The sequence below is a fragment of the Streptomyces sp. NPDC059255 genome (assembly GCF_042752355.1).
Classification (GTDB): Bacteria; Actinomycetota; Actinomycetes; order Streptomycetales; family Streptomycetaceae; genus Streptomyces.
Genome location: NZ_JBHYZP010000050.1, coordinates 1 through 53213, shown reverse-complemented (window position 1 = coordinate 53213; position 53213 = coordinate 1). Strand labels below are relative to the sequence as shown.

43 protein-coding genes and 1 pseudogene are annotated in these 53213 nt (G+C 72.8%); 22 read left to right on the top strand and 22 right to left on the bottom strand.

The genetic code is table 11. The annotated features are described in order from the left end of the window. Positions 1 to 139: 139 nt before the first annotated feature. A complete protein-coding gene (locus ACFXKG_RS37385) occupies positions 140 to 607 on the top strand; it encodes a hypothetical protein (protein ID WP_384848849.1) in 468 nt (155 codons plus the stop codon). 82 nt (positions 608 to 689) lie between these two features. Here the strand turns inward: ACFXKG_RS37385 and ACFXKG_RS37380 are convergent, their stop codons facing one another. The 7 genes from ACFXKG_RS37380 to ACFXKG_RS37350 all read right to left on the bottom strand — a co-directional run bounded on the left by ACFXKG_RS37380 (position 690) and on the right by ACFXKG_RS37350 (position 13131). Beyond that, the gene (locus tag ACFXKG_RS37380) at positions 690 to 2213 is read right to left on the bottom strand and encodes an aldehyde dehydrogenase family protein (protein ID WP_384848846.1); all 1524 of its coding nucleotides are present in this window, start codon (positions 2211 to 2213) and stop codon (positions 690 to 692) included. Between the two features lie 100 nt (positions 2214 to 2313). Then, positions 2314 to 3891 (bottom strand): GMC family oxidoreductase, encoded by a 1578-nt coding sequence (locus tag ACFXKG_RS37375; protein ID WP_384848843.1) that lies wholly within the window; start codon positions 3889 to 3891, stop codon positions 2314 to 2316. Positions 3892 to 3946: 55 nt separating this feature from the next. Continuing rightward, positions 3947 to 5521, bottom strand: a complete 1575-nt coding sequence (locus tag ACFXKG_RS37370; RefSeq protein ID WP_384848840.1) for an APC family permease — start codon at positions 5519 to 5521, stop codon at positions 3947 to 3949. Then, entirely contained in the window at positions 5509 to 6978 is a 1470-nt protein-coding gene (locus ACFXKG_RS37365) for an aldehyde dehydrogenase family protein (protein WP_384848837.1), read from the bottom strand. The genes ACFXKG_RS37370 and ACFXKG_RS37365 overlap by 13 nt, the downstream gene beginning before the upstream one ends. A gap of 333 nt (positions 6979 to 7311) precedes the next feature. After that, positions 7312 to 8565, bottom strand: coding sequence for a GAF domain-containing protein (locus tag ACFXKG_RS37360; RefSeq protein WP_384848834.1), 1254 nt, complete (start codon positions 8563 to 8565; stop codon positions 7312 to 7314). Positions 8566 to 8698: 133 nt separating this feature from the next. Continuing rightward, positions 8699 to 10075 (bottom strand): SWF or SNF family helicase, encoded by a 1377-nt coding sequence (locus ACFXKG_RS37355; protein WP_384848831.1) that lies wholly within the window; start codon positions 10073 to 10075, stop codon positions 8699 to 8701. After that, entirely contained in the window at positions 10072 to 13131 is a 3060-nt protein-coding gene (locus ACFXKG_RS37350; RefSeq protein ID WP_384848828.1) for a DEAD/DEAH box helicase, read from the bottom strand. The genes ACFXKG_RS37355 and ACFXKG_RS37350 overlap by 4 nt, the downstream gene beginning before the upstream one ends. 379 nt (positions 13132 to 13510) lie before the next feature. Between ACFXKG_RS37350 and ACFXKG_RS37345 the strand changes: the two genes are divergently transcribed. The 3 genes from ACFXKG_RS37345 to ACFXKG_RS37335 all read left to right on the top strand — a co-directional run bounded on the left by ACFXKG_RS37345 (position 13511) and on the right by ACFXKG_RS37335 (position 15523). Then, the gene (locus ACFXKG_RS37345) at positions 13511 to 14593 is read left to right on the top strand and encodes an acyl-CoA desaturase (protein ID WP_384848825.1); all 1083 of its coding nucleotides are present in this window, start codon (positions 13511 to 13513) and stop codon (positions 14591 to 14593) included. 68 nt (positions 14594 to 14661) lie between these two features. Beyond that, on the top strand, positions 14662 to 14844 hold the full coding sequence (locus tag ACFXKG_RS37340; protein ID WP_329822718.1) for a hypothetical protein: 183 nt from the start codon (positions 14662 to 14664) through the stop codon (positions 14842 to 14844). A 208-nt stretch (positions 14845 to 15052) separates the two neighbouring features. Further along, positions 15053 to 15523, top strand: coding sequence for a GNAT family N-acetyltransferase (locus ACFXKG_RS37335; protein WP_384848822.1), 471 nt, complete (start codon positions 15053 to 15055; stop codon positions 15521 to 15523). A gap of 18 nt (positions 15524 to 15541) precedes the next feature. Here ACFXKG_RS37335 and ACFXKG_RS37330 read toward each other — a convergent pair whose 3' ends face one another. The 4 genes from ACFXKG_RS37330 to ACFXKG_RS37315 all read right to left on the bottom strand — a co-directional run bounded on the left by ACFXKG_RS37330 (position 15542) and on the right by ACFXKG_RS37315 (position 18120). After that, on the bottom strand, positions 15542 to 16465 hold the full coding sequence (locus ACFXKG_RS37330; protein ID WP_384848819.1) for a hypothetical protein: 924 nt from the start codon (positions 16463 to 16465) through the stop codon (positions 15542 to 15544). A gap of 133 nt (positions 16466 to 16598) precedes the next feature. Beyond that, positions 16599 to 16874, bottom strand: coding sequence for a hypothetical protein (locus ACFXKG_RS37325; protein ID WP_384848855.1), 276 nt, complete (start codon positions 16872 to 16874; stop codon positions 16599 to 16601). A gap of 175 nt (positions 16875 to 17049) precedes the next feature. Then, positions 17050 to 17649, bottom strand: a complete 600-nt coding sequence (locus tag ACFXKG_RS37320; RefSeq protein WP_384848816.1) for a class I SAM-dependent methyltransferase — start codon at positions 17647 to 17649, stop codon at positions 17050 to 17052. Positions 17650 to 17691: 42 nt separating this feature from the next. After that, the gene (locus ACFXKG_RS37315) at positions 17692 to 18120 is read right to left on the bottom strand and encodes a PPOX class F420-dependent oxidoreductase (protein ID WP_384848813.1); all 429 of its coding nucleotides are present in this window, start codon (positions 18118 to 18120) and stop codon (positions 17692 to 17694) included. Between the two features lie 156 nt (positions 18121 to 18276). On the opposite strand from ACFXKG_RS37315, the gene ACFXKG_RS37310 reads away from it, so the two are divergent. Next, positions 18277 to 18690 carry a roadblock/LC7 domain-containing protein gene (locus ACFXKG_RS37310; RefSeq protein WP_329822723.1) on the top strand — a complete coding sequence of 138 codons (414 nt, stop codon included), beginning with the start codon at positions 18277 to 18279 and terminating at the stop codon, positions 18688 to 18690. Between the two features lie 108 nt (positions 18691 to 18798). Continuing rightward, positions 18799 to 19881 carry a DUF6397 family protein gene (locus ACFXKG_RS37305; RefSeq protein WP_384848810.1) on the top strand — a complete coding sequence of 361 codons (1083 nt, stop codon included), beginning with the start codon at positions 18799 to 18801 and terminating at the stop codon, positions 19879 to 19881. A 94-nt stretch (positions 19882 to 19975) separates the two neighbouring features. Here the strand turns inward: ACFXKG_RS37305 and ACFXKG_RS37300 are convergent, their stop codons facing one another. Next, positions 19976 to 20974 carry a fibronectin type III domain-containing protein gene (locus ACFXKG_RS37300; RefSeq protein WP_384848807.1) on the bottom strand — a complete coding sequence of 333 codons (999 nt, stop codon included), beginning with the start codon at positions 20972 to 20974 and terminating at the stop codon, positions 19976 to 19978. A gap of 215 nt (positions 20975 to 21189) precedes the next feature. Beyond that, entirely contained in the window at positions 21190 to 21876 is a 687-nt protein-coding gene (locus ACFXKG_RS37295; RefSeq protein WP_384848804.1) for a carbonic anhydrase, read from the bottom strand. Between the two features lie 252 nt (positions 21877 to 22128). Here ACFXKG_RS37295 and ACFXKG_RS37290 point away from each other — a divergent pair, with 252 nt between their 5' ends. After that, a complete protein-coding gene (locus tag ACFXKG_RS37290; RefSeq protein WP_365819894.1) occupies positions 22129 to 22689 on the top strand; it encodes a GNAT family N-acetyltransferase in 561 nt (186 codons plus the stop codon). Positions 22690 to 22902: 213 nt separating this feature from the next. On the opposite strand, the gene ACFXKG_RS37285 is transcribed toward ACFXKG_RS37290, so the two are convergent. The 4 genes from ACFXKG_RS37285 to rhaI all read right to left on the bottom strand — a co-directional run bounded on the left by ACFXKG_RS37285 (position 22903) and on the right by rhaI (position 29307). After that, complete coding sequence (locus ACFXKG_RS37285; RefSeq protein WP_384848801.1) at positions 22903 to 23949, bottom strand: LacI family DNA-binding transcriptional regulator; 1047 nt, start codon at positions 23947 to 23949, stop codon at positions 22903 to 22905. Positions 23950 to 24169: 220 nt separating this feature from the next. Beyond that, positions 24170 to 25681: a rhamnulokinase family protein gene (locus tag ACFXKG_RS37280; protein ID WP_384848798.1), complete on the bottom strand. Its 1512-nt coding sequence runs from the start codon at positions 25679 to 25681 to the stop codon at positions 24170 to 24172. A 241-nt stretch (positions 25682 to 25922) separates the two neighbouring features. Next, positions 25923 to 27974: a bifunctional aldolase/short-chain dehydrogenase gene (locus ACFXKG_RS37275; protein WP_384848795.1), complete on the bottom strand. Its 2052-nt coding sequence runs from the start codon at positions 27972 to 27974 to the stop codon at positions 25923 to 25925. A gap of 163 nt (positions 27975 to 28137) precedes the next feature. Then, positions 28138 to 29307, bottom strand: a complete 1170-nt coding sequence (rhaI, locus tag ACFXKG_RS37270) for an L-rhamnose isomerase (protein WP_384848792.1) — start codon at positions 29305 to 29307, stop codon at positions 28138 to 28140. 277 nt (positions 29308 to 29584) lie between these two features. On the opposite strand from rhaI, the gene ACFXKG_RS37265 reads away from it, so the two are divergent. The 9 genes from ACFXKG_RS37265 (at position 29585) to ACFXKG_RS37225 (ending at position 40044) form a co-directional block, all read left to right on the top strand. Beyond that, positions 29585 to 31156: a sugar ABC transporter ATP-binding protein gene (locus tag ACFXKG_RS37265; protein ID WP_384848789.1), complete on the top strand. Its 1572-nt coding sequence runs from the start codon at positions 29585 to 29587 to the stop codon at positions 31154 to 31156. Beyond that, a complete protein-coding gene (locus tag ACFXKG_RS37260; RefSeq protein ID WP_384848785.1) occupies positions 31153 to 32211 on the top strand; it encodes an ABC transporter permease in 1059 nt (352 codons plus the stop codon). Before ACFXKG_RS37265 ends, ACFXKG_RS37260 begins: the two co-directional genes overlap by 4 nt. After that, positions 32195 to 33277, top strand: coding sequence for an ABC transporter permease (locus ACFXKG_RS37255; RefSeq protein ID WP_384848782.1), 1083 nt, complete (start codon positions 32195 to 32197; stop codon positions 33275 to 33277). The genes ACFXKG_RS37260 and ACFXKG_RS37255 overlap by 17 nt, the downstream gene beginning before the upstream one ends. Positions 33278 to 33375: 98 nt before the next feature. Beyond that, positions 33376 to 34461 carry a rhamnose ABC transporter substrate-binding protein gene (rhaS, locus tag ACFXKG_RS37250; protein ID WP_384848779.1) on the top strand — a complete coding sequence of 362 codons (1086 nt, stop codon included), beginning with the start codon at positions 33376 to 33378 and terminating at the stop codon, positions 34459 to 34461. Between the two features lie 17 nt (positions 34462 to 34478). Then, the gene (locus tag ACFXKG_RS37245; protein ID WP_384848852.1) at positions 34479 to 34799 is read left to right on the top strand and encodes an L-rhamnose mutarotase; all 321 of its coding nucleotides are present in this window, start codon (positions 34479 to 34481) and stop codon (positions 34797 to 34799) included. Positions 34800 to 34924: 125 nt separating this feature from the next. Beyond that, on the top strand, positions 34925 to 36343 hold the full coding sequence (locus tag ACFXKG_RS37240) for a BNR repeat-containing protein (RefSeq protein ID WP_384848776.1): 1419 nt from the start codon (positions 34925 to 34927) through the stop codon (positions 36341 to 36343). Positions 36344 to 36380: 37 nt separating this feature from the next. Further along, positions 36381 to 37817, top strand: a complete 1437-nt coding sequence (locus ACFXKG_RS37235) for an arabinose isomerase (protein ID WP_384848773.1) — start codon at positions 36381 to 36383, stop codon at positions 37815 to 37817. Continuing rightward, entirely contained in the window at positions 37817 to 38842 is a 1026-nt protein-coding gene (locus ACFXKG_RS37230; protein WP_384848770.1) for a LacI family DNA-binding transcriptional regulator, read from the top strand. Before ACFXKG_RS37235 ends, ACFXKG_RS37230 begins: the two co-directional genes overlap by 1 nt. Before the next feature lie 134 nt (positions 38843 to 38976). Continuing rightward, positions 38977 to 40044, top strand: coding sequence for a glycoside hydrolase family 19 protein (locus ACFXKG_RS37225; protein ID WP_384848767.1), 1068 nt, complete (start codon positions 38977 to 38979; stop codon positions 40042 to 40044). Between the two features lie 115 nt (positions 40045 to 40159). Here ACFXKG_RS37225 and ACFXKG_RS37220 read toward each other — a convergent pair whose 3' ends face one another. Together ACFXKG_RS37220 and ACFXKG_RS37215 are read right to left on the bottom strand one after the other, a co-directional pair. Next, a complete protein-coding gene (locus ACFXKG_RS37220; RefSeq protein WP_384848764.1) occupies positions 40160 to 41194 on the bottom strand; it encodes a YihY/virulence factor BrkB family protein in 1035 nt (344 codons plus the stop codon). Positions 41195 to 41457: 263 nt separating this feature from the next. Further along, positions 41458 to 41775 carry a chaplin gene (locus tag ACFXKG_RS37215; RefSeq protein ID WP_384848761.1) on the bottom strand — a complete coding sequence of 106 codons (318 nt, stop codon included), beginning with the start codon at positions 41773 to 41775 and terminating at the stop codon, positions 41458 to 41460. Positions 41776 to 41989: 214 nt separating this feature from the next. Here ACFXKG_RS37215 and ACFXKG_RS37210 point away from each other — a divergent pair. The 4 genes and pseudogenes from ACFXKG_RS37210 to ACFXKG_RS37195 all read left to right on the top strand — a co-directional run. After that, positions 41990 to 43678: pseudogene (locus ACFXKG_RS37210) on the top strand (SpoIIE family protein phosphatase); the annotation flags it as partial. A 185-nt stretch (positions 43679 to 43863) separates the two neighbouring features. After that, positions 43864 to 47406 (top strand): phosphodiester glycosidase family protein, encoded by a 3543-nt coding sequence (locus tag ACFXKG_RS37205; RefSeq protein WP_384848758.1) that lies wholly within the window; start codon positions 43864 to 43866, stop codon positions 47404 to 47406. Between the two features lie 88 nt (positions 47407 to 47494). Continuing rightward, entirely contained in the window at positions 47495 to 47710 is a 216-nt protein-coding gene (locus ACFXKG_RS37200; RefSeq protein WP_384848755.1) for a hypothetical protein, read from the top strand. A 111-nt stretch (positions 47711 to 47821) separates the two neighbouring features. Further along, on the top strand, positions 47822 to 48790 hold the full coding sequence (locus tag ACFXKG_RS37195; protein ID WP_384848752.1) for an aldo/keto reductase: 969 nt from the start codon (positions 47822 to 47824) through the stop codon (positions 48788 to 48790). Between the two features lie 49 nt (positions 48791 to 48839). Here ACFXKG_RS37195 and ACFXKG_RS37190 read toward each other — a convergent pair whose 3' ends face one another. Together ACFXKG_RS37190 and ACFXKG_RS37185 are read right to left on the bottom strand one after the other, a co-directional pair. After that, complete coding sequence (locus ACFXKG_RS37190) at positions 48840 to 49475, bottom strand: GNAT family N-acetyltransferase (protein WP_384848749.1); 636 nt, start codon at positions 49473 to 49475, stop codon at positions 48840 to 48842. A 162-nt stretch (positions 49476 to 49637) separates the two neighbouring features. Next, positions 49638 to 49820: a hypothetical protein gene (locus ACFXKG_RS37185; protein WP_384848746.1), complete on the bottom strand. Its 183-nt coding sequence runs from the start codon at positions 49818 to 49820 to the stop codon at positions 49638 to 49640. 131 nt (positions 49821 to 49951) lie between these two features. Here ACFXKG_RS37185 and ACFXKG_RS37180 point away from each other — a divergent pair, with 131 nt between their 5' ends. Then, positions 49952 to 50572, top strand: a complete 621-nt coding sequence (locus ACFXKG_RS37180) for an alpha/beta hydrolase (protein ID WP_384848743.1) — start codon at positions 49952 to 49954, stop codon at positions 50570 to 50572. A 39-nt stretch (positions 50573 to 50611) separates the two neighbouring features. Here the strand turns inward: ACFXKG_RS37180 and ACFXKG_RS37175 are convergent, their stop codons facing one another. Further along, a complete protein-coding gene (locus tag ACFXKG_RS37175) occupies positions 50612 to 51466 on the bottom strand; it encodes an NAD(P)H-binding protein (protein WP_384848740.1) in 855 nt (284 codons plus the stop codon). 468 nt (positions 51467 to 51934) lie between these two features. On the opposite strand from ACFXKG_RS37175, the gene ACFXKG_RS37170 reads away from it, so the two are divergent. Beyond that, positions 51935 to 53053 carry a type III polyketide synthase gene (locus ACFXKG_RS37170; protein WP_384848737.1) on the top strand — a complete coding sequence of 373 codons (1119 nt, stop codon included), beginning with the start codon at positions 51935 to 51937 and terminating at the stop codon, positions 53051 to 53053. The last annotated feature ends 160 nt before the right edge of the window (positions 53054 to 53213 follow it).

The window sequence follows — 53213 nt, the reverse complement described above, 5'->3', positions numbered from 1 at the left end:
AGACGTCAGACATCTCGATCAACAGCCCGGGGGCCTCGCTCGTTGCGCTTCGCGGCCGTCACCTGATCGGTGGCCAACTCGAAGAACCTCACTGAAACGCCGTGCCGTCAAAGCCACCCGCCCCGTTCCGATCCCGCCCGTGCTTGTTCGCATGCTCCTCGACCACATCGCCCGCTTCGGAGTGGCGTCCGACGGCCGGATCTTCCAGAACGCGGCGGGTAACTACATCGACGCCGCCGCCTACGGCACCACATGGGCCCGCGCCCGGGAAGCAACCCTCACCCTGGACGAGCACGCGCTGAACCTCGCGAAGCGGCCCTGCGACCTGCGCCACGCGGGTATCTCCTTCTGGCTGGCTTCCGGCGTCGACCCGGCCGAATGCGCACGCCGGGCGGGGCAGGGTATCCAGGTTCTCTTCCGGTACTACGCCAAGTTCCTGTCCGGGACACGGAACCGGGCCAACGAGCTGGTCGAGAAGCACATGGATCGTTGGGAGGCTCCCCAGACGCCTGACGCGGCTGAGTTATCTCGAATCCGGTCCGGAAATATTCCGGAACGGCCGGTCGTGACCGGGACGAGGATGGGACAAATTGGGAGTAGGGGTTGATTTCTCCTTGCTGCCTGAACAGGGCTTGTGAAGGGGTGCCTGACGGGGAAATTCCCAGGTCAGGCGCCCCTTTCTCGCGCCCCTAGAAGAAGCCCAGCTTCTTCGGTGAGTACGAGACCAAGAGGTTCTTCGTCTGCTGGTAGTGGTCCAGCATCATCCGGTGGTTCTCACGGCCGATGCCCGACTGCTTGTAGCCGCCGAAGGCCGCGTGGGCCGGGTAGGCGTGGTAGCAGTTCGTCCAGACGCGGCCCGCCTGGATCGAACGGCCCGCGCGGTACGCCGTGTTCATGTCCCGGGTCCAGACGCCCGCGCCGAGCCCGTACAGGGTGTCGTTCGCCGTTTTGATCGCGTCGTCGAAGTCGCTGAACGACGTCACCGCGAGGACGGGGCCGAAGATCTCCTCCTGGAAGATCCGCATGCGGTTGTGGCCCTCGAAGATTGTGGGCTGGACGTAGTAGCCGCCGGCCAGTTCGCCGTCGTACTCGATCCGCTCCCCGCCCGTCAGGACCTTCGCGCCCTCCTGGCGGCCGATGTCCAGGTACGAGAGGATCTTCTCCAACTGGTCGTTGGACGCCTGGGCGCCGATCATCGTGTCCGTGTCCAGCGGGTGGCCCGGCACGATCGCCTCCGTACGGGCCACGCCCGCCGCGAGGAACTCGTGGTAGTGCCCGTCCTGGATCAGGGCCCGCGAGGGGCAGGTGCACACCTCGCCCTGGTTCAGGGCGAACATCGTGAAGCCTTCCAGCGCCTTGTCACGGAAGTCGTCATCGGCGGCCCAGACATCGTCGAAGAAGAGGTTCGGGCTCTTGCCGCCCAGTTCCAGGGTGACCGGCTTGATGTTCTCCGAGGCGTACTGCATGATCAGTCGGCCCGTCGTGGTCTCCCCGGTGAACGCGACCTTCGCCACGCGCGGGCTGGACGCCAGCGGCTTGCCCGCCTCGACCCCGAAGCCGTTGACGATGTTGACGACACCCGGCGGCAGCAGATCGGCGACCAGGCTCATCCAGAGGTGGATCGAGGCCGGGGTCTGCTCGGCCGGTTTGATCACCACGGCGTTCCCCGCGGCCAGCGCCGGTGCCAGCTTCCACGTCGCCATCAGGATCGGGAAGTTCCACGGGATGATCTGCGCCACCACACCGAGCGGCTCGTGGAAGTGGTACGCGACCATGTCGTCGTCGAGTTCGCTGAGCGTGCCCTCCTGGCCGCGCAACGCCCCCGCGAAGTAACGGAAGTGGTCGATCGCGAGCGGGATGTCCGCGGCGAGCGTCTCCCGTACCGGCTTGCCGTTCTCCCAGCTCTCCGCGACCGCCAGCTCCTCCAGATGGGCCTCCATCCGGTCGGCGATCCGGTTCAGCACGCCGGCCCGCTCCGCCGCCGAGGTCCTGGCCCAGCCGGGGGCCGCGCCGTGCGCCGCGTCCAGGGCGCGCTCCACGTCGTCGGCGGTACCGCGGGCGATCTCGGTGAACGGGCGGCCGTTGACCGGGCTGGGGTTCTCGAAATACTGGCCCCGGGCCGGCGGGACGTACGCGCCGCCGATCCAGTGGTCGTAGCGGGACTCGTACGAGACGATGGCGCCCTCCGTGCCGGGCGCTGCGTAACGGGTCATCTCTGTGGCCTCCCGGTTCTCCGGCGCCGCCCGCCGTTGGACGACGCCCCTGCCGCACGCTAGGGACTCGTACGTTGCAAGCAGGTTGCCGCAGCCGGGGTCAGCCGGGGGCGGATTGGCCGCTCTTGATCATGTCTGCGCACTTCTCGCCGATCATCATCGTGGTGATACACGGATTGACGGCCGTGAGGAACGGCATCACGGAGGCGTCCGCCACCCTCAGCCCGCTCACCCCCTTGACCCGCAGCCACGGATCGAGCGGTGAGTCCGGGTCGCCCGGCGGGCCCATCCGGACCGTGCCCGCCGGGTGGTAGACCGTGTTGTGCGTGTCGCGGATGTACGCGAACAGCTCCTCGTCGGAGCGCGCGCCCGGCCCCGGCGCCAGTTCGGCGCCGGTCCAGTCGGCCATCGGCGGCCGGGCGGTGATCTCCCGGGCGAGACGGAGCCCGTGCGTCATCACCCGGATGTCGTGCTCGTGCGTGAAGTAACGCGGGTCCACCTCGGGCTTGTCCCGGAAGTCGCGGGTACGGAGCCGGACCGTGCCCCGGGAGCGCGCCCTGGTCACGTTCGGGGTGAGGCAGAAGGCGTTCTCCGAGGTCGGATAGCCGCGCCGGAACGTGTTCATGTCGAACGGCACGGAACCGTAGTGGAACATCAGGTCCGGCCGGTCGAGACCCGGTTCGGTGTCGGCGAAGATGCCGATCTCCCACCACTGGGTGGACGAGGTGACCATGGGCCGCTTCGCCTCCCACATGATCACACCCTCCGGATGGTCCTGGAGGTGCGAGCCGACACCGGGGGAGTCCACCCGTACATCCACGCCGGTGTCGCGCAGATGCCCCGCAGGGCCGATGCCCGACAGCATCAGCAGCTTCGGCGAGTCGATCGCCCCGCAGCACACGATCACCTCGCGCCGCGCCGTGACCGCGCCCGTGTGGACCGTGTCGGGCTCCAGGTACTCGACGCCCGTGCACCGCCGGTCCTCACCGAACGTCAGCCGCTGGGCGGTGAGCCCGGTCCTGATCTCCAGGTTCGGCCGTCTGCCGATCAGGGGGTGCAGATACGACACCGACGCCGAGGACCGCGTACCGTCCTCCCGCGCGTTGATCTGGAACCAGTGCGCGCCGCGTACCACCGTGGTCCCCGTGTTGAACGGTGTGACGGGGATGCCCGCCTCCGCGCACGCCTCCAGCAGGGCGCTGCCGCACGGGTCGTCCGGCGGGACGGTGCGGATGGTGACCGGGCCCGAGCGGCCGTGGTGGTCACCGGGCGCGTCGTTGGTCTCCAGCCGCCGGTACAGCGGGAAGCACTCCGCCGCGCTCCATCCCGTGCAGCCCAGCGCCCCCCACTCGTCGAGGTCCTCGGCGGGCGCCCAGAAGGCGATGCACGAGTTGTGCGAGGAGCAGCCGCCGAGGACCTTGGCGCGGGCGTGCCGCAGGAAGCTGTTGCCGTTCTCCTGCGGCTCGACCGGATAGTCCCAGTCGTAACCGGACTCCAGCAGCGCCATCCACCGGTCGAGCCGCAGGACGCTCTCGTCACCGACGTCCGAGGGGCCGGCCTCCACGACGCAGACGGTCACGTCCGGGTCCTCGGTCAGCCGGGCGGCGACGACGGCTCCCGCCGTACCGCCGCCGACCACCACATAGTCGTACGGGTGCGCGGGATTCTCCGGGGACATCACTGCTCCAGGCTCGGGGAGGGACAGGGCCATCGGGTCAGGAGACCGGTGTGCTTCAGGGGCAGGGGGATCGGTGTGCTTCGAGTACGCCGGTGTGCTTGCGCTGGACGAACCAGTAGTAGGTGAAGCCGCCGACCGCGACGATGCCGACGAAGAGGAACGCGCCCCACTGCAGGTACCAGTGGTGCGGACCGGTCGCGTTGTACACCTCGGGCCGCGGCCAGGCCAGGTTGAGCGACATGGCGGCACCCCACAGCACGGCGAGGACATTGACCGGCAGTCCGAACCTGCCGAGCGAGAAGTGGCCCTCGGCGGGTCGCCACCTCCCGCGCAGCCGGCGGACCAGCATGGGCGCGGTGACCATCAGGTAGGCCAGGTAGATCATGATGATGGCGATGCTGGTGATCACCGAGAAGATCTGCGGCTGATTGATGTTGATCACCAGGATGACGACGGCGACGATCCCGATGAAGACGGCGGGTACCACCGGCGTCCCGAACCGCGGGCTGACCCGGGCGATCCACGAGGACGCCGGCAGACCGTTGTCCCGGGCCATCGCGAACGCCAGCCGGATACCCGCCGCGTGCACCGCCAGTGCGCACACCGTGATGGCGACGACCACACACCACAGCACGATCTGCCCGACGGTGGGGCCGAGCGTGGAGAGCACCACGTACTGCAGCCCGTCCACCGACAGGCTCGGGGACTGGAGATCCGGCACGGACAGCAGCGCGAACAGCAGGATCAGCCCGCCGATGAGGAACGACGCGATCAGCGCCCGCAGGATCGCGCGCGGCGCGTTGCGGCTGGGGTTGAGCGACTCCTCGCCCAGCGACGACGCCGTGTCGAACCCGTACATCACATACGCGGAGGCGAGCGAGGCGGTCAGGAAGGCGCCGAGGTAGCCGAGCGACTCGCCCGCGCCGTAGCTGTCGGTCCGCACGATCACGCCGGGGCCCCGGGTGATGTGCGCCGCCAGCAGTCCGATCAGGACGACGGCGGCGATCAGCTCGATCATCACCCCGGCGGAGTTGATCTGCGCCATCAGCTTGACGCCGAAGGCGTTGACGAGTGTGGTGAAGACGATCAGGACGGTGCCGAGCAGCACGGCGTTGGCCGCCGCGTCGGTCGGCCCGGTGCCGTTTCCCACAACCTGGAACACACTGGAGATCTGCGGCAGTGTGATCTGGTACGCGAGGGCCACCGCCGCGAGGGAGACCATCGTGGCCGTCGTCATCATCCAGCCGCCCAGCCAGCCCAGATGCGGGCCGCCGAGCTTCTTCGACCAGTTGTAGATCGAACCCGCCACGGGATAGCGGGCGGCCAGCTCGCAGAAGCACAGCGCCACCATGAGCTGGCCGAGGAAGACCATCGGCCACGACCACCAGTAGCCGGGACCGGCGAACTTGACCCCGAAGTAGAAGAGCTGGAACGTTCCCGTCAGGATCGAGATGTAGCTGATCCCGGCCGCGAAGGTGTGGAAGTTGCCCAGCGTGCGCTTCAGTTCCGGCCGGTAGCCGAACGCCTTGAGCGAGTCGTCGTCGTCCTGGCTCTGGATCTCGTCGACCGTACGGGCCTCGGGCGCCGGATCCGCCGGCTCCTGCCCCGGCCCGTCGCTCACTCGAACCATCCCAGGGGCTTCGGGGAGAGATTGCGCCAGACGTGCTTGGCCTCCTGGTACTCGGCCAGCCCCGCCGGGCCCAGCTCACGGCCGAAGCCGGACTGCTTCATACCGCCCCATTCCGCCTGCGGCACGTACGGCTGGAAGTCGTTGATCCATACGGTGCCGGCACGCAGCCGTGACGCCACCCGGTGCGCCCGGCCCACATCCCGCGACCAGACGGCTCCGGCCAGCCCGTACACGGTGTCGTTGGCGAGCGCGACCGCCTCCTCCTCGTCACGGAACCGCTCGACGGTGAGCACGGGGCCGAACGACTCGTCGCGGACCACCGACATGCCCGGCGCGCACTCGTCCAGCACGGTCGGCAGGTAGTAGAAGCCGTCGCGCAGCGCCGGGTCGTCGGGGCGGGCGCCGCCGCAGCGCAGCACCGCGCCGTCGGCGAGTCCGGCCGCCACGTACGCCTCGACCTTGGCGCGGTGCGCGGCGGAGATCAGGGGGCCTGTACGGGCGTGCTCGTCGAACGGGCCGCCCATCGGGATCGCCCGCGCCCGCTCCACCAGGTCCGTCACGAACCTGTCGTGCAGCTCCTCCTGGACCAGCAGCCGTGCCCCCGCCGAGCAGACCTGGCCCGAGTGGAGGAAGATCGCCGTCAGCGCGTAGTCGACGGCCGCCTCGTAGTCGGCGTCGGCGAAGACGATGTTGGGGTTCTTGCCGCCCAGCTCCAGGGCGATCTTCTTCACGGTCGCGGCCGCGGCGGCCATGATGTGCCGTCCGGTCACCAGTCCGCCGGTGAACGACACCATGTCGACCCGCGGATCCGTGCTGAGCGGCCCGCCCGCGGTCGGTCCGGCGCCCAGGACCAGATTGGCGACCCCGTCGGGCAGTCCGGCCTCGGCCAGCAGCCGCATCAGCAGGACGGCGGTGTGCGGGGTGAGTTCGCTGGGCTTGAGGACGAAGGTGTTGCCGGCGCCGAGCGCGGGGGCGACCTTCCAGGAGGTCTGGAGCAGCGGATAGTTCCACGGTGTGATCAGCGCGCACACACCGACCGGCTCGTGCACCACCCTGCTGTCCACCGCCGGATCACCGGTGTCCACCACCCGGTCCGTGCCGCCCGCGGCCGTCAGATGGCCGAAGTAGCGGAAGCACTTGGCGATGTCGTCCATGTCGTACTCGCTCTCCACCAGCCGCTTCCCGGTGTCCAGGGACTCGGCTCGGGCGAGCGCCGCCCTGTCGCGTTCGAGGAGATCCGCGACACGCAGCAGCAGTGAGCCCCGCTCGGCGGCCGGGATGGCGGGCCAGGGGCCGCGGTCGAAGGCGTCCCGGGCGGCCGCGATGGCGGCGGCGGTGTCCGGCGGCCCGGCCTCGTCGACCGTGCCGACCAGGGTGCCGTCCGTGGGACAGCGGATCTCCCGCACCTGCCCGCCGACGGCCGCGGTCCAGGTGCCGCCGATGAACAGCTCCGGCATGCGGGCTCCTCCGGTTCCGGTGAGGTGCCCGGGCGGTCCGGCGGGGCCGGGCGGCCACGCAGGGGGGGGCACTCTCTCCACCGACAGTAAGGAGATATGCCCGGTTTCGCCTGCGGGCGCGGCAGGGCGGTGGCGCGGCGGCCGGCCGGCTCGCATCAGGCTCCGACGCGGCGCCGGGCAGGCCAGGTGTCTGCCCTCAGGCACGCCTTCGACGCGTCAAGCGCGCTGCCACGCGTCAGGCACGCCTTCCGCACGTCAAGCGCGCTGCCACGCGTCAGGCACGCCTTCCGCACGTCAAGCGCGCTGCCACGCATCAGGCACGCCTTCCGCACGTCAGGCGCGCTGCCACGCGTCGAGTTCGCGGACGCGCGCCAGTGCCGCGGGGCGCTGCGGTACGGGGAGCGCGGCGGCCAGCGCCCGCCATACGGGCAGGTCGTCCTCGCCCCAGGGGCTGTACGCCCAGTCCGCCAGCAGCCCCGGGTCACCGCGGGCGATCAGCGCGGCCCGCACCTGACCGGCCAGCCGCTCCCGCAGCCGTACGACCGAGGGCGCCCGCGACGCGGGCAGCAGCGGCCCGGCGTACGCGCTCATCGCGGCGGTCACCGCCCCCGAGGCCAGCCGCCGGGTCACCGTGTCGAAGTCCGCGTCGACCCGCGCCGCCAGCCGGTAGGGGCGGGAGCGCAGCATTCCCGGGCCCAGCAGCGCACGCAGCCGGGAGAGTTCGGCGCGCAGGGTGACCGGGGTGACCGACTCGTCCTCGTACAGCTCCAGCAGCATCGCGTCCCCGGCGACGCCCTCCGGGCGGTGCCCGAGGAGCGTCAGGATCTCGCTGTGCCGCCGGCTGAGACGGATCTTCCGGCCGCCCGCCACGAGCAGCGCCTCGTCCCGGCCCAGCGAGGAGAGCCGTACGGAGTCGGCGGCGGGCGGCGGCCCGGCCAGCGCCAGCTGTGACTCGGCGGCCCGCGCGACCGCGCCGACGAACGCCAGGCTGTGCGGATGGGCCAGCCGGTCGCCGCCGGTGATGTCGACCGCGCCCAGCAGCCGCCCGCTGTACGGGTCGTGGACGGGCGCCGCCGCGCAGGTCCACGGGTGCACGGGACGCTGGAAGTGCTCGGCCGAGAACACCTGCACCGGGCGGTCGACGGCGAGCGCCGTGCCCGGAGCGTTCGTACCGGTCACCGCCTCCGCCCAGCGCGCGCCGGGGACGAAGTTCATCCGGCCCGCCAGCCGCCGCGTCGCAGAGTGGCCCTCGACCCAGAGCAGCCGCCCGTGCGCGTCGCACACCGCCATCAGATGCTCGCCGTCCAGGGCGTACGCACCCGTCAACTCGCGGATGACCGGCATCACCCGGGCGAGTGGGTGTCCGTCCCGGTACGCGGCCAGCTCGTCGTCGGACAGTTCGACGGCCGCAGTGCCCTCCGGGCTGACCCGGGCCCGCGCCGACCGCCGCCAGGAGGCCGCCACCACGGACCGTACGGGCCGGTCCACCCGGCCCGCGGTCGCGAACGACTCGTACGCCCTGCGCAGCGCGCCACGGCGCTCGGCCGGGTCGGCGCCGGCTTCCAGCGCCACCCAGGTGTCGGACATCGCGGCCTCCCCGGTCGGATTCCACCGGACGTGACCATGGTGGCCCCGGCGGCCCGGCGCGGCAAGCGCCCTGCGCGGGCGACGAGTTCCCTGCCCGCGCCCGCGTCACCCCTGTCCGTGCGTGGCCCTCGCCTCAGCCGCCGGGGGTCCCGGACGGCGGCGGCGCGGCACCTTCCGGTGCGAACGCCTCCGCCAGCGCCGCCGCCGGATCGTGGTCCGCCGGTCCCGCCGGCGCCCAGCGGGACCGCTCCTTGCGGTACGGCCACCAGCGCCCGTCCCGTCCGTACCGCAGCTGGCCCCCCGCGCCCGGCACGGTCCACCGGCCCTGGCCGACGGAGCGCAGCCCCGGCCGCTCCCCGTCCTCCCACGCCGCGTCGAGCGCCGCCACGGCCCGCGCCAGCGCCTCGGGCTCCGGGGTCCACTCCTCCTCCAGTACGGCGAGGGCGGCGGCGCCGCCGTACCGCCAGGCCCGTACGGCGAGGTCCAGCTCCGCCCGCGCCCGGCCGGTCCCGGTGGCCAGCCGCGCCGCGAACCGCTCGCCACCGCTCGCGGCGGCGAGCCGTACCCCGTCCTGGCCGGTCGTCGGCTCCGCCTCGTACGGTGCGAGGTGATGGTCCGGCTCCAGCGCCCCGGCGAGCAGCCGCAGGGCCCGCGCCGCCGCGTCGGCGGCCAGGAACTCCAGCGCGCCGGCGTCGATCCCGGCGGGCGGCGCGGCCTCCGTGTCGAGCGCTGGCGGCCGCCCGGGCCCGTCCGGCGGTTCCGGGGGAGCGGGCGGCGGAGGGACGAGGCCGGCCGCGGCGAAGGCCGCGACCGCGCGGACGCCGTCGGGACCGTCGGGCCCGTCCGGTCCGACGCGCCCGACGGAGGCCGGTCCCTCCGCACGGCCCGCGCCGTCGTCCTCGGCGCGCCGGCGCGTCCGCGCGGCCCGCGCCGCACTCCGTACCTGGAGTTCGTCCAGCAGCCCCCGCTCGCTCCTGCCGCGCATCAGCAACAGCAGGAACGGATCCTGGTCCAGCAGTCTCGCCACCTGATAGCAGAGCGCCGCGGAGTGCGGACAGTGGTCCCACGCCTCACAGCCGCACTCCGCGTCCAGGTCGCCGATGCCGGGCAGCAGCTCGATCCCGACGTCCGCCGCGTCCTCCACCAGGTGCGGCGGCATCTCCCGGTCCAGCAGCGCCGCGATATGACCGGCCCGGTCGACCGCCATGTCCAGGAAGCGGTCCCACTCCTCGTCGCTCAGCCGCTGCAGCAGGACATCGCTGCGCAGCGCGGTGCCGTCCCGGTCCTGGACGACCGCGGTGATCCGGCCGGGCCGTACGGAGACCGCGCCGACCGCACCCTCGCGGGCCGTCCGCCGCCCCTTCTTGAGCTGTTCGCCGTCGAGCGCCGTGTCCTCCAGCGCCTTCAGCCAGGCCTGGCCCCACCATGTCGCCGCGAAACCGCGGCCACGGGCCGGTGGCAGCGCGGCGAACGTCCGCTCGGTGCCGTCCGGTTCCGTACCGTTGCTCATCGGGCGCTCCCTCGCAGCTCCACCAGGTCCGCCAGTTCGGCGTCGGTCAGTTCGGTCAGCGCGGCCTCGCCCGCGCCCAGCACCGCGTCGGCCAGCCGCTGCTTGCGGGCCAGCAGCTCCGCGATGCGGTCCTCGATGGTGCCCTCGGTGATCATCCGGTGGACCTGTACCGGCCGGTGCTGACCGATCCGGTACGCGCGGTCCGTCGCCTGCGCCTCGACGGCCGGGTTCCACCAGCGGTCGAAGTGCACGACGTGTTCGGCGCGGGTCAGGTTGAGCCCGGTACCCGCCGCCTTCAGCGACAGCAGGAACACCGGCACCTCGCCGTTCTGGAAGCGGTCCACCATCGCCTCGCGCTGCGGGACGGGAGTTCCGCCGTGCAGGAACTGCGTCGGCACGCCGCGCGCCGCGAGATGGGACTCCAGCAGCCGCGCCATCCGCACGTACTGGGTGAAGACCAGCACGCTCGCGCCCTCCGCCAGGATCGTGTCGAGCAGTTCGTCCAGCAGCTCCAGCTTCCCGGAGCGGCCCGCGAGGCGCGGCAGTTCCTCCTTCAGATACTGCGCGGGGTGGTTGCAGATCTGTTTGAGCGAGGTCAGCAGGGCGACGATCATTCCGCGCCGCTCCATGCCGTCCGCCGCCGAGATCGCCGCGAGGGTCTCCCGTACCACCGCTTCGTACAGTCCGGTCTGCTCCGCCGTCAGGGAGACCGCCCGGTCCGTCTCGGTCTTGGGCGGCAGCTCGGGCGCGATGCCCGGGTCGGACTTGCGGCGGCGCAGCAGGAACGGGCGGACCAGCGCCGCCAGCCGCTCGGCCGCGGCGGGGTCGTCGCCGCTCTCGACGGAGTGCGCGTAGCGGGTACGGAAGGTGCCGAGGCGGCCGAGGAGCCCGGGGGTCGTCCAGTCGAGGATCGCCCACAGCTCGGAGAGGTTGTTCTCCACGGGGGTGCCGGAGAGCGCGACCCTGGCCCGGCCCCCGAGAACGCGGAGCTGCTTGGCCGTGGCCGAGTGCGGGTTCTTGACGTGCTGCGCCTCGTCGGCGACGACCAGTCCCCAGTCCGTCCCGGCGAGCAGCCCGGCGTCCAGCCGCATCGTGCCGTACGTCGTGAGGACGAACTCCCCGTCCGCCAGGCCGTCCAGCGCGCGGGCGGCGCCGTGGAAGCGGCGTACGGGAGTGCCGGGCGCGAACCGCTCGATCTCCCGCTGCCAGTTGCCCATCAGCGAGGCAGGACAGACGACCAGGGTGGGGCCGGCGGCCGACGGGTCGGTCTGCCGGTGCAGATGGAGGGCGATGAGGGTGATGGTCTTGCCGAGGCCCATGTCGTCGGCGAGACAGCCGCCGAGACCGAGTGAGGTCATCCGGTGCAGCCAGTCGAGCCCGCGCACCTGGTAGTCGCGCAGGGTCGCGGCGAGCGCCGCGGGCTGGCCGATCGCGGGGGCCGCCGCGGCCGGGTCGGCGATCCGGTCGCGGAGCGCGGCGAGCCATCCCGCCGCCCGCACCTCCACCCGGCGGCCCGCGACCTCCGTGGAGCCGGTCAGGACGGCTTCGAGCGCGTCGACCGGGGTGAGCTTACGGTCCTGGCTCTCCCGGGCGCGCCTGATCTCCGCCGGGTCGACGAGTACCCACTGGTCGCGCAGCCGCACGAGGGGGCGGCTCGCCTCGGCGAGGCGGTCGAGATCGGCCCGGTCGATCCGCCGGTCGCCCAGCGCGAAGTGCCAGTCGAAGGCGAGCAGCGCGTCGGCGGAGAGAAAGGAGGGCAGCGTGCCGCCCGCGCGCCCGTCCGGGCCCGGCCCGCCGATTCCGTCGGTTCCGCCGATTCCACCGGTTTCGTCGGTTTCGTCGGTTTCGTCGTACGGTCCGATGACGGCGCGCGCTGTCAGGGACCGGGCCAGTTCCCTGGGCCAGTGGACCTCGACGCCGGCCTGGGCGAGCGCCCCCGACGCCTCGCCCAGCAACTCGGCGACCTCCTCGTCCGCGAGGCCGAGCGCGTCGGGCGCGGCGGCGGAGAGCAGTGGGGCGAGCGCCGGCCAGGCGCGGGCGGCGCGGCGCAGGGTGAGCAGGGCGTCCATCCGGGCGCGCGGGGCGAAGCCCGTACCCGCGGCGCCGGACCACACGTCGGCCGCGTCGGCGACGACCGCGGGGTCGCTGACGCTGTGCATCTGGAGCACGGCACGGAAGACGGCCCCGGCCCCCGCGGCCGCGGGGGTGCCGGCGGGCGGGAGGTCGACGGCACCGGGCGGAGCGTCCGGGTCCGTGAGACCGGGCAGGCCGGACAGTTCCACACGGAGCGAGAGCCGTACGCCCGCGTCGTGCCCGGCGGCCACATCGGCGGCCCATCCGCGCAGTTCCGGAAAGCGGCGCGGTTCCGGCGTGGCGGAGGCGGACGCCGGCGCGGTGGTGGTGTCGGCGGAGGCCGACACGGCGAAGGCGGCACTTCCGGCGACGACGGGCGCGGCGGGTGTCCGCGGGAGGGTGTCCGCGACCGCGTCCAGGAAGTCCCTCAACAGCCCTTCCTGGGCGGGGAGCAGAAGCGTCCCGGGCTCCTGCGCGGTGGTACCGGAGGCGTCGGAGCCGGGCGCGGCGCGCAAGGGGACGGAGTGCAGGGGGACGGAGTGCGCGGTCGGCGGCATCGACGCCGCGAGCGCCCGTAGCCGCTCCAGGTCCGGCGCGGTGAGCGGACCGACCCGCCAGCCGTCGTGGTCCGACGCGGTGAGGCCGGGCAGCAGCAGTCCGCGGGCGACGAGTTGCAGGGCGTGCAGGGTGGCCGAGCCCCAGAACGCGGCCGACGGCGACGCGCCGGGCGCGGCGCGGCATCGGGTCAGCGAGGGGAGCGCGTCGGCGACGGGCACCAGCAGGGCCGTGACCGTGACGAGGCGGCCGCCGGCGTCGACGACGGTCAGTTCCTCCGGCGAGCCGGGAGCGGCCGGCGGCGCCGTGCCGTCGGCGTGCCAGTAGGCGATCCGGCCGGCCCGGGGCGGGTCCGAGGGAAGGAAGACGGTGGAACAGCGGGCGAGTTCGGTGGTCCGGGAGAGCGTTGCCGCGGGAAGCCTGTGCACAGCGAAGACGCATTCCTCAAATTTGACTACTGCGGGTCGGAGCCGCCGAGAGTACCTCACCCCCGCCGTCGTGCGGCGCCGTCACGGGCATGACCTGGCTCACCCCGCGGGCGGTCCGGGTGTACTCAGCACCACCCCCGCCCCCGGGAAACCCCCGCCCCGTTCCGGAGGGTGGCGCCATGGTCCGGGTATCTCGCACCGCCGTACGTTTCATGTGGCCGAGCGCGGTGCGCGCACCCTTCCGTACCCGCCTTCTCCGCTTCCGACGGCGCTCCCACGTCCACCTCCGTCCCCCTCGCACGTCCGCTCCCGCTTCTGCTCCTGCCCTCGATCACGTACCCGCCCCGTACCCATCTCGGCCGACAGACCGGAGACCGACATGCCCCGAGCCGCCGCACCCCTCGCAGCCCCCGCCGCGGAGCCCATACCCGCCCGCGCGCCCCGCGCGGGCGGCAGTGACTTCGCGCCCCTTCTGAGGACGGTGAGGGAACAGGGGCTTCTGGAGCGTCGCGCCGCCTGGTACGCCCGGGGAATCACCGTCAACCTCCTCCTGCTGGCCGCGATCGTGGCCGGACTGGTCCTCGTCGGCCCCTCCTGGTGGGCGCTGCTCCTGGCGCCGCCGCTGTCCCTCGTCTCCGCGCGGACGGCGTTCGTCGCCCATGACGCCGGGCACTCCCAGATCACCGCCGACCGCGGGAAGAGCCGCCTCATCCAACTCGTGCACGCCAATCTCCTCCTCGGTATGAGCCAGGAATGGTGGAACGACAAACACAACCGGCACCACGCCAACCCCAACCACATCGACAAGGACCCGGACGTCGCCGCCGACATCCTCGTCTTCACCCGGCACCAGACCGAGGGACGCTCGGGGCTGCGCGGCTGGCTCACCCGCCACCAGGCCTGGCTGTTCTTCCCCCTGACCACCCTTGAGGGCATCGCCCTCAAGGTCTACGGCTTCCAGGCCGTCCTCTCGCGGAAGGAGCGCGTGCCGGCCCGGCGCAGGGCGACGGAGGGCCTGCTGCTCCTGGCCCATGTCGTCGGCTACGTCACGCTGCTGCTGACCACGCTCACCGTCGGGCAGGCCGTCGTCTTCGCGATGATCAACCAGATGCTCCTCGGGCTGCACCTCGGGATGGCCTTCGCGCCCAACCACAAGGGCATGGAGATGCCGGACCCGGAGAACTGCGCGGACTGGGGCCATCTGCGCCGCCAGGTCCTCACCTCGCGCAACATCCGCGGCGGCCCGCTCACGGACTGGTTCCTCGGCGGGCTGAACTACCAGATCGAACACCACCTCTTCCCCAGCATGCCCCGCCCCCATCTGCGGCTGGCGCAGCCGCTGGTGCGTGCGCACTGCCGGAGGCTGGGGGTCCCGTACACCGAGACCGGACTGGTCGAGTCGTACCGCCAGGCGCTCGGTCACCTGCACGACGTCGGCGAACCGCTGCGCGCGGGCGCATAGTGGAACTGGCGGAAGACCGCGTGCGTTCAGTGAGCAGAGAGCGGCCACGCCGCGAAGGAGGCGTCGAGATGTCGACAAGCGCGAAGATCGCCATTGGGGGAGTGGCCGTTGGCCTTCTTCTGATGCCGTTGATCGGATTCTGGTTCTCGCTGCTGGTGGTGATAGGTGTGCCGACAGCCGCGTATCTGATGCTGGACCCGTCGCAGCGCCGCAGGCTGCGCAGGATCAGCCGCAAGGAGCTGGGCCGCTGAGCGGCGGGCCGTAGCGCGTACGGCGGGGTCCGGGAACCGGAGCATGCCGGTCCGGGCCCCGCGAGCGGGGTGCCTGTGCGCGGTGCTCGTGCGGGGTTGGGGCGCCCATGCGGGGTGCCGGGTGCGGGTGCCCGCTCCCGGCCGCTCGCGTGCGCGATCCGCGCACGCGTTTCCGGTTCCGTCGGAGGACCGCTTAGGCTCGTCGGCTGTGCAGATCAACACCGTGGCCTTCGACCACCCCGACGCCGTCAAGCTCAGCGACCAGGTGCAGGCGGAGTACCGCGAACGCTTCGGCCACGACGACACGACGCCGCTGCACCCGTCGTACTTCGACCCGCCGCTGGGGCTGTTCCTCGTCGCGTACCAGGACGGCTCGCCCGTCGGTTCCGGGGGCTGGCGGTCCCAGGACGCGACGGCCGACGGGTACGAGGGCGGGGACGCGGAGGTGAAGCGGATGTTCGTCGTCCCCGCGGCGCGCGGGCGCGGGCTGGCCCGACGGATCCTGACCGAGCTGGAGGGGAGCGCGCGGGCCGCGGGCCGGGTGCGGATGGTCCTGGAGACCGGCGACGTGCTCCCCGAGGCCGTCGGGCTCTACCTGTCGAGCGGTTATGTGCCGACCACGGGCTTCGGTGTCTACCGCGATTATCCGGACAGCCGGTTCCTGCAGAAGCCCCTGTGACCCGGTGCCGCACCGGCCTCAGGCCGGGCGTACGGCGATCCCGTCGAGCGCGGTGAGCAGCCCGGGCAGTTCGGAGCCGCGCCCGACCGGCAGCACCTCGCCCGGCTCCTCGTCCAGCAGCACGAACGCCATGTCGTCGGTCCTGGCCACGAAGGACCAGCCGGGGCCGTCGGCGCGCAGCGTCCGCGCCTGGTCGGGAGCGAAGCCGGACCGGACCCGGCCGAGCGGCGGCGCCGTGCCGGCGTCCACGTAGGCGCGCAGCTCCGCCAGGGCACGCACCACCCCCGGATGCGAGGGCGTCGGCCTATCGCCGCTCCCGGGAGCCGTGGCCGCCTCGGGGCTCTCGGTCGCCTCGGGTGCCTCACCGGCCGTGGGGGCAGTGCTGCCGGTGGGATCGGCAGGCTCCTCTGCGTTTCCGGCGTTTCCGGCGTCCTCGAACCGCTCCCGCCACGAAGCCCATTGGAGCGCGACCTCGTCCGCCCCGAGGCGCCGCTGTGCGGGGCCCCACGCCGCGGTGTCGGGCGGCGAGAGAGGCAGTCGTACGGCGCTCGCCCCGGCCCCGGAGTCCTCGGCGGCTTCGGGTTCCGGGTCGTGCGGGGCGGGTACGCCCGGTGCCGCGACGGCCAGGGCCATGGGCCAGCCGGGCAGCGCGGAGACGACGGTACGTTCGTCCGGCGACAGGTCGTAGGCCATCCCGCAGTCCCAGGACGCGATCGCGACGGCGACCAGCGAGACGTCGTCCACCACCACCGTCCACCGGGCGCCCGCGCCGTCCTGCCCCATGACCAGGCCGTACCCGCCGGGGTACGGCTCCAGCCCGAGCGCGGCGCACGCCTGCGCGTAGTCGTCGCCCAGCACCGCCGGGAACCGCGCGGGGGTCAGCAGCGCGGCGGTCAGTACGAACAGCGCGTCGTCGTCCACGGGGTCGTCCGTCGCAACCACGGCACCTCCTCATCCCGACGGCCTGCCGGCCCAGGCAGCCTGTCGGCGCACCCTAACCAGTCGGTAACCCGGGCGTCGAGAGGCAAGGAGAACACGGTCCTCAAGCGAGCCTTACACGGGCCTTAAGCGACCCTTATGCGGCAGGCAGGCCCAGCAGGCTACGGGCCACGGCCTGCGGCGACTCGTCCCACTCGCGGGCCAGCGCGATCACCGCACGGCAGGCCAGCTCGTTGACGCCGAAGGAGAGCGCCTCGGGCGAGACCCAGCCCGCCGCCTCGTCGATCTGCTGCTGGTCGTCCTCCGCGCACGCGGAGACATAGGTGGCGGCGGCCTCGAAGAGGTTGTGCTGCCGCGGGGGACGGTTCACGGCCGGTGCGGCGGCACCGTCCGACACGAGGATTCTGCGCAGTCTGCTGAACACCGGGTTCACCTTCCCTGCTGCCTGGCATGGTGCGGACCGCACGGCTGAGCGGGCCACGCCTCCAACGTACGGTCGCCCGCGCCTGGGCAGAAGAGGCCCTGCGGTCGGCGAGGGGCTCCGGCGCCCGGGGCCCGTGTACGTGTCGCGGCGCGGCCCGGGTCCGTCAGCCGGTGCGTACCGCCAGTGCCAGGAAACGCGTGTCCTCGTCCGTGTACGACTCCATACGCCAGCCGGAACCGGCCAGCAGGGGGCGCAGCCGGTGCTCTGCGCGCAGGTCGTCCTCGGTGATCCGGCGTCCCTGCCGGGCGGCGAGCGCGGCCCGGCCGACGGGGTGGAACAGCGCCAGCCTGCCGCCGGGCCGCACCGCCCGGGCCAGCTCCCGCAGATTCTCCTGCGGCCGGGGCAGATGCGCGATCAGGCCCGCGCCGAACACCGCGTCCAGCGCCCGCGAGCGCACCGGCAGCCGCGCCACGTCGGTGAGCAGGAGCCGTCCGGCGCGGTGCCGCCCGGCCCGTGCGGCCGCCGCCAGCATCTCCGGCGTCAGATCGGCGCCCAGCACCGTGCCGGTCCCGCCCACGGCGTCGCGCAGGGGCGGCAGTGCCCGCCCCGTACCGCACCCGGCGTCCAGGACCGTGTCGCCGGGGCGCAGTCCGAGTGCCGCTACGGCGGCTGAGTAGGCGGGGCCGTCGTCCGGGAAGCGGGCGTCCCACGCAGCCGCCCGCGCGCCGAAGAATTCCCGTACATGTGTGTGGTCATGGGCCATGGCGCCATGATCCCCCAGGGCCGCGCCGCGTGGGCCGGCGGTTCAGTCCGTCAGGCCGGCGTAGGCCACGGCCTTCTCGACCCGTACGCGGACCAGCAGTTCACCCGGTACGCCGTTGCGCCTGCCGAACTCCTCGGCTCGCTCCTCGCCCATGTAACGCGCGGCGATGCGCGTCGCCCAGTGGAGCAGCCGCCCGGGATCCTCGTCCAGCTCGGCGCGGCCCTGGATCGTCACGAAGCCGAACGGCGGCCGTTCGTCGTCCACGCAGAGCGCGAGGCGCCCGTCCCGCCGCAGATTGCGGCCCTTCACGGTCTCCTTGCCCGTGTTGAAGACCAGTTCGTCCCCGTCGAGGACGAACCAGACCGGTGCGATGTGCGGGGATCCGTCGGCCCGTACGGTGGACAGCTTGCCGGTGCGGGTGCCCTCGGAGACGAAGGCATGCCACTCGTCCTTGCTCATGTTTGTCGCCATGGCCATATCTTCCTGCGCGGGGTGAGGCGGCGCGATGTGACGCACCGACGCCTTGTTGTCCCGGCCTGCCCCGGCCTCCGCTTGCCCGGAGGCGGCCGGTGCGGAAGGCTACGGGCGGCGGGGGCATGGGGAACATCTGAACGGGGAGGGACGGCAATGCCACTTGAAAAGGGACTTGACTGGTTGCTGGACGACCTGACCGAACGGGTCGAGCACATCAAGCACGCGCTGGTGCTCTCGAACGACGGTCTGGTGACCGGGGCCAGTACGGGACTGGCGCGCGAGGACGCGGAACATCTCGCCGCGGTCTCCTCGGGGCTGCACAGCCTCGCGCGGGGGTCGGGACGCCATTTCCGGGCGGGCAAGGCGCGGCAGACCATGGTCGAGTTCGACGAGGCGCTGCTCTTCGTCACCGCGGCGGGCGACGGCAGTTGCCTCTGTGTGCTGACAGCGGCCGAGGCGGATGTGGGTCAGGTCGCCTACGAGATGACGCTGCTCGTCAACCGGGTCGGGGAGCATCTGGGCGTCGCGGCGAGACAGCCCGACCACACCACGCTGAGCGGCCTCTGACCAGCTTTTCCGACCGGCTCCCGGAGTTGTCCACAGGCTGCGCGGGAAGGGCCGTCGACGCGCTACGGTCGTCACCGAGAGTAGTCATCACTCACGGGGAGGACGATCATGTCCATCAGCGGGACGCGGACCCATGTCCGGACCGGACGCGACGGCGGCGGAGCCGCGGCGGGGACCGGAGGCACGGTCCGGACGGGGGCCAGGGGAGAGACCGGATTCCGGGCCCGGGCGGGTCTCGGGGCCGGGGCAGGACGCGGGTACGGGGCGGGACTCGGGTACGGGTCCGAAGCCGGGACCGAGGCGGCGGAGAGCGGGGCCGGTGCGGTCGGTCTCATCCGGGCCGCGCGGGAACTGGAGCTGAAGCGCGGCGAGTTCGAGCTCGCGACGCAGCTCGGACATATCCGCACCGAGGCCGGGAAGGCGGGCGGCCGGCGGCAGGTCGGGCGGGAGGAGATCGAGCGGCTGCGGGCGCTCGACGGATTCCCGGACTCGCTGCGCGAGCGGGTACGGACCGTGGGCACGGCCGATGGTGCCGCGTTGCTGTCCGTCAGCCCGGGCCGGTTCACCCGGCTGGCCAAGGCGGGATTCATCGCGCCGGTCCACTTCTACCTCAACCGCTACCGCACGGTGGTGTGGCTGTATCTCGCCGATGATCTGGGGTCGTTCGCCTCCTGGGAGCCGTGGCTGCGCACCGGACGGCTGCCGCGGGGGCTCTGCGCCGGGGTGGACGAGGGCGACGACCGGCGTCCGCGCAACTGGAGGGGCCGGCGTATCGGCCATCTTCTGCACGAGAGCGAGGACCCCTGGGAGCGGGCGGCCATCGCGGGATGTGTGCTCGACGCTGCCCATCTCGCCGAGCTGGTGCCCGACGCGTACGAACGCGCCTATCTGAACCGGCTGGCGCCGGTCCTCTTCCGCGCGTTTCCGGAATCCGAGGCGGCACGGTCGACGGTGGGGCGGCTGCTGCTGGCGGATCACCCGGAGGAGATCCGCTGGCACAGCACCAGTCTGGGGACCTTCCTTGAGGAGGCGAGGCGGGTGCGTCCGGCGCCACGGGCCGAGGAGTTCACCGCCCGTACGGAAGGGGTCGGTCCGCCGTTCGGCGGTCCGCTCGGCGGCCTGCTGACCCGGCTGCGGCTCGGGCGGGACCGGGCGCCGGCGCCCGCTGTCCCCGAGGGGAGCGGTGAGTGAGCGCGGCGGGTGGATGCGGGCGGACGGGGCGCAATCACCCGGACGGGGCCGGGAGTTCGGCCGCGTGACCACCCGTACGGCTCACGAACGGCGGTCACGTTCCGTGGCGGGCGGGCGGGTCGGCCGGGGCCGTGACGACAGCGCGTTCCGGGGAAAAGGCGCCCCAGTTCCCGTCGGGCAGCTTCGCGCGGAGTTTCACCCGAAGGGGCTCGCCCGCAGTCCTGCCCGCGTAGACGCTGTACGTCGCCCTGCCCCGGGGAGCCTCGGCGCCCCAGACCAGGGTCGTCGCGAACTTCCCGTTCAGATGGATCTGGTACTCGGGCACCTCGCCGCCGGTCCGCGGCGCGAGCCAGGACAAGTCGATGTAGTACCCGCCGTCGGCGGCCCGCGTCGTGGCCCGCAGGCCGGTCGGCGCGGTGTCGGGATCGTCCCCCGGGCCGTGCGGGGTGGTGATCTCGACGGTGCGGCTGGCGGGCGAGGTGTTGTCCGCCGCGTCCCGGGCGACCACGGTGAAGCGGTAGTGGGTGCCCGGCCGCAGCCGGGTGATCCGGGCCGAGGTCGCGTCGGCGCCGACGCTGTGGATCCTGGAGCCGCCCTGGTGGATGTCGTACGAGACGATGCCCTGCCCGTCCGGGGCCCGGTCCCAGGCGATCCGGGCCGCGCGGGCGCCGTCGCTCCCGCCCCGCACCCCGTCGGGGCGGGCGGGCGGATCCCGGTCCTCGGCGACGGCCGCGGGTGTGTCGACGGACACGGTCGCGCTGTGCGGCGAGACGGTGCCGTCGGCGCCCCTGGCGCGGACGGTGAAGGTGTGGCGGCTCGACGGGGCGAGCCCGGTGACATCGGTCATGTTCGTGCGGGCGGGGACGTCCTTGACCTTCGTTCCGCCGCGGTAGACGTCGTACCCGGTGACGTCGTCCCCCGAAGGGGCCGGGCGCCACATGACATGGGCGGACGTGGCGCTGCCGGCCTGGACGGTGACGCCGGCGGGCGCCGCGGGCGCCGCCGCCCGTTCGTCGTCCGCACCGCACGCGGTCGTCGCGAGGAGGGCCGCGGTCACGAGGCCGAGCGTGGCGACGGCGCGGAACCTGGTCATGGCCGTGTCCTTCACCCCGGGGGTAATGGTCTAGACATATATGACACAGGTGTCGGGTTCACATCAAGAGGGGGGTACGCATGAAGAGGGCCGAAGGCCGGGAGAAGTCGCGGAAGAGGGCACGCGAAAGGCGTGCAGGAGAGAGGAGTTCCGGGCGCCGCCCTTCCCCGGCGGGGGCGGGGTGGGCGGCGGATGCCGGTTCCGCGGGGGCCGGATCAGCCGGTGCGGCGGACGAGTTGGGTGTTCAGTTCGTACCGGGCGCCGACGACGGCCAGTTTGCCCTCGGCCACCTTGGCCGCGAGGTCGGGCTCGGCGGCGAGACGGGCGCGCACCATCTCCACGTTCGAGGTCACGGTGGCATCGACGCGCGCGGTGCCGTGCTGCGTGTGGTCGATCGCGGGGCGGATCTGGTCGGCCAGGTACTGGATGTGGGCAGGGAGTTCCTCGCCCGTCTCCTCCGCCTCGACCGCTGCGGCGACGGCGCCGCAGGACTGGTGCCCGAGGACCAGGACCAGCGGGATGCCCAGTTCGAGCACGCCGTAGCTGATGCTGCCGAGAACGGCCTCGTCCAGCACCTCGCCGGCCGAGCGCACGGTCATCAGGTCACCGAGGCCCTGGTCGAAGACCAGCTCCGGCGGGACCCGCGAGTCTATGCATCCGAGGATGAGGGCGAAGGGGTGCTGGCCCGAAACGAGTTCGGTGCGCACGGCCTGTGTCTCGTCCGGGTGCTGCTGCCGGAAGGTCCGCCAGCGCCGGTTCCCCGCGGCGAGTTCGGCCAGCGCCTCGTCGGCGGTGGCGGGCCGTCGGCGCGCGGTGCGGGCGGCCGGCGCGGCGATGGCGGAGGGGGCGGCGAGGGTGACACCCGCGGTGGCGGCACTCCCCGCGAGAGCCGCGCGCAGCACGGTGCGGCGTGGTGTGTGGGAAGTGGTCGAAGGTCTCTGGAGGTGCTTGGTCAATATCACCGCCGGAGACTAACCGTGACAGCCTTGGCCATTGCTTTTCACGGAGGAATTGTTGACGCACTCTTGAACCAAGCATGCGGTGTACGCAGGGGATTGGGCGTGGGGACCCTGCGCGTTCACCGCCCGGTCGGGTGGCCGCGGAGCGCTCCGGTGGCGGGCTGTGGTTCCATGGTCCGGGTGAACCGACAGACTATGCCAGCGGCCGATGACATCCCGATGTGTGATGTCCGGCGACGCGACGTGGGTGACCTCGACGAATGCGTGAGTGTGCTCGCCGAGGTGCACAAGGTCGACGGCTACCCGGTGAACTGGCCCGCGCTGCCCGCCGATTGGCTGGCACCACCCGAGCAGCTCGCCGCCTGGGTGGCCGAACTCGACGGTCGGATCGTCGGCCATCTCGCGCTCTCCCCGCCCGTCGAGGGCGACGCGGCGCCCGTGCTGTGGGGCGAACGCACGGGCGCGTCCCTCGGCGAAGTCGCCGTGGTGACCCGTCTGTTCGTCTCCCCGGACGCCCGGGGCCACGGCATCGGAGCCCTTCTGATGTCCCAGGCGTTAAGGGAGGCCGGCGCGCGCGGACTGCACCCCGTCCTGGACGTCGTCGCCGCCGACACGGGCTCGGTGGCCTTCTACGAACACCTGGGCTGGACCCTGTTGGACATCGCCGAGCAGCGCTGGAGCCAGGAGCAGACGGTCACCGTCCACTGCTACGCGGCCCCGGTCAGGTCCACGCGTCCGGCGTCGCGTCACCCTTGATGCGCGCGTGCGGGCGGCTGCCGTGCCGCCCGACGGCACACGCGGCGCACCGGCACGGCCAGTGCCCCGGAGCGTGAGTACCGCCGTGCTCCGGGGCGGCGTCCGGGAGAAGCGAGCCGCCGATCCCGCTGCTGCCGGGCCACACCCCGCGGCCCGGCGACCTCCCTCGGTCCCGGCCACACCCCGCGGCCCGGCGGCCTCCCGCGACTGCGGCTACTCCCCGCCGCCCGGCTGCTTCCCCTGCTCCAGACGGCGGGTAGAACTGCGTACCACCAGCTCGGGCTGGAGCACGACCGAGCGGTGCGTATGGTGCTGCGCGTCCGGCCCCGTCTCGTCCATCAGCATCTCCGCCGCCGCCCGCCCCATCGCGTCCGCGGGCTGCCGTACCGACGTCAGCGGAACGACCGCCGCCGCGGCGAACTCGATGTCGTCGTAGCCGACGATCGACACGTCGCCGGGGACGTCCACCCCGGCCCCGTACATGGCCTGGAGGACGCCCAGGGCGAGCAGGTCGTTGGCGCAGAACACGGCCGTCGGGCGCTCGGCGAGCCCCAGCAGCCGCGCCCCCGCGTCGATGCCCGAGGCAACGTCCAGCCGCGCCGACTCCACATGGCGCAGCGCCTCTTCCGGCAGCCCGGCCTCACGCAGGGCCGCCAGCGCGCCGGTTCGCCGGTCCCGGCACTGGGGGAGTGACATCGGGCCGCTGATGTACGTCACGGACCGGTGGCCGGCGGCCAGCAGATGCCCCACGGCGAGCGCGCCGCCCGCCACGTCGTCCACCGAGACGGAACACCCCTCGGAGGCGGGTACCGCCCGGTCGACATGGACGAACGGAATGTCCCGGCGCGCGAACTCCCGTACGTTGTGGCCCGTCGCGTCCGCCGGAGTGAGCAGCACACCGCGCACCCGCTGCTCGGCGAAGAGCGACAGGTACTCCGCCTCCTCCGCCGTGCTGCCCGCGCTGTTGCAGAGCATCACCCCGAGACCGGTCTCGCGTGCCGCGCGCTCGGCGCCCTTGGCGATGGCCACGAAGAACGGGTTCGCCATGTCGAGCACGAGGATCGCCAGGATCCGGCTGGTCCCCACCCGGAGCTGCCGGGCCGTCTCGCTGCGGACGAAGCCGAGCTGGTCTATGACCGCCCGCACTCGCACACGGGTGGGTTCGGACACCTTCTCGGGACGGTTGAGCACATTCGAGACGGTGCCGACCGAGACACCGGCCAGCCGGGCCACGTCCTTGATGCCGACCGTCTGCGCCACGCGTCCTGCCCGTTCTGTCACATCTCGTTGGTGCCCCTGACCGGGTGGACCATCATATCGGGGGACAGGAGCCCGGCTACGTGCCGCGTACACCCGAATCGCCCAACGCGCTGCTCCCCGGCGGCGCGATCCGTAAAGGTGGGAGGCCGGGAGGCCGGAGGTCCGTGAAGCCGGAGGAGGCCGTGAGCCCGCGAGCCCGTGACGTGCGTGGGCCTCGGCGTCAGCGCCGTGCCCCCGCGTCCGCGATCAGCGCGGCGGCCCGGTCCCACGCCGCCCGGCCGGCCCGGTCGGCGGACGGTGCGTAACGGCGCGGCTCCAACGTCGCGCGCAGCAGCGCGCGCAGATCGGGAAGACCGCCGTCGACGGCGCCCGCCGCGCGCGCCTGGACCAGTACGTTGCCGAGCGCGGCGGCCTCTGCGGGGCCCGCGACGACGGGCAGCCCACAGGCGTCCGCGGTGAGCCGGCACAGCAGCGTGTTGTGCGCCCCGCCGCCCACGATGTGCACCGTGTCCACGGAGCGGCCGGACAGCCGCTGCGCGTCCTCGATCGCGCGCCGGTGCGCCAGCGCCAGCGAGTCCAGCACACACCGGGCCGTCCCGGCCGGGCCCTCGGGCTCCGGTACGCCGATGTGGCGGCAGGCGTCCGCGATCCGCCGAGGCATCTCCCCGGGTGCCAGGAACGCCGGGTCGTCCGCGTCGACGAACGACCGCAGCCCCGGCACCTCGGCCGCCTCGGACAGCAGCCGGTCCAGCCGCTGGGGGGTGCCCTCGGCCTCCCAGGCGCGCAGGCACTCCTGGAGCAGCCAGAGCCCCATGATGTTGCGCAGATAACGGACGGTGCCGTCCACGCCCAGCTCATTGGTGAAGTTGGCCTGTCGGCTCTCCTCCGTCAGCACGGGGGCGTCCAGCTCCAGACCGGCCAGCGACCAGGTGCCGGTGGCGACATAGGCGAACCGGTCGCCGGCGGCTGGCACCGCCGCGACGGCCGACGCCGTGTCGTGCGAGCCGACGGCCGTCACCGGCACCGGACCGCTCAGCCCGGTCTCGGCCAGCACCTCGGGCAGCAGCGTCCCGGCCGGCGTGCCCGGCGTCCGCAGGGCGGGGAAGAGGGCGAGGTCGATCCCCAGCGGCTCGGCGACGGACCGGGCCCAGTCCCGTGTCCGGGGATCGATGAGCTGTGTCGTGGAGGCGTTGGTCAGCTCCGTACCGGCCTCGCCGGTGAGCCAGTAGGCGATGAGGTCGGGGATGAGCAGCAGCCGTTCCGCGGCGGCCAGCGCCGTACTGCCCCGCGCCGCGGTGAGCTGGTACAGGGTGTTGAACGGCAGGTACTGCAGGCCCGTCGCCCCGTACAACTCGGCGGGCGGCAGCACCGCGGCGACCTTCCCGGCCTCGCCCTCGGTACGGGCGTCCCGGTAGTGCACGGGGTTGCCGAGCAGAGCGCCGGACGCGTCGAGCAGCCCGTAGTCGACGGCCCAGGTGTCGATGCCGACGCTCGCGGGCGCCCGCCCCGCCGCCGTCCCCGCGGCCCTCAGGCCGTCCAGCACTCCGGCGTACAGGGACAGGATGTCCCAGTGCAGGGTGCCGGAGGTCCGCACCGGACGGTTGGGAAACCGGTGGACCTCCTCAAGACGCAGGGTGCCGGCGCCCCGGCCGGAGACATGGCCGACCATGACACGGCCACTGGAGGCGCCGAGGTCGACGGCGGCGAAGGGAAGCGGTTCGGTGGGTGACACGGCGGACCTCAGGAATGACACGGCCGGCCCCGGCGAACGAAGACGAAGGAGACCAGCGAGCGGAAGGACGTGGCGGAGCGGCGGGAGCGGGCAGAACGGGGTCGGGAGCGGGAAGCGCGGACCGCGGAGCGCGGGCCCGGGGCTGCCGTCAGGGACAGGCCCCCGGCCCGCGCGGCTTACTGATGCCCCCTACCGGTGTGCTGTGCAGTGGGGGGCGAACAGGAAGCCTCGGAAACAGGGCCTAGCGCAGGAACGCCGCCGCGACACCCGCGTCCACCGGGATGTGCAGACCGGTGGTGTGGCTCAGTTCGCCGCCCGTCAGGACGAAGACCGCCGCCGCCACATGGTCCGGCAGCACCTCGCGCTTGAGGATGGTCCGCTGCGCGTAGAACTCGCCCAGCTTCTCCTCCTCCACCCCGTACACGGCCGCGCGCTCCGCGCCCCAGCCGCCCGCGAAGATCCCGGAGCCGCGGACCACCCCGTCCGGATTGATCCCGTTGACCCGGATCCCGGCCCCGCCCAGTTCGGCGGCGAGCAGCCGGACCTGGTGGGCCTGGTCGGCCTTGGTCGCCGAGTACGCGATGTTGTTGGGGCCGGCGAACACCGCGTTCTTCGACGCGATGTAGACGATGTCCCCGCCGAACCCCTGGTCGGTCATGACCCGGGCCGCCTCCCGCGAGACGAGGAACGAGCCGCGGGCCATGATGTCGTGCTGGAGGTCCCAGTCCCTGGCAGTCGTCTCCAGCAGCGGCTTGGAGATCGAGATGCCCGCGTTGTTGACGACCAGGTCCACCCCGCCGAAGGCGAGCGCCGCCGCGTCGAACGCCGCCCGGATCTGCTCCTCGTCCGTCACGTCGACGGTCACCGCGACGGCCCGGTCCGTGCCGCCGAGCTCCTCCGCGACACTCGCCGCGCCCTCGGCGTTGAGATCCGCGACCACGACACACGCGCCCTCGGCGGCCAGCCGGTGCGCGACGGCCCGGCCGATCCCCGAGCCCGCCCCCGTCACCAGCGCGACCCGGGTGGCCAGCGCCTTCGGGGCCGGCATCCGGCGCAGCTTGGCCTCCTCCAGCTCCCAGTACTCGATACGGAACTTCTCGGACTCCTCGATGGGCGCGTACGTGGAGACGGCCTCGGCGCCGCGCATCACGTTCACGGCGTTCACGTAGAACTCACCGGCGACCCGGGCGGTCTGCTTGTCCTTGCCGAACGAGAACATCCCGACGCCGGGCACCAGCACGATCGCCGGGTCGGCGCCGCGCATCGCCGGCGAGTCCGGCGTGGCGTGCCGCTCGTAGTACGCCCGGTACTCCGCCCGGTACGCGGTGTGCAGCCCGGCCAGCCGCTCCCGTACCTCCTCCAGCGGCGCCCCGGCGGGCAGGTCGAGGACCAGCGGGCGGACCTTGGTGCGCAGGAAGTGGTCCGGGCAGGAGGTACCCAGCGCGGCCAGCCGCGGATGCTCCTCGCGCGCCAGGAAGTCGAGGACCGGCTCCGTGTCCGTGAAGTGGCCGACCTGGGGCCGGTCGGTGGAGGCGAGCCCCCGGATCAGCGGGGCGAGAGCGGCCGCCTTCGCGTGTCGCTCGGCCTCGGGCAGCGGCTCGTACCCCTCCCGTACGGGGCCGAACGGCTCGGGCGCGCCACGCTCCGCCAGGAACGTCTCGGCCGTCCGGATGATGTGCAGCGAATTGCGCTCGCACTCCTCGGAGCTGTCGCCCCACGCGGTGATGCCGTGCCCGCCGAGCACACAGCCGATCGCCGCCGGGTTGGCCTTCTTGACCGCGGCGATGTCCAGGCCGAGCTGGAAGCCGGGACGCCGCCACGGCACCCAGACCACGGTGTCGCCGAAACACTCCGCCGTCAGCTTCTCGCCGTCGGCCGCGCAGGCCAGCGCGATCCCCGAGTCGGGGTGCAGGTGGTCCACATGGGCCGCGTCCACCAGCCCGTGCATCGCGGTGTCGATGGAGGGCGCCGCCCCGCCCTTGCCGTGCAGGCAGTAGTCGAACGCGGCGACCATCTCGTCCTCGCGCTCCACCCCCGGATAGACCCCGGCCAGCGCGCGCAGCCGGTCCACGCGGAGCGCGGCGAGACCACCGGCGGTGAGGGTGCCGAGGTCTCCGCCCGACCCCTTGACCCACATCAGCTCGACGGCGTCGCCGGTCACGGGGTCGGTGGCGGATCCCTTGGCGGAGGTGTTGCCGCCGGCGTAGTTGGTGTTGCGCGGATCGGCGCCGAGCCGGTGCGAACGCTCCAGCAGTTCGGCTGCCGCCGGGTGGATGCGGGGCTGGTCGGTCATCATGTCCCTCTGTGATGTGCGGACTTCGGGGGAGAAGCGGAGAAGCGGAGTAGAGGAGAAGCGGCGAAGGGGAGAAGGGGAAGGGCGGAGAAGGCGCGGACGGACGCCGGGCAGGCGGAGACGGAACTGCTCCGAGGAGTACGGCGCCGCTCCGTCGCCCGCCTCAGGCGCCCCAGCCCGCCTGCGTCCCGCCGACCCGCTCGGCGATGATCTTCTTGCCGTAGCCGGAGGCGTGGTACGCGGCGACGGGGTCGGCGTCCGCGCCCAGTTCGGCGCGTGCCTCGGCGACCAGCGGGCGTACGTCCGTGTTGAAGGCGTCCATGATCGCCGCGTTGGCCGCCAGCACGTCGCCCGCGCGCTGGGCCGCGTCCAGCGCGTCCGCGTCCACCAGCAGCGCCTTGGCCGTGGCCTCCTGGACGTTCATCACCGACCGGATGATCGCGGGGATCTTCTCCTCGATGTTGTGGCACTGGTCCAGCATGAACGCGGTGTCCGCCGTGTAGCCGCCGCCCCTGATCACCTCGTACATGATCCGGAAGAGCTGGAAGGGGTCCGCGGCGCCCGCCATCAGGTCGTCGTCCGCGTAGAAGCGGGAGTTGAAATCGAAGCCGCCGAGCTTCTTCTCACGCAGCAGCAGCGCCACGATGAACTCGATGTTGGTGCCCGGCGCATGGTGCCCGGTGTCCACCACGACCTGCGCCTTCTCGCCCAGTTTGAGGCAGTGCGCGTACGCGGTGCCCCAGTCCGGTACGTCCGTGGCGTAGAAGGCGGGCTCGAACAGCTTGTACTCCAGCAGCATCCGCTGCCCCTCGCCGAGCCGCTCGTACACCGCGGACAGCGCCTCGGCGAGCCGCCCCTGCCGGGCGGAGATGTCGTCCTGGCCGGGGTAGTTGATGCCGTCGGAGAACCACAGCTTCAGATCGCGCGACCCGGTGGCGTCCATGACGTCCACACACTCCAGCAGATGCCCCAGCGCCTTGCGGCGCACGGCGGCGTCGGGATGGGTGACCGAGCCGAGCTTGTAGTCGTCGTCCTGGAACACGTTCGAGTTGATCGCCCCGATACGCAGCCCCAGTTCGCGCGCGTGGGCCGCGAGCGCGCCGTAGTCGTCCACGCGGTCCCAGGGGATGTGCAGCGCCACCGACGGCGCGACCCCCGTGTGGGCGTGCACCCGCGCGGCGTCCGCGAGCTTCTCCCGCGGCGTGCGCGGCACGCCCTGCTGCGTGAAGACCTTGAACCGTGTGCCGGAGTTCCCGAACGCCCACGACGGCGTCTCGACTGCCTGCGACTTCAGCGCCGCCTTCACAGCGGACACGGCGGATCGACCCGTCATCTCTCAGCGCTCCCGTGGTGCGGACTCGCGTGGCGAGTCAGTGTCACGATCCTTTGTGAATCGTTTCATCGCGGTGAAGCTATGGGAGTCCCTGACTGGTGTCAACCCTCCGCGCGACACCTTTGAACGCTTTGGAGCATGCCCCCTTCGGCCCGTCTCCAAAATGTCGAGCACACCCCATTGACTGTGCGGGCCAACGCCGTTTAGCTTCCGTGCAACCTCATTGAAACCTTTCAGGGCGGGTGGCACGACGCGTCCCCCTCGCTGAGGAGTCCCTATGAACGAGCCCGTCACGGGCCCCGGTACGGATCCCGCACCGGCCCCGGCCCCGGATGCCGCACCGGACCCCGCCCCCGTCCTGGCCCTGCGGGACGTGAGCAAGTCCTTCGGTGCCGTACGCGCCCTGCGGGACGTCTCCCTGCACCTCCTGCCCGGTGAGGCGCACGCCCTCGCCGGGGAGAACGGCGCCGGCAAGTCCACGCTGATCAAGACGCTCGCCGGGGTGCACAGGCCGGACGCCGGCGAGATCCTCCTCGACGGGGCGCCCGTCGTCTTCCACGGCCCCGCCGACGCCAGGGACGCGGGCATCGCCGTCATCTACCAGGAGCCCACGCTCTTCCCCGACCTGTCGATCGCCGAGAACATCTTCATGGGCCGTCAGCCGCGCCGGAGCCTCGGCCGGATCGACCACCGGGCCGTACGGGAGACCACCGCCGCCCTGATGAAGCGGCTCGGTGTGGAACTCGACCCCGACCGGCCCGCCCGCGGGCTCTCCATCGCCGACCAGCAGATCGTCGAGATAGCCAAGGCGCTCTCCTTCGACGCACGGGTCCTGATCATGGACGAGCCGACCGCGGCGCTGACGGGCGGCGAGACCGCCCGGCTGTTCTCCGTCGTACGGACCCTGCGCGCGGAGGGCGCCGCCGTCCTGTTCATCTCGCACCGCCTGGAGGAGATCTTCGCCCTCTGCCAGCGCGTCACGGTGCTGCGCGACGGCCGCTGGATCTCCTCGCGGCCGCTGGCCGGGCTCACCGAGGACGACCTCGTCCGCTCCATGGTCGGCCGTGAGCTGGGGGAGCTCTACCCCAAGCAGCGGGCGGCCGTCGGCGGGACCGCGCTGTCGGTCCGGAGACTGACCCGGGAGGGCGTCTTCCGGGACATCTCCTTCGAGGTGCGGCGGGGCGAGATCGTCGCCCTGGCCGGACTGGTGGGCGCGGGCCGCAGCGAGGTGGCGCGGGCCGTCTTCGGAGTGGACCGGGCCGACGCGGGCGAGGTCGAGGTCGCCGGGCGGACGCTGCCCGCCGGATCGCCGACCGCGGCCATGGCCGCCGGGCTCGCCCTCGTCCCCGAGGACCGCCGGCTGAACGGCCTCGTGATGGACCTGTCCATCGAGCGGAACATCGGCCTCACCGGGCTCGACCGGCTCGGCCGCGGCGGCCTGGTCCGCCGGGTCCTGGAGCGCGGCCGGGCCGCCGACTGGGCCGTACGCCTGCAGCTCAAGTACAACCGCCTCGCCGACCCCGTCGGGGTGCTCTCCGGCGGCAACCAGCAGAAGGTCGTCCTCGCCAAATGGCTGGCGACCGAACCCGCCGTGCTCATCGTCGACGAACCCACCCGGGGCATCGACGTCGGCACCAAGGCGGAGGTGCACCGGCTGCTCTCCGCCCTCGCCGCGGACGGACTCGCCGTCCTGATGATCTCCTCCGACCTGCCCGAGGTACTGGGCATGGCCGACCGGGTGCTCGTCATGCACGAGGGGCGGCTCACCGCGGAGATACCCCGGGCCGAGGCGAACGAGGAGACGGTGATGGCGGCGGCGACCGGCCTGAACGAGAAGGCGGCGGCATGACCATCCTGACGGACCGGCCCTCCAAGGACACCAGGGACACCAGGGACGCTGCCTCCGCCCGCTCCCTCGTGGACACCGTGTTCCGGGCCCGGGAGATCAGCATCGCCGGAGCGCTGGTCCTGCTCATCCTCGGCACCTGGATCTCCAACCCGCGCTTCCTCGACGACCAGGGCGTCAAGGACCTCCTGCTCAACGCGTCCATCCTGGTCCTGCTGGCCGTCGGCCAGTCCGTGGTCGTCGTGACCCGCAACATCGACCTGTCGGTCGGCTCGGTCGTCGGGCTCTCCGCCTTCGCCTGCGGCAAGTTCGTCGCCGGCACCGACCACGGCGTCCTCACCGTCCTGCTGCTGGGCATCGCCCTCGGCGTGGCCTGCGGACTGGTCAGCGGAGCCCTCGTCAGCTTCGGCCGGGTCCCCGCGCTAGTGGTCACCCTGGGCATGCTCTACATCATCCAGGGGCTCGACTACTGGTGGGCGCAGGGCGACCAGATCAGCGCGAACGACGTCCCCGACCCGGTCCTCGGCCTGGGCAGCGGAAGCGTCCTCGGCGTCCCCTACCTCCCGCTGATCGCCGTCGCCGTGCTCGCCGGCACCGCGTACTACCTGCGCGGCTACCGCTCGGGACGCGAGCTGTACGCGATCGGCTCCAACCCCGAGGCCGCCCGGCTCGCCGGGGTCCCGATCCGCCGCCGGATCCTCGGCGCGTACGCCTTCTCCGGGGCCGTCGCCGGGTTCGCCGGCGCCCTGTGGCTCGCCCGCTTCGGCACCGTCGTCGCGGACAACGCCCACGGCTGGGAACTCACCGTCGTCAGCGCCGTCGTCGTCGGCGGCGTCGCCATCACCGGCGGCACCGGCACGGTGTGGGGCGCCGCACTCGGCGCGCTGCTCCTCACCACCATCGGCAGCGCGCTGATCGTCCTGAAGGTCGACGCGTTCTGGCAGGGCGCCATCACCGGCGCGCTGCTCCTCGCGGCCATCAGCGTCGACCGGATCGTCTCCCTGCGCATGACCGCAGCACTGAGGAAGAGGAGCGCCCGACATGGGAATGGCGCCTGACACACGGACAGCGCCGCGGCCCCCGGCGAAGACGCCGGAGCAGCGCCCCACGACCGCGGCGGAGCGCGTCCGCGCCGTGGGACTGCGCTGGGACACGGCGGTCGGCGCCCTGCTGGTCGCGGTCTTCGTCGTCGGCCTCGGCACCACCGACGGGTTCGCCTCCGGCGAGAACCTGGCCTTCGCCTTCAACGACATCGCCGAGGTCGCCCTCATCGCCCTGCCCATGACCCTGCTGGTGGTGGCCGGCCAGGTCGATCTCTCCGTCGCCTCCATGCTCGGCCTCGGCAGCGCGCTGACCGGCGCCCTGTGGAACGCGGGCTGGGCCTTCGAGACGATCGTCCCCGTGGTGCTGCTCGTCGGGATCGCCGGAGGGCTCCTCAACGGCTGGCTCGTCACCCGCGTGGGGCTGCCCTCGCTCGCCGTCACCATCGGCACGCTCGCCCTCTACCGCGGCCTCGCCTCGGTCGCGCTGGGCAGCGACGCCGTCACCGACTTCCCCCGGGTGTACGCCGACTGGGCCGTGGACACCACCACGGTCCCGGGCACCTTCCTCACCTATCCCGTGGTGCTCTTCATCGCGGCGGCCGTGGTCACCGCCGTGGTCCTGCACGCCACCGCCTTCGGCCGGTCGCTGTTCGCGATCGGCGCCCAGGAGGAGGCCGCCTACTTCGCCGGCGTCCGGGTCAAGCGCTTCAAACTGATCCTCTTCGTGCTCACCGGCGCGGTCTCCGCCTTCGCCGGTGTCGTCTTCACCCTGCGGTACGGCAGCGCCCGCGCCGACAACGGCCTCGGCTTCGAGATGCTCGTCATCGCCTCCGTACTGCTGGGCGGCGTCGACTTCGACGGCGGCAAGGGCACGCTCTTCGGCGCGGTCGCCGGAGTGCTGCTCATCGGGGTCCTCAAGAATCTGCTCACGCTGAACGACGTGCCCAACGAGGTCCAGGTCATCGTGACCGGGCTGCTGCTCGTCGCCTCCGTACTCACCCCCCGGGTCATCACCGCCGCCGCGGAACGCAGACACCGGCGCGCCCTCGGCGCCCCCGGTACCACCGTCCCCGAGTCCTGAGCCCCGGTCCGCCCGTCTCTGCCGGGCGCCCCGAGTCCTGAGCCCCCCCGCCCGCCCGTCTCCTCCGCTTGCCGAGCCTCCCGAAAGGTCCGCCCGCCATGCCGATCCGTACCGCTGCCCGACGCCGCGCAGCCACCGCCGCCACCGCCTGTGCCCTTGCCGTCGCGCTGACGGCCTGCTCCGGCACGACCAAGGACAGCGCGGAGAAGGACACCGCGACCGCCTCCGACGCCGCGGCCAAGGCCGACCCGGACGCGCCCCTGAAGAAGGGCCTCAAGCTCGCGTTCCTCCCCAAGCAGATCAACAACCCCTACGAGAAGATCGTCGACGAGGCCGGCATCGCGGCGGCGGGGGAGTACGGCGCCACCGGCAAGGAGGTCGGCCCCTCCGACGCCAACGCCTCCTCCCAGGTCTCGTACATCAACACCCTCATCCAGCAGCGCCAGGACGCCATCCTGATCGCGGCCAACGACCCGAACGCCGTGTGCGGACCGCTCAAGCAGGCCATGAAGAAGGACATCAAGGTCGTCGCGTACGACTCCGACACCGCCAAGGACTGCCGCCAGCTCTTCATCAACCAGGCCAGCTCCGAGGAGATCGGCCGCAGCCTCGTTCAGCACCTGGGCGAACAGATCGGCTTCCAGGGCAAGATCGCGATCCTCTCGGCCACACAGAACGCCACGAACCAGAACACCTGGATCGAGTTCATGAAGGACGAGCTGAAGCTGCCCAAGTACAAGAACATGCAGCTCGTGAAGGTCGCGTACGGGGACGACGCCGACCAGAAGTCCTTCCAGCAGACCCAGGGACTCCTCTCGGCCTACCCCGACCTCAAGGGCATCATCTCGCCCACCACCGTCGGCATAGCCGCCGCCGCCCGCTACCTCAGCGACTCCTCGTACAAGGGCAAGGTCGTCCTCAACGGGCTGGGCACGCCGAACCAGATGCGCAAGTACGTCAAGGACGGCACCGTCGAGCAGTTCTCGCTGTGGAACCCGGAGGAGCTGGGCTACCTCGGCTCGTACGCCGCGGCCTCCCTCGCCTCCGGGCAGATCACCGGCGCCGAGGGCGAGAAGTTCACGGCGGGCAAGCTCGGTGAGTACACGATCGGCAAGGACGGAGAGGTCATCCTCGGCGAGCCGACCGTCTTCGACAAGAAGAACATCGACAAGTTCGACTTCTGATCGGAACGGTGACTTCCGTGCAACGCGTCTGCTTCCTGCTCAAGGTCCGCCAGGACCGCATCGACGAGTACCGCGAACGGCACGCCGCCGTCTGGCCCGACATGCTCGGGGCGCTGTCCGCGTGCGGCTGGCACAACTACTCGCTCTTCCTGCGCGACGACGGCCTGCTCGTCGGCTACCTGGAGACCGAGGACTTCGCGGCGGCCCAGGCCGCCATGGCCGCCACCGACGTCAACACCCGCTGGCAGAACGAGATGGCCGACTTCTTCGAGGCGCTGGACGGCGCCAAGCCGGACGAGGCCATGCGCCCGCTCACCGAGGTCTTCCACCTCGCCTAGATTCCGCTCCCCGGGCAGGGCCCGCCGCCCCGCCCGGGGCCCCGGGGCCTCCCGCCCGAGGCCCCGTCCAGCTCCGGATCAGCCCCCCCCGCTCACGACCCGCAGGACGAAGGAGAGATCCGCGCATGAGGCCCCTGACCGCCGTGCTGCCCGCCCTCGCACTCCTCGCCACCGCCGCACTCCCCGGTTCCGCCGCCGCGGCGGATCCCGCGCCGGCGGTCACCCGGGTCGCCGACACCCAGCTCGACAGCCAGGCAATCTACTTCGTCTCCTACGACGGCCTGGTCAACAACAACTCCTTCCAGAAGAACGGCCTGCTGACCTACCGGGGCTTCCAGTACGCCGCCTGGTACACGGCCGACCGCACCGCCGTCGTCGGCCGCCGCGCCCTGGGCGCCGCCTCCTGGCAGACGGTACGGCTGCCGCACCGGCTCACCGTCAACGACTCCCACAACGTCATCTCGATGGGTCTCTCGCGCGCCGACGGCCGGCTCCACCTCAACATGGACTCGCACAGCGACGGCTTCTTCTACGTCAAGTCGGCCGCCGGACTCATGGACGACCCCGCCGGACGCGCCTGGAACAGCGGCCAGTTCGGGGCCGTGCAGACCACCCTCGACGGCCTCCCTCTCACCTCCCAGTTCACCTATCCGCAGTTCGTCGCCACCCCCGAGGGCCGCCTCCAGCTCAGCTACCGCGTCGGCGTCTCCGGCAACGGCCGCAACGCGCTCGCCGAGTACGACGGCACGAAGTGGACCGCCCTCGGCGAATGGGCGGGCTCCACCGGCACGTACACCAGCGAGCACGGCTCCAGCACCGCCCGCAACATGTACCTCCACGGCATCGACTACGGCGCCGACGGCCGGCTGCACGCCTTCTTCACCTGGCGCGAGCAGAACAGCGCCGTCATGTGCAACGGCGGCGGCCTCACCAACCACGACACGGGCTACGTCTACAGCTCCGACCGCGGCCGCACCTGGCGCACCGCGACCGGCGCCGTGGTCGGCACCACCGGCGGCGCCGACCAGGTGACCGTCGGCGACGCCGGCACGGTCGTCGACCCGCTCAACCCCGACCACTCGCTGATGAACCAGGAGAGCCAGGCCACCGACTCGGCCGGGCTGCCGCACGCGATCATCAGCTACGTCCCCGGCCGCTTCGGCCAGTGCACGACCAACTACGTGGCCGACCGCACCGCGAACGGCCGCGCCTTCCACCTCTTCAAGAACGCGGCGGGCACCTGGAAGAAGACCGAGATACCGGTCGCGCCCGGCTCCACGCAGCGCACCCGCCTCGTCCTCGACCGGTACGACAACGCCTACGCCGTCATGCCGTACGGCCGGATCGTCGCCGCCTCCAAGGCGTCGGGGTACACCGACTGGAAGACCCTGTTCGACGGTGCGGGTCTGAACGCCTTCGGTGAGGTCGTCGTCGACGAGACGCGCATTGCCCAGGACGGTGTCCTGTCGTTCATGTACCAGCAGAAGTCGAGCGGCACCACCCCTTCGGCGATCCGTGTCATCGACTTCCGGCTGCCGTCCTGACGCACCGTCCCGTCCTGAGAGGCCCAGAGGTACCGCCATGACCGCAGGTACGCCCGCACGTACGCCCGCCGTAGCCCGCAAGCCGAGGATCGGACTGGTCGCCGGAGGACTGGGCGCCTACTGGCCCCAGTTCCCCGACCTTCTCCCGCAGCTCCGCCGGTCGGCCGCCCGGGTCGCCGACCGCATGAGGGAGTTCGACGCCGAGGTCGTCGACGTCGGCTTCATCTCGGACGCCCAGGAAGGAGCCGAGGCCGCCGCGAAACTGCGCGCCGCCGACTGCGACCTGATCGTCGGCTTCCTCACCACCTACATGACGGCCACGATGCTCGTCCCGGTCGCCCAACGCAGCGGCGCGCCGGTCCTGCTGATCAATCTCCAGCCCTCCCCGGCCATGGACCACGCCTCCTTCGACACCGGGAAGTGGCTGGCCTACTGCGGCGCCTGCCCGCTGCCCGAGATGGCCAACGCCTTCGAGCGCGTCGGCGTGCCCTTCCGCTCCGTCTCCGGCCATCTGGAGGACGAGCGCGCCTGGCTGCGCATCGGCCGCTGGATCCGCGCCGCGGGGGTCCACGCCGTACTGCGCGGCGGCCGGCACGGCCTGATGGGCCACCTCTATCCGGGGATGTACGACGTCTCGACGGACCTCACCATGGTCCCGGGACAGCTCGGCGGCCATGTCGAGGTCGTCGAATTCGACGACCTCCGGGTACGCGTCGAACAGGTCGGCGACGACGAGCTCACCGCGAAACTGGACGAGACCAGGGACGTCTTCGAACTCGCCGACTCCGTGGTCGAGGAGGACCTGCGCTGGGCGGCCCGGGTCTCCGTCGGACTCGACCGCCTCGTCGCCGACTTCGACCTGGACTCCCTCGCGTACTACCACCGCGGTCTGGCCGGCGAGATCCACGAGCGGCTCGGCGCGGGCATGATCCTCGGCTCCTCGCTGCTGACCGCGCGCGGCATCCCGGCCTGCGGCGAGTACGAGCTGCGGACGTCCCTGGCCATGCTGGTCACGGACCGGCTCGGCGCGGGCGGCTCCTTCACCGAGCTCCAGGCCCTCGACTTCGACGCCGGGGTGGTCGAGATGGGCCACGACGGCCCCGGCCACCTCGCCATCAGCGCGCGCCGGCCCCTGCTGCGCGGACTCGGCGTCTACCACGGCAAGCGCGGCTGGGGCGTCTCCGTCGAGTTCGACGTACGGCACGGCCCCGTCACCCTGGTCGGCATCGGCCAGAGCCGCGACGGCCGGTACCGGCTGATCGCCGCCGAGGGCGAGGTGGTCGACGGACCGCACCTGGAGATCGGCAACACCACCTCGCGCGTCGACTTCGGCTGCGACCCGGGCGAGTGGACCGACGCGTGGAGCGCCAGCGGCGTCGGACACCACTGGGCCCTGGCCACCGGCGCCCTCCTGCCGGAACTGCGCGCGCTCTCGGGCCTGTCCGGCCTGGAGCTCGTGGAAGTCTCCGTCTGATGCGCCGTCCGGTGGGGATCAAGGACGTGGCCGGCGCGGCCGGTGTCTCCGTGGGCACCGTCTCGAACGTGATCAACCGCCCGGAGTCCGTCACCGAGGAGACCCGCCGGCGCGTCCTGTCCGCCATCGATCGGCTCGGTTACGTGCGCAGCGAGTCCGCGCGCCAGCTGCGCGCGGGCCGCAGCCGCATCCTGGCCGTGCTCGTCCTCGACATGGCCAACCCGTTCTTCGTGGACGTGGCCACCGGGGCGGAGCGCTCCGCGCGCGCGGCGGGGCTCGGCGTGATGCTCTGCAACAGCGCGGAGTCCCCGGCCGAGGAGGCCACGTATCTGACGCTCTTCTCCGAGCAGCAGGTACGGGGCGTCCTCGTCACCCCGGCCGACCTGACCGGCCGGAACCTCGACGCCTTCCGCCGCCACCGCATCCCGTTCGTCCTCGTCGACCGCATCGTGCCCAGCGCCGACGGCTGTTCGGTCTCCGTGGACGATGTGAGCGGCGGTGCCCTGGCCGTACGCCATCTGCTGCGCGCCGGCCACCGTGACATCGCGTACGTCAGCGGACCGATGCGTCTCGCACAGTGCCGCAACCGCCGCGAGGGCGCGCTGCTGGCCTTCGCGGAGGCGGGGCTGCCGCCCGGGGCGCTGCGCCAGGTGGAAGCCGCGCGTCTCGACGTCGCCGCGGGCCGGGACGCCGGGGCGCGGCTGCTGGGCATGGACCCCCGCCCGGGTGCGGTGTTCTGCGCCAACGACCTGCTCGCGCTCGGGGTGCTCCAGACCCTTTACCACGCCGGCGTCCGGGTGCCCGAGGACATCGCGCTCGTCGGTTACGACGACATCGAGTTCGCCGCGGCCGCCGCCGTACCGCTGACATCGGTGCGCCAGCCCGCCGTCCAGCTCGGCGCGGACGCGGCCGATCTGCTCATCGAGGAGACCGGGGACGCCGCCGCCACACATCTGCACCGGCGCATCGTGCTCCAGCCCGAACTGGTCGTCCGTGCCTCCACGTTGGCGCGTTCACGCCCTTGACGGCCGGTAAGTGACGCCACGCCACCTCTCCACTTGGTCTAGACCTTGACAGGTGCACGCGATTCCGGTTGGTTCTGTCTCACCCCCCATGGCGAGCGCCGCCCCACGGCTGCTCGCGCGAAGGAGTGAGTCGTTTGAGACAGCGCGCACTTGCATTCCTGACGGCGATGGCAGCGGCCCTCGCCCTCGTGGTCTTCCTGCCGGCCTCGTCGGCCTCCGCCGCCGCCTGCGCCGGCGGCTGGTCGGCATCCGCCGTCTACACCGGCGGCGCCACCGCCTCGTACAACGGCCGCAACTGGTCGGCCAAGTGGTGGACCCAGGGCGAGGCCCCCGGCACCAGCGACGTCTGGGCCGACCTCGGCGGCTGCGACGGATCGAGCCCCGGCGGCGGCTCCGGCACCAGCTGCGACTACCCGGCGTGGGCCGCGGGACGCTCGTACGTCGCCGGTGACATCGTCCGGTACACCGACGGCAAGCTGTACCGGGCCGAACACGACAACCCCGGCTACGACCCGGTCATCAGCACCTGGTACTGGGAGCCCTACACGTGCACCGGCGGGCCGTCCGATCCGCCGTCGCAGGGCTCGTTCGTGGTCAGCGAGAGCCAGTTCAACCAGATGTTCCCGAGCCGGAACCCCTTCTACACCTACAGCGGGCTGACCGCCGCGCTCAGCGCCTACCCCGGGTTCGCGAACACCGGCAGCGACACGGTCAAGCGGCAGGAAGCCGCCGCCTTCCTCGCCAACGTGAGCCACGAGACCGGCGGTCTCGTCCACATCGTAGAGCAGAACACCGCCAACTACCCGCACTACTGCGACGCGAACCAGCCCTACGGCTGCCCCGCCGGACAGGCCGCCTACTACGGGCGCGGACCCATCCAGCTGAGCTGGAACTTCAACTACAAGGCGGCGGGCGACGCGCTCGGCATCGACCTGCTCCGCAACCCCAACCTGGTGCAGAACGACGCGGCCGTGGCCTGGAAGACGGCCCTCTGGTACTGGAACACCCAGACGGGGCCGGGCACGATGACCCCGCACAACGCCATGGTCAACGGCCGTGGTTTCGGTGAGACCATCCGCTCCATCAACGGCAGCATCGAGTGCAACGGGGGCAACCCCGGACAGGTGCAGAGCCGCATCAACAACTACCAGCGCTTCACCCAGATCCTCGGGACCACCCCCGGATCCAACCTGAGCTGCTGACAGCAGGACCACCGCGTGGGTACGTGACAGGGCCGGTGCGGGCGCGGAGCCCGCACCGGCCCTGCCGCGTGCGCGGCGCCGTACGGCCGGACGCGTACCGGTCATCGGCCATCCGCTATCCGGTCCGCCGCGCGGCCGTCGCGGGCAGCTCCGCCACGGGGGCCTCCGCCGGAACGTCCGCGGCCGGTCCCTGGCCCTGCCCTTGCCCCGGCACCGATCCCGCCGCCCCGCGCGCCAGCTCGGCGTTGAACTGCGCGCCCGCCAGCAGCGAGAGATTGGTGACCCACAGCCAGACCAGGAAGACGATGATCCCGGCGAGCGAACCGTAGAGCCGGTTGTACGTGCCCGCGTGCGCCGTGTAGACGGCGAACCCCCCGGAGGTCAGCAGCCAGAGGACCACCGCGAGGATCCCGCCGGGCAGCGCGCGCCGCAGCGTGCGCGTCCCGCGCGGGCCGGTACGGAAGACCATCAGCACCAGCACCGCCGCGATCGCCAGCAGCATCGGCCACTTCAGCGCGCTCCACACCAGCCGCACCGTCGTGCCCATCCCCAGCATCCGCCCCACCGCGTCGGCGGCCTCGCCGGTGAGGACCAACGTGATGGCGCTGGTCACCAGCAGTGCCAGCAACCCGCACGCGGTCAGCGCGATCCGCGGCGCGGTACGCCACGGCGGCCGGCTGTCGACGGCGCCGTGCATGGCGTGCAGCCCCCGGCGGAACACCCCGAGGTAGCTGGAGGACGACCAGAGCGCGCCGACCGTACCGAACGACGCCAGCAGCCAGGCCGCGGAGCGCTGCCGCGCCATCTCCTCCAGCGAACTGCGCACCAGGTCCCGGGACTGCCCGGGCACGATGGCCGCCACCTGGTTGGCCAGCTTCCCGCTGGCGTCGGGTCCCGCCAGCCCGATGGAGCAGACGGTGACCAGCAGCGCCGGGAAGATCGCCAGAACGGCGTAGTAGGTGAGCGCGGCGGCCCGGTCCGCGGCGTCGTCGTGCCAGAGCGCGAGCGGCGTACGCTTCAGCGCGCCGGCCAGCCGCCTGCCCCGGGCCGACCGCGCCGGACGGCTGTCCCGCCCGGCGCCCGGCCCCGCCCCCTCCGGGCCGTCGCCGGACCGCGACGCTCCGCTGTGCCCGGGTTCCTCGGCGGACAACGCTGCCTCCCGCGTGCTCGAATGTGGTGCCGGCCGACGACCGGCCGCAGGTCACAGCCTGCCTCATCACGCCGGCCGACCCCGACCCGGACCACGGTCACCGCGTCCCCGGCCACCGAGGCCCCGCCTCTACCGCTACGACGCCTGACCGTACGCCGCCCCTCGGCCCGGTACGTGCGACGGCCTCCCGCGTGGGCACGCGGGAGGCCGTCATTACAAGGGCGCGCGGTCCCGGGACCCGGGACCGCGCTGTCGTGCCGGTCTCAGCCCTCGTGACCGCCGCCCTCGTGACCGCCGCCCTTGTGACCGTCTTCCTCGTGGCCGCCGCGCTTGTGCTCGCCCGACAGGTTGGCGCACTTGTTGCCGAACGCCGGGTTGAGCAGACCGACCACGTCGATGGTGTTGCCGCAGACGTTGATCGGGAGGTGCACGGGCACCTGGACCACGTTGCCGGACAGGACACCGGGCGAGCCGATGGCCGCTGCCTCGGCACCGGCGTCGGCAACGGCCATACCGGCGCCACCGGCCAGGACGGCACCCGTGCTGACGAGAACAGCGGTGGCCTTCGCGATACGCGACATCAAGTATCTCCTTGAACGTTTCGGGCGAAGCCGCACGATGTGCGGCCTTCACGCACTTCAACGCCCTGGCTCACGCGGGGTAACGGACAACCCGCCATTCGGTGCCGCTCGTCCGGATCATCACCTGGTCAGCGCAGTGGCCGGTACGGAGGTCCGTGGGACGGGGCCATGCCTCCGGGGAGTGGCCCGGGCCGATCGGTGAGATGGTGGCTGCATGGCTGATCGGGGCGCACCTCCGGCTGCCGTACCGCTGCCGGACGACTGGCCGGCCCGCCCGGATCGGAGCCTGGCCCTCAACCGCATGGGCAGCTTCGACTGGGACCTCGACAGCGGGCTGCTCCACCTCGATCCGGCCGCCCTCGCCGTGTTCGACCTGCTCCCGGGCGAGTACGACGGCGATCCGGCGGCCCTCACGCGCCGGATCCCGCACGCCGAGGCCGCCCGGCTGAAGGCGCTCGTGGCCCGTGCCCTCAAGTCCGGCACGGCCCGGCACAGCGCGTACTTCCGGGTCAGACCGCGGGGCGGATCCTCGCGCTGGGCCCATGTCCAGGCGTATCTCGGCCGCGACGCCGCGGGCCGGACCCGCCGGATCATCGGCGTCGTACGGAGCGCCGAGCGCGAGCTGGCCCAGGCCGCCGCGCGGAGCGACCTGACCGAGGCGCGGCGCAGACTGACCGGAGTGGTGTCCCGCACCACCGCTCTGCTGGCCCGCGCGGAGAGCGTCGAGGACGTCCTCGACGTACTGCGCGACCCCCAGGCGCTCGGTCACCTCACCGCGGTGAGCGTGATGCTCGGCGTGGTCGAGGGCGGCCGGATCCGGCTGGTCGCCGAGGGGCGCGCCGGATCGTACGTACCGCGTCTGCGCTACACCCGGGTCGACGAGGCGTTCCCGATGAGCGAGGTGGTACGGACCCGGCGGCCCCGCTTCATCGCCTCGCGCGAGGAGTTCAGGACCTCCTACCCGCTGCTCTGGCCCTTCATCGAATCGCTCTCCGTCGTCTCCGGCGCCTATCTGCCGCTGATCGTCCAGTCCACCCCTATCGGGGTGCTCGGGCTGCTCTCCCCGCTGCCCGGCGCCTTCAGCGACGAGGAGCGCACGCTGCTGCTCGCCCTCGGCAGCTCCATCGCGCAGAGCCTGCAGCGCGCCATGCTGTACGAGCAGCGGCACGACCTCGCCGAGGGGCTCCAGCAGGCGATGCTGCCCCGCCGGATTCCGGAGGTCCCCGGCGCGCTGACCGCCGTACGGTACCGCTCGGCGCGGCTCGGCCGGAGCGTCGGCGGGGACTGGTACGACGTGCTGCCGCTGCCCGGCGGCCGGGTGGGGCTGACCATCGGCGACGTCCAGGGCCACGACACGGACGCGGCCGTCGTGATGGGCCAGTTGCGGATGGCCCTGTGGGCGTACACCGCCGAGGGCCACCCGCCCCCGACCGCGCTGGCCCGCGCCTCGGCGCTGCTGCGCGAACTGGGCACCGAGCGCTTCGCGACCTGCACGTACGTCGAAGTGGACCTGGTCGGAGGGGCGCTGCGGATCGTGCGCGCCGGACATCTCGACCCGCTGCTGCGGCACGCCGACGGACGCTGCGAGTGGATCGGGACGGCCGGCGGGCTGCCGCTCGGCCTCTCCGCGGAGTTCGCCGGCCACGGCGCCATCGACTATCCGGTCACCGAGGCGGTGCTCGGCCCGGGCGAGACCCTGCTCCTGTGCACCGACGGCCTGGTGGAACGGCCGGGGATCGACCTCGGCGAGAGCCTCGAAGCGCTCCGGCGGACCGTACGGACGGGGCCCACGGAGCTGCCCGCCCTGGCCGACCTGCTCTTCGACGTGGTGGGCGGGCCCGGGGGCGGCGACGACATGGCCCTGCTGCTCCTGCGCCGCACCGCCGCGGGCCCCGGCGGCCGGTCCTGATCCCGGACGCGCCGGGACCTGACGGACCGGCGCGGCATTGACCCGTTCGACGGCGTCATCGCGTGTTCTCCACATCGTTCCCGTGAACCCCTGGTTCATTGGCGTGTGCACGGCAATCCTGGGCGTGTCCCGCGAAGCAGCGCTCAGCCATGTCCACTCACCGTCATCCAGGAGAAGTTGTGGGCCCAGGCATCGCCGGGCGGACCGCCGTGCTCTGCGCGGCCGTCACCGCCCTCACCGTCGGGGCGGCCGCCCCGTCCGCCGCCGACTCCGCCCCCGATCCGCACCCCCGTACCGCCGCCGAGATCCTGCGCCCCGTCGCCCCGCCGCCCGCGAGCGCGGCCGACGGGGCCGCCGGACGGGCCGCCACCGTACGGTCCGTCGCCGACGCCGACGGCATCGAGACGGCCCACGCGGAACGGCCGATCGCCCCCGGCGTCCGGCTGACCTCGTACGACCGGCTCGAATCCGACAAATGGCTGCGGGTCGACACTCTCTCCGTCGACCTCGGCGGCGGTGGCGCCCGGGCCGACTACCTCTCCACCGGGAAGGTCTCCGACCGCCGCACGGTCTCCGAACTCGCCGCCCGGCACGACCCGGGGCCCGGCCGCCGCACCGTCGCCGCCATCAACGCGGACTTCTTCGACATCAACGAGACGGGCGCGCCGCAAGGGCCCGGCATCGCGGACGGCACGGTCGTCCACTCCCCGGCGCCCGGCGCCCACCAGGCGATCGGTATCGGTCCCGGAGCCGCCGGACGCGTGCTGCGGCTCTACTTCGACGGCACCGTCACCCTCCCCTCGGGACCCCGAGCACTGGAGGCCTACAACGCCGCGAACGTGCCTGCCGGCGGCATCGGCGCCTATACGGCCGGCTGGGGCGAGGCCGACCGCGCGCTCACCGTCGACCGCGCGACGCCGGTCGCCGAGGCGGCCGTACGGGACGGGCGCGTCGTCTCCGTCACCGACCGGCCGGGCACCGGCCCCATCACCACCGGCACGACCGTCCTGGTCGGCAGGGAAGCGGGCGCCGAGGCGCTCGCCGCACTGCGCCCCGGCGACCCGGTCACCCTGGAGTACCGGCCGCGCACCGACGACGGCGGGCCCGTGCCGCGCACCGCCGTCGGCGGCCGCGAACTCCTCGTCGTCGACGGCGAGGCGGTGAGCCACGAGGGCGAGGGCAACAACACCGCCGCGCCCCGTACCGCCGTCGGCTTCTCCCGGGACGGCGCCACGATGCGGGTGATCACCGTCGACGGCCGGCAGGCCGACAGCGGCGGCGTGACCCTCACCGAACTGGGCCTGATGATGGAGCGGGCGGGCGCGCACAGCGCGCTCAACCTCGACGGCGGCGGCTCCTCCACCCTCGTCGCCCGCGCACCGGGCAGCGACGCGCTGCGCGTGGAGAACAGCCCCTCCGACGGCAGCGAGCGCACCGTCCCCAACGGCCTCGCGCTCACCGCCCCCGACGGCAGCGGAGAACTGACCGGCTTCTGGGTCGAGACCCGCACCTCCGCGGGCGCCGCCCCCACCGCCGACCCCGTCCGGGGCGGCCACCCCGAGCGGGTCTTCCCCGGACTGACCCGCCGTCTGACGGCCGCCGGATACGACGAGACGTACGGCCCCGCCGCCGGCGACCCGCGCTGGCGGACCCTGCGGCCCTCCGTGGGCCGGGTCGACCGCGACGGCCTCTTCACCGCGCGGTCCGGCGGCACCACGCGGGTACGGGCCGAACACGGCCGCGCCCACGGCTCCACCGAACTGACGGTGCTCGGCCCACTCGCCCGCCTCCGGCCGACCACCCCGCGCATCGGGCTCGCGGACGCCGCCGCCACCGGGACCTTCGGCATCGTCGGGCTCGACGCGCACGGCACCAGCGCGCCGGTCGAACCCCGCGACGTGACCCTCGACTACGACCGCGCACTCTTCTCCGTCACCGACGACGGCAACGGCTCCTTCACCGTGACCGCGCTGAAGGACGGCGGCGCCGGACGGATCACCGCCACCGCGGGCGGCGTCACCACCGCGCTCGCCGTCGGCGTCGGGCTGGACGAGGAGCCCGTCTCCGGCTTCGACGACGCCGCGTCCTGGACCTTCAGCCAGGCGCGGGCGGACGGCTCCGTCGCCGCCACCCCGGACGGCCGCACCGGCACCGGCCTCACCCTCCGTTACGACTTCACCCGGTCCACCGCGACCCGCGCCGCCTACGCCACCCCGCCGCGACAGCTCACCGTGGCCGGCCGCCCGCAGTCCCTCAAGCTCTGGATCAAGGGTGACGGCAACGGCGCCTGGCCCACCCTCCACCTCAAGGACGCGGCCGGCTCGGACCAGTTGCTGCGCGGCCCCTACGTCACCTGGACCGGCTGGCGTCAGGTGACCTTCGACGTACCGGCCGGGGCCCCGGCACCCCTCGCCGTCCACCGCTTCTACCTCGCGGAGACCGCCGCCGCCCGGCAGTACACCGGGGAGATCGTCATCGACGAGCTGACGGCGCAGGTGCCGCCCGACGTCGACCTGCCCGCGCCGCCGCGCACCGCCGACCCGCTGATCGACACGGCCGCCGGGACCGCCGGGCGGGACTGGCGGTTCGCGGTGATGTCCGACGCGCAGTTCGTCGCCCGCGACCCGGACAGCGCGATCGTGGCCCAGGCCCGCCGCACCCTGCGCGAGATCAGGGCGGCGAAGCCGGACTTCCTCGTCGTCAACGGCGACCTGGTGGACGAGGGTTCACCCGCGGACCTCGACTTCGCCCGGACCCTCCTCACCGAGGAACTGGGCGACGCGCTGCCCTGGTACTACGTGCCCGGCAACCACGAGGTGATGGGCGGCTCCATCAAGGAGTTCGTCGCACGGTTCGGCCCCGCCCAGCGGGTCTTCGACCACCGGGGCACCCGCTTCCTCACCCTCGACACCTCCGCCCTGACCCTGCGGGGCGGTGGCCTCGCCCAGATCAGGGCCGTACGGGAGCAGCTCGACGCGGCGGCGCGGGACGACCGGATCGGCTCGGTGATGGTGATCGAGCACGTACCGCCGCGCGACCCGACCGTCCAGCAGGCCAGCCGGCTCGGCGACCGCAAGGAGGCGGCCCTCCTGGAACAGTGGCTCGCCGAGTTCCGCCGTACGACGGGCAAGGGCGCCGGATTCATCGGCGGCCACGTCGGGGTCTTCGACGCCTCCCGCGTGGACGGCGTGCCGTATCTGATCAACGGCAACTCCGGCAAGGCGCCCGCCGCCCCGCCGGGCGAGGGAGGCTTCACCGGCTGGTCGCTCATCGGGGTGGACCGGGTCTCCCGGGGTGAGTGGACCGCCGCCCGGTCCGCGCCGTGGAAGGGCGGCCCCGACTGGGTCTCCGTGCAGACCCGCGCGCACACCGACGTGCTGACCCTCGACGCGCCGGACACGCTGGCACCCGGCCGGAGCGCGCACGTGTCGGCGACGGTCACCCAGGGCACCCGGACGGTCCCCGTCGGTTCCCCGCTCAGCGCCGACTGGACCGGTTCCCTCAACCTCCGCGTCGGCGACCGCGAGGGCGTAAGGCCCCGCCACGCGGCGGTCCTCGACCCCGCCACCGGGACCCTCACGGCGCTGCGGCCCGGGACGGTCACCCTCGCGGTCACCGTGAACGGGGTGACCCGGAAGGCGGAGATCCGCATCGCCGCCGACGCGCCGGGCACGGGGGAGGCGCCGCCGGGCGCCCGCCCAGGGGCGGCGACTTTCGGATGAGTACGGCCGCGGTGTCCGCGACTTTGGTCCCGGACACCGCGCCCGATGGCCGATGGCCGGCCCGCCGCGCCATTCCTAGCCTGGGCGGGTGAAGACGTTTCTCGGATTCCTCTGCTTCGTGCTGCTGTCCCAGGGTGTGGGCGGCCTGCTGTACCACATGACGGACGGATCGTTCCGGCTCTGGTCCTTCGTCTCCAGGACGAGTCTCTTCGACGGCTACGAGATCTATGTGAGCGTCGTGCTGATCGTCGCCGGTCTTGCCATGGGCGCGGCGACCGGGGCGGTCAAGAAGGGGGGTTCCTGACCGCCCCGCCCACCGGACGCGGCGTGCCGGAGTGCCCCGAGGGGTGGAAGCTGGAGACAGGGCTCCCGCCCGCCCCGCCGGCCTCCGGCCCGACCGAGAAAGGGCGCGCTCATGAGAACCGTACGACTCGGCTCCCAGGGACTCACCGTCTCCGCGGAGGGTCTGGGCGCCATGGGAATGAGCGTCTGGTACGGCCCGCGGGACGAACAGGAGGCGATGGCCACCCTCAACCGGGCCGTCGACCTCGGGGTCACCCACATCGACACGGCCGAGGCGTACGGCCCCTTCGAGAACGAGAAGCTGATCGGCCGCGCCCTCGGGAGACGGCGCGACGAGATCACCATCGCGACGAAGTTCGCCACCGAGTTCGACGACGACGGCACACCCCACGGCCCCAACGGCAGCGCCGCGTACGCGCACCGCGCGGTCGACCGCTCACTGCGCCACCTGGGCACGGACGTCATCGACCTGTACTACCTGCACCGCGTCGACCCCGACGTGCCGATCGAGGAGAGCGTCGGGGCGATGGGCGAGATGGTCGGCGCGGGCAAGGTCCGCTACATCGGCATCTCCGAGGCGAGCCCCGACCTCGTCCGCCGCGCCCACGCGGTCCATCCGCTGACCGCGCTCCAGTCGGAGTACTCGCTGTTCAGCCGGGACGTGGAGCACAACGACGTGCTGGCGACCGTACGGGGGCTCGGCATCGGCTTCGTCGCGTACTCCCCGCTCGGCCGCGGCTTCCTCGCGGGCCGGATCACCCACCGGGACCAGCTGGCGCCGGACGACGTCCGCCGCCGGATGCCCCGCTTCACCCAGGAGAACATCAGGACCAACCTCGCCGTCGTCCACAAGGTGACCGAACTGGCCGACGCGAAGGGCATCACCCCCACCCAGCTCACCCTGGCCTGGCTGCTCGCCCAGCGCGTCGTGCCGATCCCGGGCACCAAGCGGCGTACGTACCTCGAACACAACGCGGAGGCGGCGGACATCGAACTGACCACCGAGGACCTGGCGGCGATCGACGCGGTGGCGCCGCACGGCGTCGCGGCGGGGGAGCGGCACGCCTCGCCGGACCGGTGACCGGGCGCGGCGACCGCGGGCCCCGGCCGCACCGGCCTGCTCCACGGGGTCAGGAACGCCCGTCCACGGCGGTCGAACGCCCGAGATACGTGACGGGACCGGGGTCCGGCACCGCGATCGGCCGGAAACCGAGCCGGTCGTAGAAGGCGCGCGCCGGGGTGTTGGCGGTGGACATGCACAGGTGGACGGCGTCGACACCCTGGTGGCGCAGGGCGCCGAGAAAGGCGTGCATCAGCGTGCGGCCGTGCCCCCGGCGCTGGGCCTCGGGCAGCAGGTCGATGTGGAGATGCGCGGGGTACCCGGCCAGTTCGGGCAGGACCATCCGCTCCGGCCGGTGCAGCAGGGCGATCATCTCTTCGCTGGGGGTACGGGCAGGCCCCGTCGGCACCGGGTAGCGTCCGGTCAGCGGTGGCAGCCAGACCTCACGGAACGCCGTGACGAAGGCGGCGGTGTCGGCGGTGCCGAGCACGTACCCGACCGCCCGGCCCGTGCCGTCGTCGACCACGAAGGTCAGCTCCGGCTCCAGCACGGCGTAGGGCGCCGCGAAGATGCTCGGCAGCAGGTCGTGGTCCGGGTAGATGTGCCGGGAGTCCCGGCCCTGGTGACCGGTGCGTACGCAGATGTCGTACAGCGCGGGCAGGTCCTCGGGACGGTACGGGCGCACGACGGGAGCGAGGGAAGCCATGGCGGCATGCTGCCCGCAGTCGTCACGCTCCCACAACACGGACCGGTGATCCGGGGTTTTCTCCGGGGCGGATCGGGCGGATATCGGTCAACTTCTCCCCAGGACGGGCCGTCCTCTCCCACACAACCGAAACGAGGAGAGCCCATGTCCCGAACACGAGCCTTACGACACGCCGTTGCCGCGGAACGGCCCGCCGGGGAACGGCTCGTCGATCTCACGGTACGGTCCCCGGCCCTGGCCGGGGACGCCGCGGTACGGCTGCTCACCCCGGACGGCCGGGCGGAGCGCGGTCCGGATGACCGGTGGCCGGTGCTGTACCTGCTGGCCGGCGGCGACGGGAACCATCTCACCTGGACCGAGGAGTACAAGGTCCAGAACCTGCCCGAACTGCGGGAGACCCTGGTCGTGATGCCCGCCATGCCCCTGTTCGGCTTCTACAGCGACTGGTGGCGGCCCGCCGAGGCGGGCCGCGCGCCGTGGAGACCTTCCACCTGCGCGAGGTACGCCCCCTCCTGGAACACCACTACGGGGCGGGGACGCGCCGGGCGGCGGCCGGCGAGTCCCAGGGCGGCTTCAGGGCCCTGTCGTACGCGGCGAGGAACCCCGGCCTGTTCCGCGGCGTCGCGAGCTACAGCGGATTCGTGCACCCGCTGGCCCATCCGCGCGCGGTCCGGGCGGCGATGAACTACCTGGGGATGGACTGGCGCCGCCTCTGGGGTGATCCGGTGGCCCAGCGGGACGTCTGGGAGGCGCACGACCCCTACCATCTCGCCCCGCGGCTGCGCCACATCCCGGTCCATCTCTCCAGCGGTGACGGCAGGGCCGGCGCGCTCGACCCCGAGGACGTGGAGCCCGACCCCGAGATCCCCGGCCTGGAGGATCCGGCGCGGCCCTTCCCCGAGGACGTCATCTCGCCGACGGAGGCCCTGATGGGCGAGGAGAGCCGCGCGGTGGCGGACCGCCTCCGCCGTCAGGGCACGCCGCTGACCACGCACTTCTACCGGGGAACGCACGATCCCGTCCACTGGGAACGCGATCTGCGCCGGTCGCTGCCGATGCTGCTGCGCTCCCTGGAGCCGGGGCCCCGGCACTCGTGATAGGTGCCGGGCAGGGCGCGGGCCGGGACGGCGGGCCCCTCAGCCGTCACCGAAGGCGGCGAGGTGGTCCCGCGCCCAGGTGCGGTAGGGGCGGGCCGGACGGCCCAGCAGCGTCCGCACCGTCGGCTCCACCCGCGCTTTGGCGCCCGCCCCCTGCCGTACGGCGCTCTCCAGCAGCGCGTCCGCCACCGGACGCGGCAGGCGGGCGAGGAGGCCGGCGTACGCCTGCTCCCGCGTCAGCTCCACCAGCCGCAGCGGGCGTCGCAGCAGCCCGGAGAGTACGGCCACCTGCTCGGCCGCGCTGATCGCCGCCGGGCCCGTGAGGGAGTGGGCGCGGCCCGGGAGCACGGCGCCGGTGAGGGCCAGCGCGGCGACCTCGGCGATGTCACGCGGATCCACGGTGGCGTTGGGCGAGGCGCCGTGGAAGGCACGCACCACCCCCTCGGCGCGGATCGAGGGCGCCCAGCCCAGGGTGTTGGACATGAAGGCCCGCGGCCGCAGCAGGGTCCACGCCAGGCCCGAGGCGCGGAGCAGTTCCTCCGCGTTCCGCTGCCAGCGGGTGACCAGATCGTCGGCGTCGGGCTCGGTCACCGCCCGCGCCGACAGCTTCACCACGTGGCGTACGCCGGCGCGGCGGGCCGCGGTGACGAAGTGCTCGTCATGGGCGGGCGCGAGCGGATCCGACGTGACGAGGAACGCCGCCCGCACGCCGGCCAGCGCGGCGTCCAACGAGGCGGGCTCCCCGAAGTCGCCGCCCACCACCTCGGTCCCCGGACCGGCGTACGCGGCGGCCCGGCAGGGATCGCGGGCGAGCAGCCGTACCGGTTCCGCCGTGGTCAGACACCGCGCCACGAGCCGCCCGACGGTGCCCGTGACCCCCGTCAGCAGGATCACCGGCCGGCCCCGCCGTGACCCGGACCCGCCGTCCGTCCCGCCCCCGTGACGACGCGCGGGGAGCCCGGGGCGACACGCCGGGCGGCGACCGGCTTCCCGAACGTCCGAAACCGCCGTCCACCGGGGACCGCGGCAGGGCCGGGGACGGCCCGGATCCGGCCGCCGGCACCGGCCGGATCCCGGTGCGCACACCACGAGAAGACCATGGGAACCATCCCTCCCGCGCCCGGCGCCCGGCGATGTCCGCACGGCGCCACTGCCCCCTGAACGGGCGACCCCGCATGTGGCCTCCCTACGTTCCGTAGTCGCGCGTGGAATCCTGACGGCTCCTCGGTTCACCCGCCCGTCCGTCCCGGCCCAGCGGTCCGTCGGCACTGCCACCTGTTTCTCCCAGGTTGCGGGGCGGTGGCCCAGCCCTGAATGTGGGCCCCAGTTCACAGCGAACACGAATGAAGGAGAGAGCGCGTCGTGGCGACTCTGTGCAAACCCGCGGTCTCGGTTCCCGAACATGTGATCACCATGGAGGACACGCTCGCCCTCGCGCGCTCGCTCCACGCCGACCACCCGCAACTGCCCCTCGCGCTGCGGCTGATCGAGAACACCGGAGTCGCCAAGCGGCATATCGTCCAGCCCATCGAGGACACGCTGCGCCACCCCGGTTTCGAGGACCGCAACATGCTGTACGAGGCCGAGGCCAAGCGGCGCGTGCCCGAAGTCATCCGGCGCGCCCTCGACCACGCCGAGCTGCGCCCCGCCGACATCGACATGATCGTCTACGTCTCGTGCACCGGCTTCATGATGCCGTCGCTGACCGCCTGGCTGATCAACACCATGGACTTCCCCGGCCACACCCGCCAGCTCCCGATCGCCCAGCTCGGCTGCGCGGCGGGCGGCGCCGCCATCAACCGGGCCCACGACTTCTGCCGGGCCTACCCCGGCAGCAATGTGCTCATCGTCGCCTGCGAGTTCTGCTCGCTCTGCTACCAGCCGACGGACCTCGGGGTCGGATCCCTGCTCTCCAACGGCCTGTTCGGCGACGCGGTCGCCGCCGCCGTCGTGCGGGGCGAGGGCGGCACCGGCATCACGATGGAGCGCAACGGCTCGCACCTCGTGCCCGACACCACCGACTGGATCGCCTACAGCGTGCGCGCCACCGGATTCCACTTCCTGCTCGACAAGCGCGTGCCCACCACCATGGAGCCGCTGGCCCCCGCCCTCCGTACGATGGCCGACCAGCACGGCTGGGACGCCACCGGCCTCGACTTCTACATCATCCACGCCGGGGGTCCGCGCATCCTGGACGACCTCAGCCACTTCCTCGAAGTGGCGCCGGAGGCATTCCGGTTCAGCCGGGGCACGCTCACCGAGTACGGCAACATCGCCAGCGCCGTCGTCCTCGACGCCGTACGCCGCCTCTTCGACGAGGGGCTGGTGGCCGACGGGGCCCGGGGCATCGTCGCGGGGTTCGGGCCCGGGATCACCGCCGAGATGGCGCTGGGACGGTGGACGCGCTCCGGCCCGGCCGCCGGCCTCGGCCCGGCCCGGCGCGGCCAGTTGGAGACGGCGGGCCGCGGCGCCTTCTCCTGACCCGCGTCCGAGCCGGTGCGGCAGGGGCGGCGCGCCCGGTGCGGGGACGCGCCGGAGGAGCCCCGCCGCCCCGGCCGGATCCGTGGGGCGGGGGCCCCCCCCCCCCCCCCCGGGGGGCCCCCCCCCCCCCCCCCCCCCCCCCCACCCCCCCCGGGGCCCC

Excerpts from the sequence above, each read along its gene's own strand:
- ACFXKG_RS37275 (WP_384848795.1), bottom strand. The coding sequence starts at position 27,974 with ATGACCGACCAGCCCCGCATCCACCCGGCGGCAGCCGAACTGCTGGAG.
- ACFXKG_RS37345 (WP_384848825.1), top strand. The coding sequence starts at position 13,511 with ATGCCCCGAGCCGCCGCACCCCTCGCAGCCCCCGCCGCGGAGCCCATA.
- ACFXKG_RS37370 (WP_384848840.1), bottom strand. The coding sequence starts at position 5,521 with ATGGTTCGAGTGAGCGACGGGCCGGGGCAGGAGCCGGCGGATCCGGCG.
- rhaS (WP_384848779.1), top strand. The coding sequence starts at position 33,376 with ATGCCGATCCGTACCGCTGCCCGACGCCGCGCAGCCACCGCCGCCACC.
- ACFXKG_RS37305 (WP_384848810.1), top strand. The coding sequence starts at position 18,799 with ATGTCCATCAGCGGGACGCGGACCCATGTCCGGACCGGACGCGACGGC.
- ACFXKG_RS37310 (WP_329822723.1), top strand. The coding sequence starts at position 18,277 with ATGCCACTTGAAAAGGGACTTGACTGGTTGCTGGACGACCTGACCGAA.
- ACFXKG_RS37240 (WP_384848776.1), top strand. The coding sequence starts at position 34,925 with ATGAGGCCCCTGACCGCCGTGCTGCCCGCCCTCGCACTCCTCGCCACC.
- ACFXKG_RS37380 (WP_384848846.1), bottom strand. The coding sequence starts at position 2,213 with ATGACCCGTTACGCAGCGCCCGGCACGGAGGGCGCCATCGTCTCGTAC.
- ACFXKG_RS37375 (WP_384848843.1), bottom strand. The coding sequence starts at position 3,891 with ATGTCCCCGGAGAATCCCGCGCACCCGTACGACTATGTGGTGGTCGGC.
- ACFXKG_RS37360 (WP_384848834.1), bottom strand. The coding sequence starts at position 8,565 with ATGTCCGACACCTGGGTGGCGCTGGAAGCCGGCGCCGACCCGGCCGAG.
- rhaI (WP_384848792.1), bottom strand. The coding sequence starts at position 29,307 with ATGACGGGTCGATCCGCCGTGTCCGCTGTGAAGGCGGCGCTGAAGTCG.
- ACFXKG_RS37365 (WP_384848837.1), bottom strand. The coding sequence starts at position 6,978 with ATGCCGGAGCTGTTCATCGGCGGCACCTGGACCGCGGCCGTCGGCGGG.
- ACFXKG_RS37185 (WP_384848746.1), bottom strand. The coding sequence starts at position 49,820 with ATGGTTCCCGTCGCCGCCGGCCAGCAGGTACAGCACCGGCCACCGGTC.
- ACFXKG_RS37300 (WP_384848807.1), bottom strand. The coding sequence starts at position 20,974 with ATGACCAGGTTCCGCGCCGTCGCCACGCTCGGCCTCGTGACCGCGGCC.
- ACFXKG_RS37215 (WP_384848761.1), bottom strand. The coding sequence starts at position 41,775 with ATGTCGCGTATCGCGAAGGCCACCGCTGTTCTCGTCAGCACGGGTGCC.
- ACFXKG_RS37290 (WP_365819894.1), top strand. The coding sequence starts at position 22,129 with ATGCCAGCGGCCGATGACATCCCGATGTGTGATGTCCGGCGACGCGAC.
- ACFXKG_RS37255 (WP_384848782.1), top strand. The coding sequence starts at position 32,195 with ATGGGAATGGCGCCTGACACACGGACAGCGCCGCGGCCCCCGGCGAAG.
- ACFXKG_RS37265 (WP_384848789.1), top strand. The coding sequence starts at position 29,585 with ATGAACGAGCCCGTCACGGGCCCCGGTACGGATCCCGCACCGGCCCCG.
- ACFXKG_RS37355 (WP_384848831.1), bottom strand. The coding sequence starts at position 10,075 with ATGAGCAACGGTACGGAACCGGACGGCACCGAGCGGACGTTCGCCGCG.
- ACFXKG_RS37235 (WP_384848773.1), top strand. The coding sequence starts at position 36,381 with ATGACCGCAGGTACGCCCGCACGTACGCCCGCCGTAGCCCGCAAGCCG.
- ACFXKG_RS37320 (WP_384848816.1), bottom strand. The coding sequence starts at position 17,649 with ATGGCCCATGACCACACACATGTACGGGAATTCTTCGGCGCGCGGGCG.
- ACFXKG_RS37315 (WP_384848813.1), bottom strand. The coding sequence starts at position 18,120 with ATGGCGACAAACATGAGCAAGGACGAGTGGCATGCCTTCGTCTCCGAG.
- ACFXKG_RS37230 (WP_384848770.1), top strand. The coding sequence starts at position 37,817 with ATGCGCCGTCCGGTGGGGATCAAGGACGTGGCCGGCGCGGCCGGTGTC.
- ACFXKG_RS37190 (WP_384848749.1), bottom strand. The coding sequence starts at position 49,475 with ATGGCTTCCCTCGCTCCCGTCGTGCGCCCGTACCGTCCCGAGGACCTG.
- ACFXKG_RS37340 (WP_329822718.1), top strand. The coding sequence starts at position 14,662 with ATGTCGACAAGCGCGAAGATCGCCATTGGGGGAGTGGCCGTTGGCCTT.
- ACFXKG_RS37195 (WP_384848752.1), top strand. The coding sequence starts at position 47,822 with ATGAGAACCGTACGACTCGGCTCCCAGGGACTCACCGTCTCCGCGGAG.
- ACFXKG_RS37260 (WP_384848785.1), top strand. The coding sequence starts at position 31,153 with ATGACCATCCTGACGGACCGGCCCTCCAAGGACACCAGGGACACCAGG.